Origin of the sequence: Sphingobacterium sp. JB170, assembly GCF_900163865.1 — a bacterium.
GTDB lineage: Bacteria > Bacteroidota > Bacteroidia > Sphingobacteriales > Sphingobacteriaceae > Sphingobacterium.
The window spans coordinates 1-57,671 of record NZ_FUKU01000055.1 but is presented as its reverse complement, the minus strand read 5'-3'; the positions used below and the strand labels follow the sequence as shown (position 1 = coordinate 57,671).

The 57,671-nt window shown below is 44.2% G+C and carries 45 protein-coding genes (1 of these 45 running past the window's edge); 11 read left to right on the top strand and 34 right to left on the bottom strand.

Translation table 11 applies throughout. The features are described from left to right. Positions 1 to 761: the 3' portion of a 3-oxoacyl-ACP synthase III family protein gene (locus FM107_RS14255; RefSeq protein ID WP_086949152.1), read on the top strand. Its footprint begins 295 nt before the window's first position; 761 of the gene's 1,056 nt are visible here — the last part of the coding sequence; the start codon falls outside the window, past its left edge; it ends in the stop codon at positions 759 to 761. Positions 762 to 984: 223 nt separating this feature from the next. Here FM107_RS14255 and FM107_RS14250 read toward each other — a convergent pair whose 3' ends face one another. The 13 genes from FM107_RS14250 to FM107_RS14190 form a co-directional block, all read right to left on the bottom strand. After that, positions 985 to 1,170 carry a CsbD family protein gene (locus tag FM107_RS14250; RefSeq protein WP_086949151.1) on the bottom strand — a complete coding sequence of 62 codons (186 nt, stop codon included), beginning with the start codon at positions 1,168 to 1,170 and terminating at the stop codon, positions 985 to 987. A gap of 490 nt (positions 1,171 to 1,660) precedes the next feature. Beyond that, positions 1,661 to 4,705, bottom strand: a complete 3,045-nt coding sequence (locus FM107_RS14245) for a TonB-dependent receptor (RefSeq protein ID WP_086949172.1) — start codon at positions 4,703 to 4,705, stop codon at positions 1,661 to 1,663. Between the two features lie 31 nt (positions 4,706 to 4,736). Continuing rightward, complete coding sequence (locus FM107_RS14240; RefSeq protein ID WP_086949150.1) at positions 4,737 to 6,422, bottom strand: RagB/SusD family nutrient uptake outer membrane protein; 1,686 nt, start codon at positions 6,420 to 6,422, stop codon at positions 4,737 to 4,739. Positions 6,423 to 6,442: 20 nt separating this feature from the next. Beyond that, on the bottom strand, positions 6,443 to 9,535 hold the full coding sequence (locus tag FM107_RS14235; RefSeq protein WP_086949149.1) for a SusC/RagA family TonB-linked outer membrane protein: 3,093 nt from the start codon (positions 9,533 to 9,535) through the stop codon (positions 6,443 to 6,445). A 43-nt stretch (positions 9,536 to 9,578) separates the two neighbouring features. After that, positions 9,579 to 10,568 (bottom strand): DUF4961 domain-containing protein, encoded by a 990-nt coding sequence (locus FM107_RS14230; protein ID WP_086949148.1) that lies wholly within the window; start codon positions 10,566 to 10,568, stop codon positions 9,579 to 9,581. Between the two features lie 8 nt (positions 10,569 to 10,576). Continuing rightward, complete coding sequence (locus tag FM107_RS14225; RefSeq protein WP_086949147.1) at positions 10,577 to 11,020, bottom strand: DUF5004 domain-containing protein; 444 nt, start codon at positions 11,018 to 11,020, stop codon at positions 10,577 to 10,579. Positions 11,021 to 11,029: 9 nt separating this feature from the next. Continuing rightward, positions 11,030 to 12,757, bottom strand: coding sequence for a RagB/SusD family nutrient uptake outer membrane protein (locus FM107_RS14220; RefSeq protein ID WP_086949146.1), 1,728 nt, complete (start codon positions 12,755 to 12,757; stop codon positions 11,030 to 11,032). A gap of 70 nt (positions 12,758 to 12,827) precedes the next feature. Further along, positions 12,828 to 15,107 carry a GH92 family glycosyl hydrolase gene (locus tag FM107_RS14215; RefSeq protein WP_256959552.1) on the bottom strand — a complete coding sequence of 760 codons (2,280 nt, stop codon included), beginning with the start codon at positions 15,105 to 15,107 and terminating at the stop codon, positions 12,828 to 12,830. Between the two features lie 108 nt (positions 15,108 to 15,215). Then, on the bottom strand, positions 15,216 to 17,561 hold the full coding sequence (locus FM107_RS14210) for a GH92 family glycosyl hydrolase (protein WP_086949145.1): 2,346 nt from the start codon (positions 17,559 to 17,561) through the stop codon (positions 15,216 to 15,218). A gap of 17 nt (positions 17,562 to 17,578) precedes the next feature. After that, positions 17,579 to 20,149: a glycoside hydrolase family 38 C-terminal domain-containing protein gene (locus FM107_RS14205; RefSeq protein ID WP_086949144.1), complete on the bottom strand. Its 2,571-nt coding sequence runs from the start codon at positions 20,147 to 20,149 to the stop codon at positions 17,579 to 17,581. A 12-nt stretch (positions 20,150 to 20,161) separates the two neighbouring features. Then, complete coding sequence (locus FM107_RS14200) at positions 20,162 to 21,559, bottom strand: SGNH/GDSL hydrolase family protein (RefSeq protein WP_086949143.1); 1,398 nt, start codon at positions 21,557 to 21,559, stop codon at positions 20,162 to 20,164. Between the two features lie 313 nt (positions 21,560 to 21,872). Further along, complete coding sequence (locus FM107_RS14195; RefSeq protein ID WP_256959551.1) at positions 21,873 to 23,756, bottom strand: RICIN domain-containing protein; 1,884 nt, start codon at positions 23,754 to 23,756, stop codon at positions 21,873 to 21,875. Positions 23,757 to 24,075: 319 nt separating this feature from the next. After that, a complete protein-coding gene (locus FM107_RS14190) occupies positions 24,076 to 25,686 on the bottom strand; it encodes a DUF6377 domain-containing protein (RefSeq protein ID WP_086949142.1) in 1,611 nt (536 codons plus the stop codon). Between the two features lie 282 nt (positions 25,687 to 25,968). Between FM107_RS14190 and FM107_RS14185 the strand changes: the two genes are divergently transcribed. Continuing rightward, positions 25,969 to 26,286 (top strand): hypothetical protein, encoded by a 318-nt coding sequence (locus FM107_RS14185; RefSeq protein WP_086949141.1) that lies wholly within the window; start codon positions 25,969 to 25,971, stop codon positions 26,284 to 26,286. 347 nt (positions 26,287 to 26,633) lie between these two features. Here the strand turns inward: FM107_RS14185 and FM107_RS14180 are convergent, their stop codons facing one another. Continuing rightward, on the bottom strand, positions 26,634 to 26,996 hold the full coding sequence (locus tag FM107_RS14180) for a helix-turn-helix domain-containing protein (RefSeq protein ID WP_086949140.1): 363 nt from the start codon (positions 26,994 to 26,996) through the stop codon (positions 26,634 to 26,636). A gap of 114 nt (positions 26,997 to 27,110) precedes the next feature. On the opposite strand from FM107_RS14180, the gene FM107_RS14175 reads away from it, so the two are divergent. The 4 genes from FM107_RS14175 to FM107_RS14160 all read left to right on the top strand — a co-directional run bounded on the left by FM107_RS14175 (position 27,111) and on the right by FM107_RS14160 (position 29,634). Further along, the gene (locus FM107_RS14175; protein WP_086949139.1) at positions 27,111 to 27,473 is read left to right on the top strand and encodes a DoxX family protein; all 363 of its coding nucleotides are present in this window, start codon (positions 27,111 to 27,113) and stop codon (positions 27,471 to 27,473) included. Between the two features lie 30 nt (positions 27,474 to 27,503). Continuing rightward, positions 27,504 to 28,412, top strand: a complete 909-nt coding sequence (locus FM107_RS14170; RefSeq protein ID WP_086949138.1) for an SDR family oxidoreductase — start codon at positions 27,504 to 27,506, stop codon at positions 28,410 to 28,412. Between the two features lie 366 nt (positions 28,413 to 28,778). Next, positions 28,779 to 29,147 (top strand): VOC family protein, encoded by a 369-nt coding sequence (locus FM107_RS14165; protein ID WP_086949137.1) that lies wholly within the window; start codon positions 28,779 to 28,781, stop codon positions 29,145 to 29,147. A 106-nt stretch (positions 29,148 to 29,253) separates the two neighbouring features. Next, complete coding sequence (locus FM107_RS14160; RefSeq protein ID WP_086949136.1) at positions 29,254 to 29,634, top strand: ABC transporter permease; 381 nt, start codon at positions 29,254 to 29,256, stop codon at positions 29,632 to 29,634. A 240-nt stretch (positions 29,635 to 29,874) separates the two neighbouring features. Here FM107_RS14160 and FM107_RS14155 read toward each other — a convergent pair whose 3' ends face one another. Beyond that, the gene (locus FM107_RS14155) at positions 29,875 to 30,594 is read right to left on the bottom strand and encodes a basic secretory protein-like protein (protein WP_086949135.1); all 720 of its coding nucleotides are present in this window, start codon (positions 30,592 to 30,594) and stop codon (positions 29,875 to 29,877) included. Between the two features lie 234 nt (positions 30,595 to 30,828). Further along, complete coding sequence (locus tag FM107_RS14150) at positions 30,829 to 31,260, bottom strand: DUF5689 domain-containing protein (protein ID WP_256959554.1); 432 nt, start codon at positions 31,258 to 31,260, stop codon at positions 30,829 to 30,831. A 672-nt stretch (positions 31,261 to 31,932) separates the two neighbouring features. Here FM107_RS14150 and FM107_RS14145 point away from each other — a divergent pair. Beyond that, entirely contained in the window at positions 31,933 to 32,808 is an 876-nt protein-coding gene (locus FM107_RS14145; protein WP_086949133.1) for a helix-turn-helix transcriptional regulator, read from the top strand. Between the two features lie 69 nt (positions 32,809 to 32,877). Next, complete coding sequence (locus tag FM107_RS14140) at positions 32,878 to 34,041, top strand: iron-containing alcohol dehydrogenase (RefSeq protein ID WP_086949132.1); 1,164 nt, start codon at positions 32,878 to 32,880, stop codon at positions 34,039 to 34,041. Between the two features lie 410 nt (positions 34,042 to 34,451). Here the strand turns inward: FM107_RS14140 and FM107_RS14135 are convergent, their stop codons facing one another. The 11 genes from FM107_RS14135 to FM107_RS14085 form a co-directional block, all read right to left on the bottom strand. After that, positions 34,452 to 36,443 (bottom strand): BACON domain-containing protein, encoded by a 1,992-nt coding sequence (locus FM107_RS14135; RefSeq protein ID WP_086949131.1) that lies wholly within the window; start codon positions 36,441 to 36,443, stop codon positions 34,452 to 34,454. A gap of 2 nt (positions 36,444 to 36,445) precedes the next feature. Beyond that, a complete protein-coding gene (locus FM107_RS14130; protein ID WP_086949130.1) occupies positions 36,446 to 37,621 on the bottom strand; it encodes an endonuclease/exonuclease/phosphatase family protein in 1,176 nt (391 codons plus the stop codon). A 4-nt stretch (positions 37,622 to 37,625) separates the two neighbouring features. After that, entirely contained in the window at positions 37,626 to 39,401 is a 1,776-nt protein-coding gene (locus tag FM107_RS14125; RefSeq protein WP_086949129.1) for a RagB/SusD family nutrient uptake outer membrane protein, read from the bottom strand. Positions 39,402 to 39,429: 28 nt separating this feature from the next. Next, on the bottom strand, positions 39,430 to 42,918 hold the full coding sequence (locus tag FM107_RS14120; protein ID WP_179204496.1) for a SusC/RagA family TonB-linked outer membrane protein: 3,489 nt from the start codon (positions 42,916 to 42,918) through the stop codon (positions 39,430 to 39,432). A 299-nt stretch (positions 42,919 to 43,217) separates the two neighbouring features. Next, on the bottom strand, positions 43,218 to 44,357 hold the full coding sequence (locus FM107_RS14115; RefSeq protein ID WP_086949127.1) for a FecR family protein: 1,140 nt from the start codon (positions 44,355 to 44,357) through the stop codon (positions 43,218 to 43,220). Between the two features lie 99 nt (positions 44,358 to 44,456). After that, positions 44,457 to 45,035 carry an RNA polymerase sigma factor gene (locus FM107_RS14110; RefSeq protein ID WP_086949126.1) on the bottom strand — a complete coding sequence of 193 codons (579 nt, stop codon included), beginning with the start codon at positions 45,033 to 45,035 and terminating at the stop codon, positions 44,457 to 44,459. A 655-nt stretch (positions 45,036 to 45,690) separates the two neighbouring features. Next, positions 45,691 to 46,077: a hypothetical protein gene (locus FM107_RS14105; RefSeq protein ID WP_086949125.1), complete on the bottom strand. Its 387-nt coding sequence runs from the start codon at positions 46,075 to 46,077 to the stop codon at positions 45,691 to 45,693. 12 nt (positions 46,078 to 46,089) lie between these two features. Further along, positions 46,090 to 46,737: a cyclic nucleotide-binding domain-containing protein gene (locus FM107_RS14100; protein ID WP_086949124.1), complete on the bottom strand. Its 648-nt coding sequence runs from the start codon at positions 46,735 to 46,737 to the stop codon at positions 46,090 to 46,092. A 457-nt stretch (positions 46,738 to 47,194) separates the two neighbouring features. Next, positions 47,195 to 47,407, bottom strand: coding sequence for a hypothetical protein (locus tag FM107_RS14095; RefSeq protein WP_086949123.1), 213 nt, complete (start codon positions 47,405 to 47,407; stop codon positions 47,195 to 47,197). Between the two features lie 17 nt (positions 47,408 to 47,424). Continuing rightward, positions 47,425 to 48,135, bottom strand: a complete 711-nt coding sequence (locus FM107_RS14090; RefSeq protein WP_256959549.1) for an FAD-binding oxidoreductase — start codon at positions 48,133 to 48,135, stop codon at positions 47,425 to 47,427. Positions 48,136 to 48,214: 79 nt separating this feature from the next. Continuing rightward, positions 48,215 to 49,090, bottom strand: a complete 876-nt coding sequence (locus tag FM107_RS14085; RefSeq protein WP_086949122.1) for an AraC family transcriptional regulator — start codon at positions 49,088 to 49,090, stop codon at positions 48,215 to 48,217. A 171-nt stretch (positions 49,091 to 49,261) separates the two neighbouring features. Here FM107_RS14085 and FM107_RS14080 point away from each other — a divergent pair, with 171 nt between their 5' ends. Next, positions 49,262 to 49,543, top strand: a complete 282-nt coding sequence (locus tag FM107_RS14080; protein WP_256959548.1) for an IS66 family insertion sequence element accessory protein TnpB — start codon at positions 49,262 to 49,264, stop codon at positions 49,541 to 49,543. Positions 49,544 to 49,752: 209 nt separating this feature from the next. On the opposite strand, the gene FM107_RS14075 is transcribed toward FM107_RS14080, so the two are convergent. Then, positions 49,753 to 50,259 carry a hypothetical protein gene (locus FM107_RS14075; protein ID WP_086949121.1) on the bottom strand — a complete coding sequence of 169 codons (507 nt, stop codon included), beginning with the start codon at positions 50,257 to 50,259 and terminating at the stop codon, positions 49,753 to 49,755. Positions 50,260 to 50,901: 642 nt separating this feature from the next. Between FM107_RS14075 and FM107_RS14070 the strand changes: the two genes are divergently transcribed. Next, a complete protein-coding gene (locus tag FM107_RS14070; RefSeq protein ID WP_086949120.1) occupies positions 50,902 to 51,339 on the top strand; it encodes a DUF417 family protein in 438 nt (145 codons plus the stop codon). Between the two features lie 310 nt (positions 51,340 to 51,649). Here the strand turns inward: FM107_RS14070 and FM107_RS14065 are convergent, their stop codons facing one another. The 5 genes from FM107_RS14065 to FM107_RS14045 all read right to left on the bottom strand — a co-directional run bounded on the left by FM107_RS14065 (position 51,650) and on the right by FM107_RS14045 (position 56,829). Then, positions 51,650 to 52,336, bottom strand: a complete 687-nt coding sequence (locus FM107_RS14065; protein WP_086949119.1) for a hypothetical protein — start codon at positions 52,334 to 52,336, stop codon at positions 51,650 to 51,652. A 753-nt stretch (positions 52,337 to 53,089) separates the two neighbouring features. After that, the gene (locus FM107_RS14060) at positions 53,090 to 54,736 is read right to left on the bottom strand and encodes a WG repeat-containing protein (RefSeq protein ID WP_218779005.1); all 1,647 of its coding nucleotides are present in this window, start codon (positions 54,734 to 54,736) and stop codon (positions 53,090 to 53,092) included. Positions 54,737 to 54,862: 126 nt separating this feature from the next. Continuing rightward, a complete protein-coding gene (locus FM107_RS14055; RefSeq protein ID WP_143559497.1) occupies positions 54,863 to 55,507 on the bottom strand; it encodes a hypothetical protein in 645 nt (214 codons plus the stop codon). Positions 55,508 to 55,846: 339 nt separating this feature from the next. Beyond that, the gene (locus tag FM107_RS14050; RefSeq protein ID WP_086949116.1) at positions 55,847 to 56,542 is read right to left on the bottom strand and encodes a hypothetical protein; all 696 of its coding nucleotides are present in this window, start codon (positions 56,540 to 56,542) and stop codon (positions 55,847 to 55,849) included. Positions 56,543 to 56,568: 26 nt separating this feature from the next. Next, entirely contained in the window at positions 56,569 to 56,829 is a 261-nt protein-coding gene (locus tag FM107_RS14045) for a hypothetical protein (protein ID WP_086949115.1), read from the bottom strand. 270 nt (positions 56,830 to 57,099) lie between these two features. On the opposite strand from FM107_RS14045, the gene FM107_RS14040 reads away from it, so the two are divergent. Beyond that, the gene (locus tag FM107_RS14040; protein WP_086949114.1) at positions 57,100 to 57,375 is read left to right on the top strand and encodes a hypothetical protein; all 276 of its coding nucleotides are present in this window, start codon (positions 57,100 to 57,102) and stop codon (positions 57,373 to 57,375) included. A 51-nt stretch (positions 57,376 to 57,426) separates the two neighbouring features. Here FM107_RS14040 and FM107_RS19765 read toward each other — a convergent pair. Further along, positions 57,427 to 57,671 (bottom strand): hypothetical protein (locus tag FM107_RS19765; protein ID WP_218779004.1); only part of this gene is annotated, 245 nt, incomplete at its 5' end.

Genomic DNA, 57,671 nt, shown 5'->3' with positions numbered 1-57,671 from the left:
AAGGCTCAATCCAATCTGATACCGTGCCAAGTATAGCTGCACGTGTGAAACATAAACTGGGGATAAAAAACCCCAAATGCGTTGCATACGATTTACTTTTCGGCTGTCCAGGATGGGTTGAAGGAATGATTCAAGCAAACGCTTTTATTAAAGCTGGGATGGCAAATCGGTGTCTAGTAATTGGTGCAGAAACACTTTCTCGCGTGACAGATCCACACGATCGCGACTCAATGATCTATGCCGATGGTGCCGGCGCGGTGATTGTAGAACAGTCCAGCAATGATGTTGGATTACTCGCTTTTGAAAGTGCGACCTATAGCCTAATCGAAACTTCGTATCTAAACTTCGGGCCCTCATTTAATACGGAACGAAACGACGATCATAGGTACATAAAAATGAAAGGACGAAAAATATATGAATTCGCCTTGACTAACGTTCCGCTTGCTCTAAAGCAATGCTTAGAGAAAGCGGAGGTTGATATTTCAGAGATTAGCAAAATCCTCATACATCAAGCAAATGAAAAAATGGATATTGCAATTATTGAACGGTTTTTCAAATTATATGATCTCACTCCGCCGGACAATATAATGCCGATGACTATCGGCACATTAGGAAACAGCAGCGTCGCAACAGTGCCAACGCTGTATGACCTAATTAATAGAGGTATGCTGGACAATCACACATTTAATTCCGGAAATATTTTACTTTTTGCTTCGGTCGGTGCAGGTATGAACATCAATGCTTTTATATATCGCGTATAGGAAATCAACCAAATTTCAAAATGGTGTTGTTTTAGTTGATTTATAGTTATTTATATTTAATTATCACGGTTTCTATACGGAAAAAAAAGGCGATCCAGCAAATGCATGGGATAGTGTCGTTTCTAATCATAATTTTCTTATTTCTTTTGCAGTATCCTTTTAGATATAAAAAGGAGTAAACTGTTTCAGCTTACTCCTTTTTATTATACGAAGTTAAAATATCTTACATATCATTCAACCAATTGTTGACCTCATCTTTAGTCTTACCAGTTTTCTTTTGCAACTTACCCAGAAGTTCTTCTTCTTGTCCTTCTGCATAAAGTAAATCGTCATCTGTTAGATCAGCATATTGCTGTTTAACTTTTCCTTTGATCTCGTTCCAACGGCCTTTCCATGTTAATTCACTCATAATATTTCCTTTCTTTTGTTTAATCTAATAACCAATAAGGGCACACTATGTTTCTAAAAAACCATTCTTTAATAGTTATTTAATGTTAAACTGCATTCTGGTTAAATTTTTTAGCCACTCAAGGTGCGCGAAAAATAAGCGAGATCGTTGCCAGTATAATACACGGTTTTACAACCCTGCCCGATTTCTATATTCGCGAAATATTGCCAATTGATTTTCCCCGACAATTAGCGATAACACATCGAGACATTCCCCCCTATATTGGCTTGGGTGATCACGGAGAGAAACTGGCACCCGTGTCGACTGGTTATCACGCCCATACCGGCAGGTTCGCCGATTATGTCGTGATATATTGCCATGATAGCATCCGTGCTGTAGGCATTTAACATTACGTTATTGTTCGTGTCATCTCCGCTTGATTTCCGCTCCTAATTGTTAACCGATGCAGCATTTCGAAATGAACTTTTCAAAGTGTTGTGCGCTGCTAGGGTTAAAAACCTATCTGAATTCCTAAGTTTACGACCCTTTGGTTTTGATAAGCATCACCAGCGGTATTGGAAGTAACCTCCGGGTCCTGCTGATACAAGGAGTAATTGGTCCATGTAAACAGGTTATAGCCGCTCAAATACGCCCGCGCGTTGTTAATCTTAAGAGGCAACCAGCGGTCTGGTAACTGGTAGCCCAACTCAACAGTTTTTAGCCTGAGGTAGGTCGCGTCGATTAACCAAAAATCTGACATATACGAGGAAGGGCTACTTATCGTTGTCGGGTTTGTCGTCAAGCGTGGAAATTTAGCGGTCGCTGCTGTTTGCGGCGTCCAGCGCTCTTGATGAATAGGTTGAAACTGACTCTGGAAAGGCTCGATACCGCTACCATGCACACTAAAACTATAACTGGTCGTCCCTTGCAGTAGCGCGCTAAAGCTAAAGCCTTTGTAGCTTCCGCCCAGAGTAATACCAAAACTGGTATTGGGAATGTTTGGCCTGCCAATAGTTGTCCTATCGTAATCATCAATAATACCATCCTCATTAAGGTCTTTGTAACGCAAATCGCCCGGCTGCACCACATAACCTCCTGTTGGTTTTGGACTATCGGCGATATTATCTTCGGAGTAAAACCCATCAAACAGGTAGCCAATAGGCTGATTAATCTGATGCCCGGTCAGCTGTAGCCATGGATAAGCAGGCATTGGCTCGTCTTGAAATAGGATCTTATTCTTAAAGTAGGTAAATACGCCTTTTACATTATAATTGAACGCGCCGATATGGTCATTATAGTTCAGTTCAAACTCTAACCCGCGGTTGCGCACACGGGCAATATTCGATGGGGACACTCCTACGCCAATGTTAATTGGCAGCGACTGCGAGGTGACCAGCTGATCATATCGTATGTTATTAAAATAATCAATGACCAATGAAAATTTACTTTTAAACATGTTCATTTCTAGCCCCACGTCAAAAGACCGCTGCTTTTCCCAAGTTACAATCGGGTTGCCTAAGTTACCCTCCACTATTCCTGGCGCGGATTGATGTGTTTCGCCAAATGAGTAGTCTCCGCCATCGTTGTACACTTGCTGAAATAAATAGCGGTCGCCCGCGACCTTGTCTGAACCGACAACCCCGTAGGATCCTCTGATTTTAAAAAGATCGACAAAATCAAACCGCTGTTTGAAAAATTCCTCTCGCGCTAGGTTGTACCCTACTGAGATTGCCGGAAAGATACCGTAACGTTTGTCGGATTGAAAGCGATCCGACCCGTTGTACGCTAAGGTAAGGTCCAACATATATTTTTCGTCGTAATTGTAGCCCGTACGCCAGGTAAATCCTTGAAAGTTTTGCGGAATCCAGTTGGTCTTCTTGTCGCCTTTAGTTTTATAGGATTCTCTGTTATAGAGCACTAGGGAGCTTATATTGTGGGCACCAAAAGTTCGGTCATAATTGAAGTTGGCCTGAAAATTCATGCGGTTATTGTAGTCACCTTGGTAAGCGCGCAAGGTGTAATTGCCGAGCACATAGGGCGCGCCGCCTTTGAGCTGGTAGTCGTCGGTATAGGGGTAATACCGGTATACGGGGATCTCATCGCGCGCCTGTTCGCGTTTATTGGATTCAACACTCGCGTAAGCGATACGCGTGGAGAACGAAAGTCCTTTGGTGATAGCGTCCAGCTCCTGGCTGCCACCAAAGAGAATGTTAATATCATTCCGACGATCCAAATTATAACCGGCTGTCGCTAACCGCGCATTAACCGTAGGCAGAAGTTCCTGTGTATCATTCGCGTAGGTGTATGAACCATCCGGATTTAAAAAGGGTGCAGACCAAGGACGAATCTTATTGAAGTCGAACACTTCGCCGACAACATTTCCCGCGCGCGGTGAGTTAATTTTATTGAAGTTTGTCCGGAAGTCCAACCTTAACTTTAAGCTTTTGGTCGCCTGGACGTCCAAGTTCGAGCGCAGGTTGTACCGACGGTAATAATAATTGTTATTTATCTGATCCCCCTCATTAGCAAAGCTGTACAGGTTTCCATCTTGCGAAAGGGCGCCGCCGGAGATAAAATATTTGATCGTCTCACTACCGCCCGAGATGTCTACATTAGTGTTGTACTGAAAACTTACCGGCTTAAAAATACGGTCGTACCAGTTGATATCGGGATGGCCGTATGGATCATCCCCCATACGGAAATGCTCCAAGGCGGTCTGATCAAACAGCTTGTTGGTGTTATCGCCTTCCGTATTGGTTATCGCCTCATTCCATAGTAGCGCCGACTCATAGGCGTCTAAAAACTTGAGGCGCGTTACGGGACTCTGCATCCCGGATTCCATGCGCACATTGATCCGTGGCTTGCCCGATTGCCCGCGGCGCGTTTTCACAACAAGTACGCCGTTGGCTCCTTTAATACCAAATACGGCCGTCGTGGAAGCGTCTTTCAATATCGAGATACTCTCAATCTCGTTGACATTGATCTGCGAGAGCTGCTCGTAGGTAAACTCGATATCGTCCACGATGATCAGTGGCTGATTCCCTTCGGAGTTGAGCGAGCTCACCCCGCGGATATAAAAATCCGAGGCATCGCGTCCCGGCTGACCGGACCGTTGCACCGATACGAAGCCCGGCAGTCGCCCGGTGAGCGCATTCTGCACGCTAGAGGTCGGCACATTACGGATATCAGCCCCCTTGATGGAGCTAACCGCGCCCGTATTGGTTAGCTTCTTGGTAGTCCCAAATCCGACCACAACAACTTCGTTGATATCTTGCGCGCTCGACTGCATAATAACCTCTATTTCGTTTTCATCCTGCACGCTACGCTCCTGAGTTGCATAGCCTATATTGGTAAAGACGAGCATACCACTTCCATCTATTGGCAGACTAAATCGACCATTACGATCGGACTGAACCGTGCCACCTCCTTTTTGCGTGATCGTGACACCTGCCAAGGGTCCAGCATTATTCTTCACAATCCCGGTAATGATGGACTGTGCAAATATTAGAAACGGAGCAAAGACCGTTAATAATATGATATATATACTTTTTTTCATCAGATTAAACTTCATTGGTTAATTGATTTGGTTACCATCCTGGATTCTGCTCCATTTGTGGGTTCTTGATGACCTCACTAAAAGGAATCGGCGCCAAGTACATCCGTGTTTCAAATTTCATTTGTAAGACGGGTACGGTTTGGCGTATGGTGCCGGTACTTGTTTGGTAGATCACCGCCGCGTGCAGTTCTTTGTCAAACTGGTCCTCGGCGATTTTCCAGCGGCGCACATCGTAGAATCGGTGCTCCTCAAAGGCCAGCTCCTTACGCCGTTCCTGACGAATTATCTCTCGCATCTGCGATTTTGACAACCCACCTGCAAGTGCAAAAGGAGCCAGGCCGGCACGCTCGCGAATACGCTCAACGGCCGCGTAGACCGAGCCATCAGGCGCCGACAAACGCTCATTGCGCGCCTCTGCGAAATTCAATAGTATCTCGCCATAACGAAATAAAATATGGTCGTGGTTCACGTTGCTGTAATTGACCGATGATTCAAAATCTCCCATGAACTTGCGCAGATAATACCCTGTTTTCGTCTGCTGCTGCGAGCCTCCCGGTTTGTCCGACCCCCCTTCGAAAGTCTCCACCGGACGACCTAACCACATCGCGCCATTATAAAATACCGTTGCATAGAAGCGTTTATCTCGACCCAGGTAGGGCTCCTCGGCGTTGTATCCCGAGTTGGGATCGGTGATATCCAATCCATTTTCCATCCCGAAAGCGTCCACTAGTTCCTGAGTCGGACTGGTCCTGCCATTGTTGATGCCGGCAGCGTACCCCACGGGACCATTGTTATTCTCCACGCTGGTATTGTTGTCGCCCTGCTTGGCGAATATTCGTTCTTTATTGCGGGTGATAAAAACATTTGTAAACTCCGATTCTAGCAAGAATAGATTTAAGTCCATGACGTCCATGGCCGCGTTCTCGGCCAGCTGCCACCGCTCGATCGAGAAGTCAGCGTAGCCTGTCAGGGGATTTTGCCCATCGATATTCTCGCCGTTAAATAACGGGCTTGCGGCGTACAGCAAAAGGCGCGACTTCAGCGCCAGCGCAGCGGCTTTAGTTGGTCGTCCATAGTTTGGCAGATCGAAAGGATCCGTCCGCAAACTATCTTTTATCGCATCGCACTCGGCGGCAATATAATCCACGCACTGCTGAAAGCTACTCCGGGAAAGCTCGATATTATCGTCCAGCTGGTAAACCTCATCGCCTAGCAGGGGGATACCCCCATGACGCTTGAGCAGCTCGAAGTAAAATAGTGCGCGCAGGAACTTGGCTTCAGCCTTCCATACTCTTTTCAGGGGTGTTCCATTTTGGAGCTGCCCTTTGAGCGGCACGCGGTCAATGTTGTGGATAAAAATATTTGTCTTGCGGATACCTCGGTAGAAAGATCCCCACCGGTTATCCGGATAGCTGTCGGCGGTGTAGGTCCCTAATGCGAGCTGCTGTACGGAGGTATTGGTCGGGTTTGATGAAAGCGCGTCATCGGTACCCGCATCCAGGAAATCTCCACCTACTCTATTACCAGTTTCGGGAAGAAAGCGGTAGCAATCCGTCAGGAAGCGGTTTGCATTCACGCCCGCCGAATCCTTTGTATCGAATACCTGCTCCAAGACCTGCTGCTCGATTGGTACGATCTCTAAGTCACTCTCGCAGCTGCTTAAGGCGCATGCAAATGTCGCAAACAATAAGGGCCATTTAAAATTTATATTCTTCATAATCAGTCTCACAATAAGGTTTATAACTTAATATTTACGCCCAGAACAATCGTCCGCTGCGCGGGATAGGACGTCTCATTATTGATCTCCGGATCAAGCCGGCTATAGGGGGTGAAAGTAAATAGGTTTTGCGCGTTGGCAAAAATACGAAGCCCAGCAATATTGATGCGTCGGCTCAACTGGAAAGGGACCGTGTATCCCAGCTCGAGATTCCTTACGCGCAAATATTCACCCGAGCGCGTCCAGTAACTCGAGGTGTTCAAAAACGGCGTATTAGTCGGGTCTGAACCAACTGTAAGGCGAGGGTAACTCGCGCTCTCTGCGGTCTCCGGCGTCCAGCGCCCAACCAAATAACTAAAGCCTTGACTCTCGCCATTACTACCAAAGGAATAGTCTGTTTTTTGGTACGTGCGGTTGGCAACGCCTTGCAGCAGGACGCTAAAGTCAAATCCCGATACGTTGAATCCTAGCGTAGCGCCATAGAAAATAGTCGGTTTTGTATTGCCTATTGCCGTCTGATCGTACATATTGATAATGCCGTCGTCGTTTAGATCCACGAGCTTCACATCACCAGGGTGCACCACATTTCCCCCGAGCAGCGGCGCCTGAGCGGCCTGCTGCTCGTTCTGAATAAGGCCATCGGCGAGGTAGCCAAATGTTTGCCCAATAGGCATACCCGTGCGGCGGTTCCAGTCATACTGCTGGAATACTTCATTCATATACAGCACCTGGGTGCGCATACGCGAGGCATTCGCGGTGACAAAGTAATTGAACGCACCTGCATGATTCTGATAGGTTAGGCTCAGCTCCTGCCCTTCATATAAATTCTCTCCGATATTCTCATTGGGATAATCGATACCGATGAGTTCAATTGTGGAACCGCGCTGTTGAAGTAAATCGTAATACCGATCCCTGTAATAGTCAGCCGTTAGGCGGAACTTCGAATTCCAAAACGAAGCGTCTAGACCGATGTTAAACTTACTTCCTTTCTCCCAAGTACCATTCACATTGGCCAGCCCCCGCTCCACCAAGCTATTGACGTACGAATATTCTGAGCCGAAGCTATACCCGTTCCCACCATCCTGACCGTAGGACGAGCGCCAGCTGTAGTAGCCCAAGGCGCCTTCGTTGGTATTACCCGTCTTTCCGTAGGTGGCTCTTAACTTAAGCTGATCGAGCCAGCCAGCGCTCTGGGAAAGGAAAGATTCTTTTGCCAGGTCCCAGCCAATGCCCGCAGCGAAAAAAGTGCCGTACTTACTTCCGGGTTGAAAGCGGTTAAAACCCGAATAATTCACGGCCAGCTCGGCAAAATATTTATCCTGAAATGCGTAGTTCCCTGTTGCGGCGAAGTTGGTATGGATCGCCGGCAGGTCGAACTGGTAATTTGCGGTTTGCTGATCGACGAATAGCTTTGCACCCAGTTTGTGACCACCAGCGATCTGCGTATCGTACCCCAGGGCGCCCTGAAAATAAAAGAAATTGGCCGTCGAAGTAGTCTCAAATGAATTGGGCTGATCGGCAATATCGCCATAGCGCACATATATCAGCTGACCGGCCTCATTATAGCGCACATCGAAAACAGGCTGCAGCCTACTTCTATTGGTAAAGCTCGAAGAGGTGGACGATACATTTACCTTTCCGCTAGCATATAGCCCCGGTAGCCATTGATTGAACTTATACTGGAAATCCAGATTCGCAAATACGTCTCTGGTATTATCAATCAGGTACCCCGAACCGGTGGTCTGTTGATAGAGGTTTGTTCGAAATACCGAGGATCCACCATACGATCCGTCGTCATTGCGTATCGGATACGCATTATTCGGGGTATTGTACAGGCCGCTTAGGATATTCGAGGTACCAGCACCTGGCTGCCTGCCTTCTTGAATACGGCCAAACAGCTGCAAACCAATCGTGAAATCTTTGGTCACGTCGACATCGATAGAGCTATTTATCAGGTAGCGGCGCTGCTCAAGGTTAGTCGAGTAATCAAAGTCGTCGACCGATTTAAACATCCCGTCTTGGGCAAGATAGCTTAGCGAAAGGGCGTAACGCGCATTTCGAATCCCCCCATTCACCCCCAGGTTGTACTTGGTAATGGGGCTGCTGTTTTTCAGTACTGCGTCGTACCAATTTACGTCTGGATAAAGCAGTGGCGAGCTGCCATCGCGGTACAGGTTAAAATCTTCCTGTGTATATACAGGCTGCCGACCGCTGTTGAGTAGGGCTTCATTATAGAGGTACGCATATTGATAAGCATCGAGCGGCTCGGGCTGCTTGAGGGATTGCTGCATGCCCGTTTGCGCAGTAAAAGAAATACGCGGCGGACCGACGGTGCCCTTTTTGGTGGTTATTTGCAACACACCACGCGAGCTACGCTGGCCAAGTAGAATCGAAGAAAGAGCATCTTTGGCGATCGTAACTGACTCGATACTTTCGGGGTCGATCGAGTAGATCTCGCGCTGCACGCCATCAATAATGGTGACCGGCTGCTGTCCGCGAAGCTGAAAATTTAACTCACTGTTATCGCTAAGGCTGGCGCTGTACCGTGTTCCCTCGGCGGGTAGCGAACCTGCCAGATCGTTCGCTGTGATCGCACTCGAACGGGCGTTCCGAAAACCACTAACCTGCTGCGTATAAAGGCCGGGAATCCTGCCCGTAAGGGCATTTAAATAAAGTGATGTCGGTGTCCCTTTAATCTGATTATTATACACTACCGAGCCCGATCCTAGGTTATTATGGATCGTCTTTTTATCGTACAACACGCTGATCGTGTCTTCGCGCTGCAGGTAGCGGCTTACGAGCGCCACCTGCATTCCCGCCTTAAGAAGGATGGACTGCGGGTAATAACCGGGATGCTGGATAACGACGCGAGATCCAATCTCGGCCGGTACGCTAGCGCTACCGTCCTCGCTAGTCTGGGCTAATAACGCATTGTCCTGCGAGTAAACCATTGCCCCCATTAAGGGTTTACCATATTCGTCGAAGACTGTTAACGAAACCTCCGGCGCGTGCGCGGCATTCGCCAAGGGGAAGGTAAGGCTGTTGCTGCTGTAGCTCCTTAACGGTAGAAGGAGCACCGCTAAGAAACCTATTTTTATATAATGACTCAACATGTTCAGTTAATTTTTGATTCGTATTTTAAAATTGGCTTGCAGGTTAATCGCACCGAAAAGTATATCTAAAAGGCTCATCGGTATTCCCATACCCGACGGTCTTGGTACCCGTTTGGTCGGTAAAAAAGTATTCAAGGCGCGCTATCTGCATGTCCGCTGTGAGGCCGAAGAACCCACGGGGCCAGATATCAATTAAAAAACGCTTGCCACCAACGCCTTGAAGCTTGGTCTTTTCATTCGGGGCACTGCTTTCAGCAATCAGCTGATCGTTCGCATCAAAAGCGCGCACACGCAAGTAAACATCGTCCAGGTTATCTAAGGCGGTATTGGCTACACCGGCATTAAAATTTAGGGTAATGATATCGTTATCCAAGGTTTTCACAGGCTGCACGGTCCCCAGCTGGGGGTTGACAAAGTCGATCAGATCACCCTGGCCACCAGTCACCTCGAATATATTGGAAAAGGCAAACTTCTTATAGTCCGTATCTTGAGGACGCAGATTCTCGATCGCAGAGCCGACATAGAACCCTAGGCGCAGCAGCATATTTTCCTCACCGAGGTCACATTCCACCTTGACGTTAAAGTCTATATCTTCGTTATTCGCAAACGTATATGACTGCGTACTTCGATAAATGATCCACTCGAAATCATCGACCAAATTGGGACCGATTCCGAACATCTTTTTTGCCGCCTGGTGCCAGTTTAACCCCGAGACGGGCTCGATTTCACTATCGGGTATCAGGCGCAGTGTTCCGTTACCTTTGGGGCTGGTGAAGGTCAGCACGGCGTTTTCACGGGCGTTCCATCCTTTGGGCACCATAATGCCTGCGAGCAGCTGCGTGGTATACGTTCCAGAGCCTTCAATGCGCGGTTCGGCTCCACTGTGCATGGTGAAGGTTACTCGCTGGCCCACTTCCCCCTGTGGAGGAACGGTCACTGTCAACGATTTCAGCCCACACTGAACCAAACAGATCGTAAGCAACAGTGCCGCCAAGAAATATAAATATGATATGGTTTTAATTGGTTTTTTCATGGCTTTGGTTATTCACGTTCAAAATTATATTGGTAGGTATTTCCTGAGCAGCCCAAGCTAAAAGAAAGGCTGAGCTGCCGCTCTCCCTTGACGACGGGGTACTGCATGCTCACTGCTAGCTCCTGCCCATCATCTTGAGCGCTCATCAGTAAGCTGAAAGGGTATTGCGGATCGTTCAAGCGGTAGTTTCCCGACCCTTGGAGCATGAATGGCAGCTGCTCGGCTACGCTATATGTGCCGTCTGGCTTAAATTCAATGCTAAAATTCGTCATGTCCATCCGCTCACTCAGCTCTTCACCATTGCGGCTAAGCTGCACCACGTGCCACTTGCCGGCGATCTCTTTGATGGGTTCATCGCCGCTCGAGATCTTGGATATCTCATCTTCACACGAACTCATCACCAGGAAGCTCGATACCGCGATTAATGCTAATAGTTGCTTTATTCTCATCATGTATAGCTTTTAATATCCAAAATTCTGTAACAGGTCTACCGATTTAGCGACTTCGGACTGGGGGATCGGCCAGAGGTACATGCGCTGATCAAACACCCTTTTACGCACCGCTATGGTGTTGTAGGACGTTACCGAGGATATGCGCACGGGCTCGGTTCCGTGTAGCTGCCTGTCCTCGAGCTGCTCGGCAAGCTTCCAGCGGCGGACATCAAAAAAGCGGTGCCCTTCAAAAGCAAGTTCCTTTTGGCGCTCGTTATGAATAATCGCGCGCATGGCGTCTTGCGATAGCCCTGCCGGTAGTACGAAAGGCTCGAGTCCACCGCGCTCACGTATCGATTCAATGGCCTGGTATACCTGCTGGTCGGGCGCCGATAGTATTTCGTTGCGCGCCTCCGCATAATTCAGTAAGATCTCCGCATAGCGTATAATAGGAAGGCAACGCGGGGTCACGGTATTAAACCAATCAGCGGCTACATCTCGATTGACCATCTTATAGCTGTAGTAACCCGTCGGGGTACCCTTGTATATCGCATCCTGACCCGAGCTAATATTATTGGGGTTTGTTTTATCAATATAAATGTTCACGGGGCGCCGCGCGAGGCCGTCGCGGTGGAAAACAAGCGACTGATCGCGCGTAATAGTATTGGCAAGCCGGGGGTCTCTATCGCGGTAAGGTTCTTCAGGCCTATAGCCCGAGGACGGATCGTCAATCGGCAGACCGTTTTTCATGCCAAAAGCGTTGACCGTCTCCAGGTATGGATAAGCGCCAGGGCTGCTCACACCGAAGGTCGGTGGATTCCAGATCCCTTCCAGTTCGCGGTTTGCGTCTTGCATCCTAGCGAGCAGGTATTCGCTATTCTTGCGCAGCTGAAACAGCTCGTAAAATCCGTACCCGGCCTCCGAAGCGTTATTGATGTGCAAGCTGTACTCGCCCGAGGAAATAATTTGCTCGGCAGCCGCTTGGGCCCGCTCCCAGCGGGCGTTATCTTTTTCTGGGTATCCGCTGATGCTGCGCAGGGGCTCTTGGGCCGCTATTCCTTCGCCATTAAATAATGGGCTTGCGGCATACAGAAGCAGGCGCGATTTCAAACCATAGCAGGCGGCTTTATTGATCCTGCCGTAATTCTCGCCGCTATGTACCCAGGGAAGGTCTTGCGCTGCGGCGTCACATTCAGCGGCTATATACTCCACACACTCGGAAAAGGTATTTCGCGCGGAGGGAATTTCATCCGTCGCACGGTAGACGCTGTCTCCCATCAGCGGGACACCACCATAATGCTCGAGGAGAATAAAATAATAGTAAGCGCGTAGAAAGCGCGTCTCTGCTTTCACGCGCACCTTGATGTCATCACCGAACTTCGCTTGCGGCAAATTTTTAAGCATGATGTTCGCTCGCCTCACATTCGTATAGCTTTTCGACCAGGCATCGTCGGTAATCATATTTGCATTTACCGTGCCTGTAGCAAACTGAATGAATGTATTGATTGTACCCAAGCCAGCGCCCTCGGCTTCATCGGTGCTCGCATCGAGTCCGCCACCACCAAAACGCTTGGGCGCAGTGGCAAAGCCGATATCGGCGTATATCCCCGAAAGGAAATTAATGGTGTACGCACTGTCGGAAAAGACGACCTGCTCGTTTAGGTCCGTGGACTGTGTAGAATCTAAAAACCCTTGTTTCTCGCACGAGGCTAACGCTAGTGCGGCTAATACTAAGTAAATTAAATACCCCTTTTTCATAACTTGATTTATAATGTATCGTACTTCTTCTCCCCCGTTATCCTGCTGCTCCCCTACAGCAGGCGAAGAGCTATTGCAGCGCGCTTAGTGAAAACGGCCTTGAGTCCGGGGAGATCCCACGCTCCTTGTTCGGCCTCGGCCCCATAACGAATTCCAGTTCACCACCCTTTACGATATCGGCATACCGGATATAGTTCTTATCGTATAGCTCGCCGTTTAATCTGGCGGACTGAATGTAGACGTTCTGGGGACTATTATTTTTGGCCAGTATGAGGAACTCCTTGCCATCTTCGAGCTTGAGTGCTACGCGCTGGAACACCGGACTACCAAAAACATATTCCTCGGTACCCGGGCATACACTGTATAACCCCATTGCACTTAACACATACCAGGAGGACATTTGACCTTGGTCTTCATCACCGGGGTAGCCTTTCTCGGTAGCATTATACAATTGGGCCATCACCTTACGTGCGCGCTGCTGCGCTTTCCAGGGCTGGCCACTGAAATTATATAGGTATGGAACGTGCTGGGTAGGCTGGTTTCCATGCGCATATTGCCCCATTTTCGCCAGTAGCATCTCGCGCATCTCATGTATCTCTTGTTTATAGCTGCCATAATTGATCGTCTGTTCCATGGTGAAAAAGGAATCCAGCTTCGCATTGAAACGGTCCTGCCCCCCCATCAGGTTGATTAACCCATTTATGTCATGCATCACCGACCAGGTATATTGCCAGGCATTGGCTTCTGTAAACGGGCCGCCCCATTCAAATGGATCGAAATCCGCTCGCCACTGCCCGCTGGGCAAACGGCCACGCACGAATCCGACCTGTTTGTCAAATACATTCTGGTAATTGTACATCTGCCGGGCGAATACCTTTTGGTAAAATTCATTTCCCGTGAGCTTCGCTAACTGATAAGCGCAGAAATCATCGTAAGCATACTCGAGCGTCTTGGCGGTACTTTCATGAACCTGGCCGTACGGAACAAAGCCTTTGGTGAAGTAGTCCTTCCAGCCCTCTCTGCCGTTCGAGCCACCCCAGTATCCTTTGTTGGTTGACTCGTGGTAATACGCTGTTAAAGCACTATCGGGATCAAAGCTGCGGATCCCTTTCACCCACGCATCGGTGAGCAGTGAAATGGCATGGTTGCCGATCATCACGCCGGACATGCCCGGATTCGACCAGGTGGGAAAGAAACCCGCCTGTTGCTGGGCGTCCAGCAGCGATTGCATATATCGGCCCTGCATCTGTGGGTGCAAGATATTACTTAGTGGAAACTGCGCGCGAAAGGTATCCCAGAACCCATTATCAGTGTACATGTAACCGTTATGGATTTCCCCATCGTAGGGACTGTAGTAGTACGGATTTCCCTGTTTGTCTATCTCATAGAACTTACGTGAGAAAAGATTAGCCCGGAAAAGGCAGGAGTAGAATGTCGCTTTCTCCGCTTCTGTCCCTCCCTGAACACGCACGCGATTCAATAGGGTGTTCCATATCTTAAATGCTTTATCTTTAGTTGCCTGGAAATTCTTGTTCCCGCCGAGCTCGCGACTGAGGTTCAGCGACGCCTGTTGGGGGCTGATATACGAAGAGGCAAGCTTCACTTCCACACGCGTACCAGGTTTGAACTCCAGGTACGCTCCTGCGCCCTGCCCGTGGCGCTCTTTGCTGCCGGCCTGCACGGTACTATCGCCATTTCTCCACGTACCGAAGGTCTTGAAATCGGCATCGAAGGTAATCTCAAAATAGTTTTTAAACCCCTGAGGCACAAAGCGTCCGTTGTTCACGTAACCGATTATTTTACGCTCGCTCGGGATAATCTGCACCTGGCTATCTTTCAACAGACCGTCTAATACCAAGAAGGCCTTTTCGTTTTTAGGAAACGAAAAACGCATATGTGCGCCGCGCTCCACGGGGCTGATCTCTGCGCGGATGCCGTTTTCAAATTTAACCGAATAGTAATGGGGCTTGGCTACTTCGTTGTCGTGACTAAACGCAAGCGCCCGTTGATCTTCCCCCACGCGGAGACTTCCGATACCCGGCATGAGCGAGAACACGGCGTAATCACCCATCCAGGGGCTACACTGGTGCACCTGCTGAAAGCCGCGAATGGTGCTCGCTTTATAAGTATACTTCCAACCGTCGCCATTCTTGCCTGTCTGTGGCGAGAAAAAGTGTACGGCAAAAGGAAGGCCAACCGTTGGGTAGGTGTTCCCATAGGATAGCGCCCACTCGGAATCTGTGCCCTGCAGAGTATTAACGTACTTCACCAGGTCACGGCTTTGCCCATAGCAGGCAACCACGCCCAAAAGCGGTAGCATAAGCCAGGTAAAAATCTTTATTTTCATCATATTTGTTCCATTGTTAGCTTTCTTAATTCCTCTATTTCCCTTTCTGTCCAGCATATATCCCGCCGCGACTAACGGGAAACCTACATCTTCTCACGCGTCAGTTTTATTTTAACTTGCCGCTATCCCCCACCCTTTGTTGGGTTTATCGCCCATGAAAAGCTCTAGTGTTCCGCCGGCGGCTATCTCCGCAAAGTCGATATGGGACTTTTGGTAAGGCTTCCCGTTCAGGAGCGCTTTTTGGATATAGCTGTTTTTGCCCTCTAGGTTATTATGCGCCTTCACGGTAAACTGCTTGCCTTCGTAGTAATCGTTATCCAGGCGGAAGTCAACCTGCGCAAAAACAGGACTGGTTATTTCCATGCGCGTGCTTCCCGGACATGCCGGATGCAGCCCCGCCGAAGCGAGCACGTACCAGGCCGACATCTGCCCGACATCCTCGTTGCCCACGATCCCTTCGACAGAATTCTTATACGCTGTTTCGCAGATGTATCGCGTCCATTTCTGTGTCTCCCAAGGGGAGCCCAGGTAATTAAATAGAAAGGGCACCAGGTGGACCGGCTCATTGGCGTGGTTGTAGTAATCATTCCAGAGCATGTTCTGCGGCGTTTTTTCAAAAAAAGCGCGCAGATCAGCCAATGCGGATTCCCTACCGCCCATAAGTGCTATCATGCCAGGAATGTCATGCGGCACAAACCATCCTTGCTGATAAGGGTTACTCTCGATTGTGCCGTACCACTCTTTTATGCGCCCCTGCGCGGGCCACGGCTCCCAGCTGCCATCGATTTTACGCGGTCGAAACCACCTTTTGCCGGCGTCAAATATTTCGCGGTAGGCCAGCGATTTTTGTAAAAATTCCTGCTCATCGTCCTTCTTTCCAAGTCCCTGCGCAAGCTGAGCGATACACCAATCCGTGTAGGCATACTCCAGCGTGTTGGAGATACTAAAAGGAGGCCCCGAATATCCGAGAGAATCGTTACCAAACTTTTTAGAGGTGTTCAGCGCGTAACGATAGGCCTCCTCGAGGTCGTATCCTCTTATCCCTTTCACGTAGGCGTCGGCGAGTACCGATAGTGCGGGATTACCGATCATGCAGCCCGAATAGGCATTCATAATTTCCCAACGCTCGTAATACCCGCGGCCCGACTCGCGGGCAAGGGTGATCAGCGAGTTGAGCTGATCGTTCACCAGTTCAGGGTTGATGATCGTCTGCAGGGGAAACTGGCTGCGAAAGACATCCCAGCCGCTAAACATGGTGCGTTTAGTGAACGAGCTGTCCTCCCGTATCTGCTTATCGCCTCCTATATAACGGCCGTCAACATCGGTATAGGTACGGGGGTCTATCATCGTGTGGTATAGCGCAGTATAAAATATAGTCTTTTGATCCCCCGTCCCGCCCTGGATTGCAATCCGGCCGAGTTCCTTGTTCCATAGATCGTTTGCCTGCTGACGCACCAGCTCGAAGGACTTGCCCTTTATTTCTTGATTAAAGTTATTTTTAGCACCCGCCAAATCGACAAATGAAATGCCGACTTGCAGGGTGACCTGCTCACTGCTCGCGGTTTCAAATTCCGTAAAAAAGCCCAGGTGATCGCCCTGCTGCTGTTCGGGGCGATCGATCAAGGATGCCTTTTGCACGTACGCGAGGTAATCGGCGCTGACTACTTCCTCTCGTTTTCGCACCCAGTCATCCGGAATATCAGCCTTCCACACCCCGTAATCCTCCAGCGGCTTGCTAAACCTGGCGTAAAAGTAAACCGTGTAATCGGCGCTACCCTCACCATTGCCCCAGCCGCCGCCCTCGGGCGTGCAGCGCATCCAGCCGCCGATGGTATGCGCGTCGATCTTTTGGATAAACTGTTCGGTGGATGTCCCCCCCACGCGGCGCGCTAGATCGATCTGTATGCGCGAGCGCTTATGCTCCGGAAAGGTGAAGCGCATCATGCCACTGTGCGGGGCGGCGGTAGTTTCCACTTTAATGTTATAATCAGTGAGATCCACGCTGTAGTAGCCTGCTTTTGCTACTTCGGAGCTTTTATCGTAGCCCGAGCGGTACCCGCTTATGCTACCGTCTTCCTTGCCCGCGATAAGCTGCAGGTCTCCAGTTGTAGGCATTACCAGTAGATTTCCTAGATCACCATACCAACCCACGCCACTCATCTGTGTAAAGGCGAACCCTTCGATCGTACGATGCTCATCACTATACCCCGAACTGTTATCGCCGCCGGTAATGGTATTGGGGCTCACCTGCACCATACCGTAGGGTGTTGTCGCTCCAGGAAATGTTTTGCCCAAACCATGGTAAGCATCCGCGGCGCCTACATTGGTACTCGCTCCAATGAACGGATTGACATAGTCCACTACATTTAACGGCTTTTCACGGCGCGTTTCGCTGCAGGAATGAAGGGACCATAGAACGCAAAACAGCATGGCAAATATTCGTACTCTTATAAACATGTATTATATTTTTATCTTTATTTTTTCTTAATTCGATACGTTTGAATTCCAAATTGTGGTATCTCAACGTTAAAGGTGGTCTTACCGCCGCTACTTTGAAAGGCCATCGGAGCGACAAGCTTACCATTAAGGAGCACCTGGTGGATCTGAGAAACAGTAAAGCCCAGGTCAACCTGCTGCGGTTTGTCTTCGCCCGCTGCGTTGTAAAGGCGCAGCAACAGCTCATCGCCCTGCTCCTTCATGGCCGACACCTCCAACCCGCTATCTCCCAAGCGCACAAAATTCTTGTTCTGGCCAGCATCCGCCGCGATTACGCCCAGCAAGGGCTCATTCCAGAAGTTGCTTTCCGCTGCGATCTTAGCGCGTTGCCAGCTGCCGACGTGCGGCAGAAGTGCATAGCGCATCTTTAGTGGGCCGGTGATCTTGTAGTCGACACCCCACAGGCCTACCCCGGAATACTGCGCGGTCAGGCCTAGCGGGTAGTCCCGTCCGTGCAGGTACGAGGTAGTATGATCCGAAAATAAGGCGAGGCCGTACGCTTCATCTTGCTGCATTAAGTCCACCCAGTGTAGTATCACGTTGTGTTTTATAGCGTCCCAAGAGCCAAAAAATGTGTTCTCTTGTTCACTTTTGGTCACATCAAATGGCGCGTCTTTATACAGACTGGGCTTGACGAGCGAATTGGGAAACAGCACTTTTAACTTATAGCGGTCATCGGTATAAGCACGCCTATTGTCCGTCCAGTCGTGCTGTTGCTTATACTCGCCAATGCCGACGTTGTGCAGCCAGTCCACCTGTAGATCGAAATCTATGCGCCGTTGCCCGGCTTCTAGGGTGATCGTCTGGCTGAAAGGATGCTCCCCGATATGTCCTTGCACTTTTACCTGTACTAGAAACGGGTTATCTTCGAGCACCGTAATTTTCGCGGGCTTGTTCTTGCTCGAAAGGAAACTGTCCTGCTGAACAAAATGCCCTGCCAGCTCACCAAAGGCATACTCACCATTTTGCTCCACGAATTCTTTGTTTGCGGCATATTTCGCTTTAAGGCTGCTGATCACGCCTCCTTTAGTCCCGTCGAGTGTGATTTTATACATGGCATTCTCGATGATGCAGTTCCCTTTTGCATCGACATGCACCTGCTGGATCGCCTTGTTCTGGCTACGATGGGGCTCCTTATTTACTAATACATAGCTTTGATACCCAAGACCGGTGAACTCCGGGCGAAAAAGTAGCCACGAGCGACCATCTTGTACTGACACTTCACTAACTGAATGTTTACCACCTTGATCATAGATGGTTATATCATAAATAGATAGCGCCGGCGGCAAGGCTACGCGCATCACTTGCGAGCGGCTGGCGGCGACGGTATTAAAAACCTTCACGTAACCGATCGTATCGTTTGTGCCTTGCCTTGACACTTCCGTTGAAATAGGGTAACTATCCAGCGCGCTGGCGATCATCCGCGTGGAAAGGCTATCGCTGGTATTGGTCCACGCGCGTACGGCCTGCTCCCACGTACGTCCTTTAGCAAGCTGGTTGTAAGGCACAATCCACGAGTCGTGGTGCTGGGCCATCATTAAGGTTCGCCAGGCTTCGTTTTCATCTTCGGGTGCGGGCCGGAAATCATTATCGATGTAAGCCATCGCACCAATTTTCTCCGCTACCATGATATTGTTTTCTGATTTACGCACATCCTGAGCGATACGCTGTAGCGCCTGGCTCCCCCACATGAGGTTCACGCGGATATCTTCTTGGCTTAGCCGCCAGTCATCGGTAGACTTGCCCGTGGATATATCTTTAAAATATTCTGTCCAGGTGAGGTAGGTGGATTCGTTTTTCACCTGCTCGCCATGCCCTAGCCACGGACCATTGTCCCAGCCGGCATCCTGGTAACACATCCCGACCGGATTAGCGATACCTTGCGCGTAAGCGGCCTGTAAAAAGGTATTGGAATTGTTCCATGCCGTGGTCTGCCAGGTGGAGTTCTCCTGGAGTGCTTCGGAGGCGTAGCGCGGCACGGTGAGGATTGAGGTTCCCTCAGGACCAACCCAGTTCACCAGCTCACCACCGTAGGCTGCGGTATAGCCACCCCAACAGGTGTTCGGGCATTTCAATACCGCGTACTTAAAACCGAACTGCTTGAGCAGTTGCGGTAAGCTGCTGGTAAAGCAGGGTTCTTCCACGGCGTAGCTCGTGAAAGTAACGGCAGGGAAATGCGTGTTAATCTTCTGCATACCGTATGCAAACTGCCGGATAATGCTTTCCCCGGATATATTATAGCAGTACGGCTGCGCGTAGGTTGGATTGGTAAAATCGATTCTGCGATCGGCTGCGAGCTCGGCAAACGCGGCGTAAGCCTGGGGTTGGTCTATTTTAACGGAGTCCCAGGTTTCTGGCTCGATCTCCATGCCGATCTTCCACTCGGGGTGCGCAGCAAGCTTTTCGATCATAAAGCCCGTTACCCAAGAAGGGTAATGCCCGTACACGCCGCCGTGATAACCATCAACAAAATAAGGCTTTTGTGCGTATAGGCCCGTGCAGGCTGATAAAGCCAGCAACAGGGATAATATGTTTGTTTTTCTTCTCATTAATGGAGGTTGCTATATACGCACTAGGCTGATCGTCCTTTTTTGCGGCACGCTCGTACGTTTAATGGCTTGCAGCAAGAGCTCCATCTCGTCGTTCCATGCCTTTCTGATCTCGGGGAACATGGCTTTCGCGTATAGATCGCCCTTGGCACGCAGCCAGCCGTCACTTTGCTCATGCTCCTGAAACACTTCAATCGCCTTGCGGTTATTGGCGTTCAAAAGTCCTTTGGGCTGAAAAAAATTGTACTGCACCCAGGCGTAATCGCGAAAGCGGCGCTCAATCTCCCAGCGTTCTTCGTTAAGGTACATGATGCGCCGCGCCTGTTGGTATTGCGGGGTGTGATCCAGCGCAGCAAGATTTATCCCCTTTTCAAACGCGGTTGCGGACCAGCTACCAATCTCCACCTGGTCGATCAGCAGCTTATAGTTTCCTTTCAGCCCGCGCACACGCAGCAGCTCTTGGTTCATCTCTTCCATAAAGGGTACAACCGCCATCGCATCGTACTGGCTCTTTTTACTACCCCAGCCGCGCGCTACGGTATCCAGCGGGTAAGGAAGGGCGTTAGCCTGGTAATCGAAGTTCCACCCTGCAGCAGTCTTGTGAAGATCCGAGAGACTGCAGTTCTCGCTCACCAGCACTTTACCGTGCGCTGCATCAATATCCATCTCGGCGACCTTGGTGCCGCTAAAGCCTTGCGCTTTTAAAATCAGATACGCCATAACCATGTGCCCATCGAGATCCGGGTGCACGCGGTCGTTTCCCGACAAAGTAAAGTAAGGATCATCTTTCTGCATACGCGCACTGAATGCGCTCATGGGCTGGTTGAAATCATAAAACTCCCAGCCATTGGCCTGGGCCGACTCGCGCTGAAAGTCTACTACGCGCAGCATGGCTTTATTTTTACTTTTTAGCGGCGTATTATCTGCTATCTTTACGTGTTCATCATAAGGAGAGCTTCCCAGCAACACGATCCGGGTATCCACGAGCTGCTTATAGCGCTCTTCCATCTGCATATATCCCTGGCGAGATTCTTCTACTTTCTGATCAGCGAACTTATCCGCTTCCTGTTCATTATACTCCAAGTACCCCGTGTCATTCATACCGAAAGTGGTAAACAGCACCGTCGGCTGCTTGCTGAATACATCGCCATCAATGCGCCGTAGCATTTCCCATACCGTATCGCCGCCAATGCCCGCATTCAGCACCGTGAGGTTCATTGCCGGAAAGCGTGTCATATAGTAAAGCCAGATGTACGAATGGTAATGCCCACCATCGGTGATGCTGTTGCCTAAGAATACCACGCGGTCATTCTCTTTGAATGGCGCTATTTGCTGCGCATGGGATGTCGTATCAAGCAGAGCGAACAATAAAAAGGACAGGTACCATTTTTTTAATAATAGATTTTTCATGTTGAGTTTATAATTTTCTACCGGTTGAGCATTCAAGATGCAGACTTCGCCTCTGGCCAGTAAACCTAGCCGGCTGGTGCCGCACCTCAATGGCAAACAAATTTATAAACCACTAGCGCTATATTTACTAAGCGGTAGAGGCTGTGGTAAATGATTGTAAAGTATCGAATCACCTAAACCATTTAATAACAATATTTTAAAACATGAACTACCATCTAATTTGGTAAATGCTGTAGAACGATTTCAAGCCTAAATGCGGGCCTTTTCCGAGCATGTCGCGAGGTTTCGCGTCCGCACGCCACAAAAATGGCAACTAGAGACCAAACATCTCGTAAGGTATTCGGATGCCTTTAACGCGGTAGTAATAGGGATCAAAGTTACCGTCCTCCTCTTTGATCTGTTCGCCGTTTTCTTCACACGCACCGTAGTTTATACTGTAGGTCACCAGCAGCTCATTGCGCCCATTGACCGACTCGGTATGCAACGAAGGGGTGTACACCCGCGCGTTGTATCCTTTATAAAATTCGGTAAAGTGGTGTACCAGCGTCGGGGTGCTAAACGGGCCCGTCGGGCTGCTCGCGGTCGATATATACATGTTTAGCGAAGGAATCCCGCAGTAAAAACCTTGGTCCATCGTTAGGTGGATGTATTTCCCATTTAAATACCCCACGGAGCTTGTTCCCAGCGCATTATTGACGCGGGCTTGCTCGGCAGACGAGGCTACCGTCTCCCAGGAACTGCCGTCCCAAAATGTCCATTCTTGCGGGTTATCTTGCTTGAACCGCGCGAGATGCAAGTACGAAGCGAAGCCAAAACTCTCTGGGTCACCGCGCGTGCCAAAGGCGTACACATACCCATCGGACGCTTTAACCATCCCCGCGGCATAGTTGATCAGCTTTTCTGCCGCCGTTAGTCCGGGCGGAGTGGTACGCTCAACGTTCCAGTGCGTTGCCGATACGGGCGTAAGCTTAAACAGGGCTTGATTGTCGTCCGCCGAGCCAAGGTTATTGCCTTCCCCAGCATGTAGGTATACAGCATCACCGAGCTGCACGCCCGGCCCAGGCCAGCTCCAATCTTTACCTTCGCGCTTTGGTACGATATTACCGATATTGTGCATCCGCCCGTCGGCACTCATCATTGGCGCTTGTGGACTCCAATTATCGATCGACGGTTGGATAATAATCGAGTTGGAGTAGGAAATAAAATGGTTGCCGTATAGATTCCCGCTGGGAGCGAGCGAACCCTCGTACCAGGCATCCTGGGTAATCCATAAAACGCGACCATCGTTAAGCGGTATACTCGTTCCTTGGTCAAAAGCAACGGACCCGGTCGTCCTGTTGAAAAAATTCGTCACCCGGCCATCGCGGTAGCTATCCCGAGGCAGCTTGGTGATGGCCCATAGTTGGCTGTCCTGCTCCTTTTGGGGCTGGGCTATTACGCCACCGTCGGCACTTAATGTCAAAAACAAGCCATTCGCTTTATTGGATATTTTAAATTTACCCGCATTCGGGGATTCTTCGATCTGCCAGAGCTGCTCATCAATATTTCCATCGGTGCGTTCCCAATCTTGTGCGAGCTGCGTGCCAGACTCCGCGGCATTCAAAAACAAACCGCTATGCAGGCTGCGCAGCTGATAGTACTTCGCTCCGCCGGCCGAGGAATGATAGATAATATCCCACTCTTGCCAGCGCTTGAGGTTTTCGCCCGTTTCTGCTTCGGCAGCCGCTACATGAATCAGCGCGCCCGCTACATACTTTTCGTTAAATGAGAGATCCCCAATCACCTGCATAACAGCCGATCCGTCATTCACCGATATGCTGTAGGTGCCGTAATCCGATATACTCGAGTCGTAGACCCTGAACTCCACCTCCCAGTCTCTCACCTCCCCGGAGGCGGCCGTGACACTGAATATTATCTTGCCACTGTCCGATGCATCGATGGGCTCACCCGTGGCAATATTGCAACTGGCTCCCTGTGATAAAGTAATAATGGGTACAACACGTTTAAGATCCGTACCGCTCAGCACGCGTACGAGAATCTTAAATGTGCCTTCCTCCTGATAGATCGTAGCATTGCCATACTGGCCGGTTTCCAATTTAAAGTCTTTAATCATCCGTCCGGGAGAAGGGGGAAGTTCATGTTTCTTTTCGCACCCGAAAAATAGCAGGAGCAGCATAAAGGAAAGTATATTCTTCATAATAAGCTATATAGATTAGTTCATTTCACCCGTGAAAGTTTACCGTCTGAATGCACATATAAATCGTGCTGCCGTCGCGTGTGGGTAGTTTATAATTTAAATGGTTAAACGTTGCTTTCAATAATAAAGAAAGGTCACCCTAGCAAGCGAGGTTGCCCTACTCTATTTTTGTGGCAAAACAAAGTTATAAACCAAGCGGCCTACCTGCATGTGCAAGTAGGCCGCGTGGTAGGTGTTTATAATGCATTATTTACGTAACGAGCAAACAATGAGGTTTTTAAAAATTATTATAAAAATAAATTAGTAAACCTAATAGAAATTATTTGCGTGAAAAGGAACCTATTTTTTTTACTTTCTGCTCAAAATGATCACCCTCGGACAGGGCCTTACTCTTTACTTTGCTCTTATAATTGTAAATCGTCTGGATCGAATAGCGTAGAAATGTGGCGATCTGATTCACGTCAGTTATGCCTAGACGTATCAGCGCAAAAATACGAAGCTCGGTATTAAGCTGGTTTTTCTTCAGCACATACCGTTCATCCGCGCGCAGCAGCTCATTGAACTGCTCGACAAAGTTAGGGTATACTTCGAAGAATGTCGCGTCGAAATCACTGTACAAAGACTCTACGTCCTGCTCGAAGACGAGGTTGGAAGCGCTTAACTTCTGCAGGTCATCGATCTGTCCGGCCTTGATTTTGCGATGCACATATTTACGGTACTCTTCAAGTTTATCCAAGTACACCGCGCACTGATTGATGTAATAACCGATATAACGCTCGCGAATGAGGTTTGCCTCGTCGAGCTTCTTATTTACCAATAACAGTTCATCGTTGATATCCTTGAGCTTCTTTCTTGCGCGCGAGACATTACGCACCTGTTGGTACAGCAAATAAAGCGTGACAATCAGAATGAGCACGAATACACTAAGGGCCAGAGCATAGAGCCGCAAATTACGTTTCTGCTGCTCGATTTTCGCCAGGTAGGTCGCTTCGATAATCGGATGTATCCGCCCAATGACGGTGTTTCTAAAACGCGAGTTATAAAAGTTAGCATCTTCCAGGGACGCCTGAATGTAATTAAAGGCGCGATCGGTATCTCCTTTTTCGTATTGGTAGGCCGCTAGGGCCAGCAACGACTCATTCTCTTTTACCGCTAGCTGCACGTCGGTTATCGCCGCCAGCAGTAAGTATTTCTCTTCCAACTCCGATGCGCCGAGTTCTTTGTAGATCGTGGCCAGCCCCATGGCGGACATCGCGTAACCGTGGGTATTGGGCTGCTCGTCGCGAAATAGTGCCAGCTGTAGTTCGGCAGAGGCTTGATAGGCTTTCTCGCTGCTCAATTTAAAAGCCTGCTCTTTGAGGTACAATTCGCTATCCGGGTTCAATAAGCGCATTAACGAATCTCGATGCCGCTTTATCTCTAAAAAACAGGTTTTTTCATACCTGCGATTCTCCATGTACTTAATCAGATTTTCGTTATAACGTATATAGCTCCAGCAGTACAGAACTTTTAAATGACTGGGCAAACGCTGATAGTCTAACGATTTCAGTACTTCTAAAGCGGGTGTAAATAATCCCGATAGCGATAATACGAATGCTTGCTTGAGTCTACTGTTATGCAGGTATTCCTGGTTATTGAGAGCTTCTGCCACTTCAATGTTGCGCTCCACATAGGCAAGTGCGGAATCGCACTTAAAAGATTGGTACTCGCCTATCAGCTCTTCATGAAGATGAAATTTATCTTCCAGCGACCGCGCGCTAACGAGCCGGCTTTTTATAGCCTTTATCCGGCCTTCCTTCTGGCTGGTGTACACTTTGCGGTTGACGATCGTTTTGTCCAATACCGCGAGTAAGGAGTCGACCTCGCTCTTGGCATAGAGGCCGGAAAATAAAAAAAAGAGAAAAAATATGGTTAGGGAGGTCCTTTTCACACTAAGAGTTTATAAATAATGGTCATTAATTGCACTGCGCACAATATAACGCAAATGGCAACACGATGCAAATTTTATGCTACAGCACGCGCGATTTGCCTTTTAAAGCTTAGCGGGGCGGCACGCAAGAATATGATAGCGTATGTGGCGGCTACCCCTGTGCTCCTTTTTTGAACCCTTGGGGAAATTTATTGCTTATCACGGAATGCTAAAAACACGTAAAATTTCGAATTTCCAACTCGGAGGCTAAAAACCGTCTAAATACTGTATATTTGCAACAATATGGGTTACGCAAAAGAAAGAGTAAAATTTGAGAAACTGGCTGAAAAAGTTGGTGGTTTAACGTATTACGACGAGAAAAGTCTTGTTATCATTACCGATGTTTTTGATCAATATTCGCATACGATTCGCATATTAAAGAACAAAAAGCCAGAACTATTTACCGAGCAATATAAAAACGAGTTAGAACAAGCAAAACTTCTTAAGCGCACGCTAAAGGTGAGTGAAGAAGCCGACCGTCAAGATAATTTTGTTAAATATCGCGACAGCCTTCTTGCAGCGCTGAACACTGCCATTGCTACATTAAAGGAGATGGTCTAAATCGGACATTTCCCGACTTTCCACTGGAATATATTTATAGGGCAACCTCAAAAGCGGCTATTTCCATACATTATTTAGCATAGCTTTAGCGTAAGTGGCCCCGGGGGGGAGAACACAAATCTTAAAATAAAAACATACAAAAGCTCATGAATTGACCATTTATGAGTTTTTTATTAATGTGATCGGAAAAGAGCGAATATTGCCGCCGGCCCAGTTTTAATCCGAGATGCTTCCGCTCGCGAAAGGGCAAAATAAGGTGAGCTTGTTTGTCAGCATTGGTCAATGCGTGTTGCGCTCCTCCGTTTATCCATATAACCCCTTTTTTAACAGACTAAAATTCTCATACGCTAATTTGCCGTCGTAATTTTCGTTCGGTGATTTGCACCCCACTGGGACAAAGCAGTAATGATATCTTTCAAAGACTCACTGTACGGTGTAGGGATATATTCTACGACAACAGGGGTCTGCTCGCTAAAGACTATTCTTTCAATCAATTGATTTACTTCTAACTTTTTCAATTCGCTGGACAGCATCTTGGCAGAAATGCCTGTTACTGTACGCTGCAATTCATTAAATCTTCTATTCCCGCCCAGGATCCCAATCATCACGCGTATCGTCCACCGACCTCCAAGAACATAAATTGCATCTTCAGTTGCCGATATACGGTTTTTGCACTGTACCGGCGAATACTCTAATTTACTTGTTGCCATACTTTAATTTGTTATGTACTTAACTAAACGTTAGTACTAACGTTTAGTTAAGTACTATATTTTGGTAAGCTAATATACGTAAATTTGCGCTATCATATTGTTAAAACAAAGAAAATGAAAACAACAAAAATCACGTATTACCTCACAACGAGCATTATTTCCATGATGATGCTATTTATTGCGTTTGAGACCATAACAAAACCTGAAGTCAAAGTTTCGATGGCACATTTAGGATTCCCAGATTATTTCAGAATTGAATTGGGGATCGCAAAACTAATCGGTGCCGTTTTTATTTGGCTGCCTGTACGCCTGTTGAAAGAGACTGCATACATCGGTTTCGCTATTATGTTTTCTTCGGCTTCCCTAGCCCACTTCGTCGTTGGCGATCCTTTTAGTAAAGTTATCACTGGAATCGCTTTTCTCGGAATTTTAATTGTGTCGTATGTATACAACACAAAACTTCAAAAAAATAAATAAAAATTATTAATAAGCAAAAAAATAAAAACTATGATATTAGTAACTGGTGCTACGGGTCAATTTGGTTCAAAAGCGATCGAACATTTATTAAAAAAAAGAGTGAAGCCCTCCGAAATTTCAGTCTTAGTTAGAGATGTCGCTAAAAGCAAAGGTTTAAAGAAACAGGGATTACAGATCAAAGAGGGTGATTATACAGACCTTAGTTCGATGGTAAAAGCATTTCAAGGCGTCGATAAATTGCTATTGGTCTCAAGTAATAACCGAGAAGCTATTGAAAACCGCACACAGCACCATAAAAATGCAATAACAGCGGCAAAAGAATCGGGTGTAAAACACGTCGTTTACACTTCGTTTGTGAGAAAACCAGGATTTCAAGATTCAGCCATAGCAGATTTTCAAAATTCGCATCTGGAGACCGAAATTTTTTTGAAAGAGAGCGGAATGTCGTATACGATTCTTCAGAATGGTATTTATGCAGAAATGATACCTGCCTTTCTAGGGAATAAATTTGCTGATACCAAAACCATTCTGTTCCCTGCAGGCACAGGAAAGGCAAGCTGGACACTTCGTGAAGAATTGGCTGAAGCAGCCGCTTACATTTTAATCTCCGAGGGCCATATAAACCAAACCTATACGTTGACCAACACCGAATCGGTTAGCTTTAAATCGATAGCTCAAACTATTTCTAGTGTATTAGGTGAAACAATTGAATACAAATCACCTGATGTGAACGATTTTGAAAATATCTTAGAACAGGCAGGTATTCCGGGCATGTACGTAGCGATGTTTAAGATGTGGGCCACTGCGCTTGAGCAGCAGACAATGGATAAAGTAGATGTTACCCTATCCACTTTCTTAGATCGAAAGCCGACTCCGGTCAGTGACTTTTTAACAAAAAACATGGTAGCCTCATACCGTTCAGATAAGGTCAAACAGTAACCTTACTTTTCGGAAAAAATTGTCAACGAAAACAAAACGACATGCATTTAATAACGGATTTGATAGCCTGATAGATGATACAATCATATTCATCGTAGTCGGAAAATTCGCTAGACGATGATCACATCACCTAAAGTAGCCCAAAGGCCTCTTTACAAGATATTGGAAATATGAACCATCAGTTTTCTGATTTCTCGTCTTTCCCTTTTTGAAGAGTAATATTGCTTTCGTCTTCGCATAATTAATCATTTTGTGCTAACTTCAACAAACGAACGGATTCAGGGATGCATCAACGTATCTTCACGCTAAAAGGTGCGCAGAAAAGTAAAAAGGTCGTTGTAAAATGCCCTGAAAAATCAAGTGATTATGATAAAAACCGAGACAATTATAGCGGTAAAAAACGTTTCAGAAAGCTCCCTCTGGTATCAAAAATTATTAGGTTGTATAAGCGGGCACGGTGGCGATAGCTTTGAAATCCTGACGAGTGACGACACGGTTGTGCTATGCTTGCACAAGTGGGGCGAGCACCAGCATCCAACAATGCAACATTCGGAAATGGAAGCAGGCAACGGACTAATCCTGTTCTTTCGGGTTGACAATCTTGCTACCATATTCGACAATGCAACGAATTTAAATGCGCGCATCGAAAAAGAAATTCACTACAATGAAAATTCACTTAAAAACCAGTTTATCGTAAGAGATTTAGACAATTATTACCTGATCATCTCCGACTAGTGGCACACCCTTAATACGTTTTTCGCGAGATCAGGTACCTATTCATAACGAAACCTTGGGTTTCATATTACACAAAGCGTTTCGTCATATTTTAAGGGTTCAAACGATGCTAACGATGATGTTTATGATGCCGCTTGTGCCGCTAATCTTGATGCTGGCGTGCGGCTTCTTCACACATCGCCCTAGTATGCCCGACTGGGCTATTACGATTTCGCACTTCACTCACGTGACCCATTTTATTAAAGCGGTGCGACTGATTGCGTTAATTGGCACGGGACTATCGGAAACAAAAAATGTTCTCGGCTACCTGTTGATGTTTGCTGACGCATTAAACGGCATGCGATATAGAATTACAGAAAAACAAGTTAAAGGTTTAAGAAGCCTTGGAGTTAAAATTACAGAGCGTGTATGCGGTACGCAGGCAGGTCTATTAATAAACCGATGCGTCAAGAAGTTAGGAGCAAGAAGACTGACTAATAAAAAGTAGCTTTTACTAAGCGGCAGGTTTCAAAACAGCGTTTAGGTACGGCATTGTATGTGCCGTACCTAAACGCATTTAATATCGCTCGCGCACTTGGAAAATGCGCGAGCGATATTATTGCACAATTTGGTGTTGCCACGGTTGACCATCTTCATACAACCAGCCTACCAAATTTAAATTACCATTACATACGTGTATAAAGTATCTATACAACTAAATATTGACAGTATACTAATTTTAAAGACGTTATATTGTCGGATTTCCCGCATATTCTTCCCATAATTCGTCCACTGTACTACCAGTACGCGCTACCCAAAATTCTGGGCTGTATGTCCCTGATCGAAGTACTTTATCTAGCTTTTTGACAAACTTCTTATCGTGATTTTTTACAATCCAGTGAAAGAACCTTGCGGTAATTCGATACGAGTTGTCATAGTTTTGTTTCTCATTAAAGTCCGGTAGCTTCCAGTTTCCTTCTTCATTGGCCACTCCGTATTTGAAACGGACATAGTCTGCTATGCCTTCAGTGATCCATCCCGGGCCCGCGCGATGCGGATAACCCTGAACGATATGCATTACTTCGTGGGTTACAACATCGATATCCGTCGGGTTTTTAACAAACCACGCTGGATTATACCGGACTACTCCGCCTGAAGTAGCAGCCACCCCCTCGTAATCAGGATCAATCACAAAAGTTACGGTTTTGGTCGTCTTGCGATTGAAATATTTAGCCAGCTTCGGATAATTAATAAAATAGGTGTCGATTAGACGTTTCTTCAGTTCCATATCAAAGTTGGGATCTTTATTGATCCAAATCAACGTATAACCCTTTTTTGTAATACTGTCCTTATCGGCAGCGACTTCTCGATCTTTATCAGTGTTATGCCAGTCTCTCTGTGCCCAAGCGGCATTATGGCAGAGCAGCATGGTGATACAAACCGAAGCGTAAAAAAATATCGTTTTCATGATAGATGTGTTTATAACATTAAAATTAATAAAAACAATTTAGCATATGCTTAAACGTACGTATTTTTTTAGATACGCACATATCTGGTTGGCACAGTTTGGGCCAAAATGCATATAGTATGTGCTATTGCCTCACCTTGGCTCTCGGTTCGAACAATAAAAATACATAATGGATGAACCTATAGCAGGCGGCAAGTTCCCTGCCCCGTGATTAAAATCGCCGGTACTCCATTGTTATTCCCATTCGACTAATGTTTTTGTGAATCCGTTTGCGACGTTTGGATTCACCTTAATATCTGATTCATTTAGCGGGCGGATTGAGTACTCGCCAAGTTCGCCGTAGGCGCTGTCCCTAATTTTAGCGACCAGTCCTGTGATCTTACCAGAACCTTTAGGAACACTTTCCCTACGATATCCAACCGCTCGGTTAGTAATAAGATAAAGGTTATCCCCTAGTATATCCCGGATAGGAGCTGGATAATGCCTTGTCGCATATTCCGCGTAACTCTGCGTAGGATAATATTCGTGGAAGTTTGAATAGCCACCGTGGGGAAGAGCAAACTCTACGTCTTTCAATGTAACTAGCGATAAGAGATGGTCATCTCTAAGTTCTTGTATAGAAAGGCTCGCTGGAGAGAACCCAGGATCCCCTTGTTTGTCGAGTATATTTTCTAAAAAAACCTTTCTTCATTTTTAGAAAATGGTCCTTACATTAATATCATACCCTTTCCTCATAAAATTTTTGATTTTAAATATTTAAATAAAAATGAATTATATCGACTTGTTTGCTGGTGCAAGAAATTAGAATGTTTGATCGCTACTAGTAAGCTCGTAACTAACAATCTATTCATTGAGTAAAATTACAATACGAAATAAATGAAAGAGAAAATCAAATTATGCGTTAGGCATTACACAAGAAACCGCCTTCAAAGAGTCCGAATCAACGGTATCCCTAATATATGCAAATTCCAACTGGGAAAGCACGATATATTATGAACCGTTGGAACAATGATATTTCAAATTCTCATCACGTTTCCGGATCGTCCATTATTGTAGTGATGTGATGAAATAAAAACAACCCAAAATATTTTTTTCTCAAGCCTTTTTAAAAAATCAAGTCCAATTACCCACAGGATAAATATTTCTTTCAAATTCCGCGGTGAGAACAAGAACCTTAATAATAGTTCTTTCTTTTACGATGTTTACTTGTACAGCCACTATTGTGTTGCAAAATAAATTCAGACTATCAATTTTCTAAAAAATTCTGTATTTAGAAAGTTTAGAATCTTTTATCCTAAATTTGTTACCCTGCTTTAAAACTCAGTAAGAATAGGAAAAATGAAGAAACTGGAGATCAAAAAATACATTCAGAAACCGGAAGATAATAACTTGTCATTTAGAGTTTTCGATTTGAATGAGGAGAATTTATATCACTATTTAACACCACATAAAAAGGATCATTTCTGTATAGTTGTCATAGAAAATGGTGAACTTCAGCTTCATATCGAAGATAAAATTCATTTTCTGAAACCAAAAAAAATTTCCGTCATATTTCCAGGGCAGGCACATTTTATTTCAGATCTGACAGATGATTTAAAGGGTAAAATCATTCTGTTTGAAGAAATATTATTCTGTTCCGATATTTTAAAAAATGAACTGAGCACGTACAATGTAAATCTTTCAACACAATTAAACTGTACTGTTCTCTCAACAGAAGACTTTAAAGAAGGCGTATATGCCATCAAAATAATCCAGGAAATTTATCAAAAGCCAAGTCTTATTAAAAAAGAGCAGGCTCGATTTCAAATTAAAATTTTTCTGTTGGGGTTAATAGAGTCCGTTCACGGTTTGCAGCCGATTTTAAATACAGATACCGCAGATAAACCAATTTACCTCCGGTATAAAAAGCTGTTAAATGAATATTACAAACAATACAGAACGGTTCAACATTATGCTGAAGAACTATCAATATCAACAAAAAAGTTAAATTCTCTTACTAAAAAACACTGTGGGGAAACAGCAATTCAGACGATCCATAACCGGATTTTAATGGAGATCAAAAGACAGCTCATGTTCTCCGATTTATCGCATAAAGAAATTGCTTTTGATCTCGGTTTTAACTCCCCTTCGGCACTTAATAAATTTGTAAAAGCAAAACTCAAAGAGACTCCTACGGAGCTTCAACAAGAACTTGCACAAATGTATAACACATAGTCTTGTTTGTATATCATCACTCGTTTGATCTTATTTAACTTTGTTTTATCAAAAATTAAATAAAAAAAAATGAGTAAATTATTTATCGCAGGGCAAGTTTTTCACGGTGCGGGAAGTCTTGAAGAGTTAAAAAATATTAAGGGTCAAAAAGCAGTAATCGTAACCGGAGGAAGCTCCATGAGAAAAAGCGGGACACTGGATAAAGCTATTGCTTATCTTACTGAAGCTGGAATTCAAACTCAGGTTTTCGAAGGCGTGGAAGAAGATCCGTCGTCTGCGACCTGTCTGAAAGGCGCTGAGATCATCCAGAATTTTCAACCGGACTGGATTATCGGATTAGGGGGCTGTTCTGCAATTGATGCAGCAAAGATCATGTGGGTGTTTTACGAATACCCTGATGTGGAATTTAATGACATGATCAAACCTTTTACAGTTCCGGTTCTAAGAAACAAAGCAAAATTTATCGCCATTCCGTCTACAAGCGGAACAGGAACCGAAACGACGGGGCTTGCTGTCATTACAGACCGAGAAAAAGGAGTGAAATACCCCGTTGTTTCTTATGAACTGACTCCGGACATTGCAATTATTGACGGCGAAATCTGTGCTTCAATGCCGGCTCACGTAACTTCAAATACAGGTCTAGATGCCATGACGCATTGTGTGGAAGCTTATGTGTCAAATATCGATGACAATATTGCTGATGCGCTTTCGAAAGGTGGTTTAGAAATAGTTTTTGCTAATCTGAAAGAAGCAGTAAAAAATCCGAACAATATTACTGCTCGTCAGAATATGCATGACGCATCATTTATGGCAGGTCTGGCATTTAATAATGCCTGGTTGGGAATTGTGCATTCCTTGTCTCACCAAGTTGGTGCTTTGTACGGAATTCCCCATGGGGCTGCGAATGCGATTTTCCTTCCAAATGTGATTCGTTATAACGCTTATGCTACGGAACGTTATCCAGATTTGGCAAAGGTGATCGGAAAGGAAACGACTGAAGAATTGGCACAAGCCATCGAAACGCTTCGTTCGGAAGTAAATAATCAGTCGGCCATCAAAGAATTCGGGATTTCGAGAGAAGATTGGAATAAAAATCTGGATTTCATGGCGAACAATGCTCTAATAGATCCGTGTACAGGGTTCAATCCAAGAGTTCCTTCTTTAGATGAATTGAAAACGATTTACAATGCGTGTTATGAAGGTGTTGCTTATACTGAAACAGTAATTGCTTAATAATTATTTTGTAATAAATTACAAAATATAAAAGAGCATCTATACATCTGTTAAAAAAACAGGAGGTCGATTGGCTTCCTGTTTTCGGTATTGGGTCTCATACGACTATCCCTTTACAGTTGATCTTGTAGGCTTTTCACCTATCCAGTTCAATTCTCTCCTTGGGTAACTTATGAATCGGGAATATTCCAATAATGTAAAAAGCTGCAACGCCTTTCGTTTGACTTTACATCAACAACACAGACGAACTTAAACGCAGGTAGGAAACAATGTGACCAATTACACCATTACGGTCTCGTGGATTCGCTAAACTCCTTTACAAACGAACTTTAGCTATTTAATAGAAAATCTTCCAGAGCGTTGCCCTGAAAGATTTTCTTGTTTCTCCTGCCAGTAGGCAAGAAGGTAATCTACTTATTGTATTTTATCGAAAAATGGCTTAACCTACTTGTAGCAGACGCAGTTGTTTGTGTCCCGTTTACCGATGTCGCGCTAATATTTATAAGCCTTATTTTTATATTCGCTTGATTAAGTAAGACATCCGGCAGTTTAAAAGTAAACATTTTACCGCTGGCGATCACGTACTCGCTCTCCCCTGCGCTGATCTGACCCGATAACTGATAAGTGCCTACACGGCTCCAGTTGTCTCCATCCAGCGAATATTCCACTGCAAAATCTCTGGGTCCCGAATTTAAACTGCTGTTACCTTCGATCTGTAAAGATAGAGAGGTGTTAATGCCAAGTGTAGAGACGTTATCAAACAACCAGTATCTACCCACACCCCAGCTGTTTACATTATAGGTGGACTTAGAAACACTGGTACCAGAGCCCGCTTTATCTCCTCGATACTTGTCAATAAGGTATATACCGCCTACTTTCGTATTAAAATAAAAACCATCGCTTTTATCTTTTTTCAAAATAGCATCTGCTGGACCTATAGTAGGCGGCAAGTTCCCTGCGCCATCATTAAAATCACCAGCACTCCATTGTTGTTCCCATTCGACTAATGTTTTTGAGAATCCGTTTCCGGCGTTTGGATTCACCGCAATATCTGATTCATTTAGCGGGCGGATTGAGTATTCGCCAAGTTCGCCGTAGGCGCTGTCCTTAATTTTAACGACCAGCCCTGTGATCTTACCAGAACCTTTAGGAACACTTTTCCTACGATATCCAACCGCGCGGTTAGTAATTAGATAAAGGTTATCCCCTAGTATATCCCGGATAGGAGCTGGATAATGCCTTGTCGCATATTCCGCGTAACTCTGCGTAGGATAATATTCGTGGAAGTTTGAATAGCCACCGTGGGGAATAGCAAACTCCACGTCTTTCAATGTAACTAGCGATAAGAGATGGTCATCTCTAAGCTCTTGTATAGAAAGGCTCGCTGGAGAGAACCCAGGATCCCCTTGTTTCTCGAGTATATTGGCAGCACTGATGCCTGTGATAAGCCTATAGCTCTCCCCAGCTTCCTGGAAGGTCTCGATTTTTGCTCCGTCTAAGAGTAGCTGTACTTTATCATATGTGTTAACCGGGAGGGTTTCTAACGTTTCAAAAGCCACGGCAGTATTGTTTCCATCCTGAATGATATAGGTGTTTTTTTTGAAGTTATCGGAGGTTCCTGTGGAAACGATATTTCCTCGGATCGCTATATTCTCCTCAATGTCACCTAGGGGCAGCTCTCTTACGTATGCAAAATCCTTGTCCTGTGGCGGGGAATCATTTCTCGCATCCATTTGCGTGATTATTATTTTGTCCCATATATCCGTCTCTTCTTCCAGAGCTCCCTCATAGGATAAAATAATATGGGCTGTTCGTTTTTCAGCAAGCGTATTAACGGTCGTTTGGAATCGCAGGCTATCTCCATCCATACTCACCCCAACAATCCAGGCATCGTCCACTTCTTTCTCATACAGGATTTCAACACCAATGGCCGATGAGGGAATATTGCTGCTCAGATCAACCTTATGGCTACGAGGTCTGGATACCACCTCCATCTTCTCAAGCTCGAGAGAGATAAAGGGATTCGCCGACAACTGCGTCAGTTCTATTTTCTGATAGCTTCTACCATCTTCGGCCACGATAAAAAATTCTGCAGTCCTTGATTCTATACCCGTGTTTTCAGCGTAGGTAAGGGACAATTTGTCGTCCCCACTCCCTTCCATCTGGTCCACAGTAAGCCATCCTGCTTCAAGCTTACCAACCTTCCATGAAGTATTCGATAATATATCTATGCTCACCGTTCCCTCAGAAGCATCAATTACAGGTTTCAATTCACTCACTTCTAGGGTAGAGGCAGTATTCAAATCACTTTTGCTGCAGCTTGTCAGGAATAGAATCCCCAGGAATATACCCAAATACCAATGCATTCTAGGCAGGGTCTGAAAGTTCATTTTGTCCTTCATAATTAATTAGATTTTTTAATTTCTATATACATTGGATAATGGTCGGAAAATTGATCTGTGTACGCAGATTGAACAATATCAGCATAAACGACATTGCTTTTTAGGAGCTGGTTCACAAAAATATAGTCAATGCGATAACCTTCATTGGTGGTGTTGTTTTTCTCAACAGACGTACTTTTAAATTCAGTATTTAGTAAAGGATAGCTATCAAAGTATCCATATGCTTTACAGGTATTGGTTACGGTGTGATCCCGTTCGCCGTAACGATACCCTGGGCCGAAGGTGTCTCTATCGAACTCATTATGGTCGTTCAAGTCCCCCCCGATGATTACCGGCTGACCTGCGTACGACTGTGCATCATCTAGAATAATCTTGATTTCATCTTTACGGGCAATTTTATGAATATTGCGGTCGTTGTCCAGTTCATATGGATTAAGGTGCACCGAGAACAATCGTATGCCGAAGGTTTCACCACTCACATAGCCGTGGTGTAGCACACCCGTTTTTATTACCTTGCGGATATCCTTGATTTCCTCTTTGGAGGTTATTCCCGTAGGAAATCCCACGGTTTTAGATAATACGGCATACTCATGCCCGTAGGACTTCGCAAACTCGCCAAAAGATTGATCCGTAAAATGCTGCATCTCCTGTAAAAGAATTACGTCAGGGTCGTACTGCGCTACCCATTCAGCAAACTTTTTCCTGAGTGCCGCATCATCTTTGAAACCTTCCTCTACGTTGTAGCTCAATATTTTAAGTACATTTTGTTTCGTTAGGGTAACAGAGATCCTATTTTCTTTTTTCTGGTCAACTTTCAGGGCTACCTTGTGGGAATTGTAACCTGGGGCCACAATATTGGCGTATCCTTCCTTTGTATCGGTATTATCCTCAATTTGGATCAATCCTTGCGCATCTGTAAATCCTTCACCGACACGGATATGTAAGGGAGCCAGTTTCCGAAATGACACTACGTAAGCCCCCTCAATGGGGTTTCCCGAGGCATCTGATACGTTAAAAGTCAGCGATGTTTTGGCTTCCTTTTCACCTGGCGCGAAAGGGCCGGGATCAAACTCGCCGCTGCTCTTGCAACCCATTAGCGTGGGCAACAATAGTAGAATCTGAATCCAGCATATATTAACTTTGGTTATCGTTTTCATTTTTTCGATTGTCAATTTCATAAAATTATTTTCCAGAATTGTCCCAATGGGGGTTTTGCGTTAGGTTTGTATTTAACTGCAATTCCTCGAGCGGCAAGGGATATAGGTAGTCTTTCTGTTCATCCCATTTCTTGGTAATATCAGGCAGGTTAATAATCCGGCCGCTGTTACCATCTTCCAGTACCAATTCCCCAAGCTTCTGATATTGTCTGCCGGGTACCGCTGTAGGGGCATTCCCCTGGTAAATAACCAGATCAATTCTGCCATCTCTATCTAGGTCATAGTCGCCAATTCCTGGAAAATACATACCGTAAAATGGTCTTTCTAACCGCTTGCCTTCCTTCCAGCGCATCAGATCGTCATAACGGAATCCTTCTTTGATTAGTTCAATGCGGCGTTCCCGTCGAATCTCTAGGATCACACCCCGATTTGCTCCCGCATCCGCATTTGGATACTCATCAATTAGAAAAGGATCTGGATTGGAATTGGCGGCTGCTATATCTAAGTTAGGCATGCCGACCCGGTCGCGCAGCAACTTGATACTGCGGTCAATATCACTTTGGTTGAGGCTACCTAATTCTGCCTTGGCTTCTGCAAAGTTTAAAAGAACTTCAGCATACCTGAAAATCGGTATATCGTTAATGCTTCGCCCGGTATCATAGGCTGGGGAAAGCACGTATTTCACATATTGATAACCAGTCATACTCGTAGCAAAGTCCGGAACCGTCGTCTCGCTGCTCCCGATGCGTTTATAGCCGGGGGTGCGGACAGTTTGCGCCAAACGGGGGTCCCTGTCTCTGGTTTCTTCATAGAATTCCATGGTTTGGTAACCTGAGATATCCGTAAAGCGGCTGCCGTCTGTCATAAGATAGCTGTCGATAAGTGATTTTTGCACGCCGGGTCTACCGAATGAGGCTGAAAGCAGGTAGGAATGGGCGGAATGCACCAAGGGAATCGATTCGGTATACTGCCGTGCCAAGATCATTTCTTCCAAGATGGCGTCTTCAGCGGTAAATAGTTCTTGGTATGCCTTGCCGGCATCGCTCGTATAGATATCATATACACCGGAATTCATTAAATCCGCTGAAGCGCTAACGGATTGCTCCAGGATCTCCTGCCAATCCCCTATACCATGATATTTTCTAAAAGTCCCTTCAAATAAACACATGCGCGATTTCAAGGCCAACGCCGTCCACTTGGTGATCAATTGACCACTTTTTTCCGTACTTCCATTTGCGATTGCGAAATCGATATCTTCCAGCATCTTTTCAAACACCATTTTCCTAGAGTCCCTTGGTTTTTGTAAGTCTTGGTCATCTACCTCCAATACCGTCTCATACCAGGGAACATCTCCAAAGCGGACTATCTTCTGGAAATAAAAATAGGCCCTAAAAAACCGGGCGATGCCATCGTAATGCAATCTAGCCTGTTCATCCTCGCATTGATGAGAATGCGCTAGGAAAAAGTTGATACGCCGTAACGCAGTCCAAGACCACCCCCCTCCGCTGCCTGGTGTTATCCGGGTACCCCGAAATTCATCCGGCAGGGTGTTACGGGCCTCATCATCGCCTTGGTTTGGGTTAGAATAATAGACATCCAGTGCATCGGGTAACTGATCGTAAAAACCATTGGAATAATTCCGGAGTTCAGCCTCATTACGAAAATTGGTTTCCGGTGACAGTTCTGCCAATGGATAACGTTCCAGGTAATCGTCGTTGCAGGCGGATAATATCAAACTGGAAGTACCCGCAATAGCACAATAAAGGAATATCTTATTTATGTTTAGTCCTATAAGGTTCATAATATACTAATCTTAAATGCCGTATTGATTAAAAAGTGATTTGTGCACCGATGGAATAAGTCCTGCCCATCGGGTAGCTTCTACCTGTTGGGTCAGTCATGACCGCTTCGGGATCTAAATAATCGGTATCTAGCTTACTCCAGGTATGTAGATTCTCTCCACCTATGTAAAAGCGTACTTTGCTCATCTTGACCCGATCAGTCAAGCGTGTCGGCAGAGTGTAGCCGATGGTCAGGTTTCTCAGTTTTAGGTACGCCAGATCTTGCAGATACATATCATTGGCCACCGATAGTTCAGCGTTCTGAGCCGTATAACCGCGCAGGAAAGGAAAGTATGCGTCCGGGTTTTCCGCAGACCACACCTTGCTTGGAAAATCCGTCGGTATAAACGAAGCATACGGACGAGAGTAAACCGACCAGAATGCCTGGCTATTTGGATCTGGATACCAGTTTCTGCGACCAATACCCTGCAAAAATACGGTGAGATCAATGCCACTCCATTGCCCGCCTAGCGTAAGTCCGTAGGAGTACCGCGGCAAGCTGTTGCCAATAATTCGCCGATCACCTGGATCGTCCAAAGTGTTGGAACCGGTATTAATTATCCCGTCCCCATTAATATCCAGAATCCGGATGTCACCAGCCTGTAGCATGCGGAGCTCCTCTGTAGGCGCCTGCACGCGTCGCTTATTGATTTGATCTTGGTTCACAATGGATGCCCAGGCTTGCGCCTCTTCGTTAGTTTTAAAAAGTCCGCCATAAGAATAACCCCAAATTTCGCCCCAACGTTTACCCTCGTAGTGCGAACCTAGACTCCCTGAAGGGTTGTCAAACTTGGTGACGCGAGCAGTATAGTCAGAGAGAATACCAAGAATATTAAAAGAAAAGGGCTTCCCTGCGAGATCAAACCTATCGCTCCAACCGACGGAGAGGTCGAAACCTTTGGTACGCAGGTCGGCAGCGTTTACCTTTGGTTCTCCAGCTCCAAATACCCCTGGCAGCTGCATACCCGGCCCGAGCATCTTACGCGTATCACGGATGTATACATCAGCCTCTACAGTTAAGCGGTTTCTAAACATCGCTAGATCAAATCCCAAGTTCTTGGTCATTACACTCTCCCATGTTAATGTGTTAGCCACTGGCGCAGGAGGTCGGGTTACTGTGAGCCGCTGCCCGTCTACTGCATAACCAATCTGCCCGGTCCCCATAGCGGATATATAAGCATAGGTGTCTACTTCCTGGTTTCCTAGAGAACCATAAGAAGCTCTGATTTTAAATTCGTTGATAGTCGGTTTAAGAGTACTAAAAAAGGCTTCTTCACTAATACGCCAACCGGCAGAGAAGGATGGAAAAAATCCAAACCTGCTATGTTTTGGAAAACGCGAAGTACCATCGTACCTACCGCTGGCCTCGAAAAGGTATTTGCCTTGGTAGTTGTAATTTAAGCGGTAGAAGCCACCGCGAACGGCCCATTCATCAGCACCCCCTTTAAACTGGCGGTTCCCCACAACTAGCCCCAGATCGTTCAGCGATTCGGACAGTAGGTTATCGCCTATACCGCCAATACGTTTGTATGCTCGGTCTTCCTGGTTGAAACCCAACATCGCGCTAACATTATGCTCGCCAAAGGATTTGTTGTAATTTCCAAACACATTGATAAAGTTCCAGTGCGTCTTGGTCATATGTTCATCGAGCCGGTCCGCGCTAAGGGCCGCAAGGTTACTTCTTTCGAGCGTTCCGGGATAAACCGAATAATATTGCGGCGTTTGGCGGTAAGAATAATCGGAGCGGTATTCCCGGTAGGAATAATTAGCTGTTACTGTCAACCCTTCGGTCAGTTTGAATATGGCCTCCGTGGTATTGGTTAGTTCGGTTCCATTGGAATACCCTTTCATCGTACCGCTTTCCAGCGCATTGTGCATGCCATAACCGATAGGGTAGCTATTGATCTGGGTGTATCCGGTGAGGGTGCCGTCGGGGTTCCGGGGCACATAAGCCGGATGATATTGGTACGTCGGATCGTTACTGACACCATTTTCCACTTCGTTGAAATTAGTGGATAGGCCATGCCAGTTATAAGCCGATTTAAAGAAGTGCGTATTGTTGCTTATACTTAACCAATCGGTTACCGAATTCTTTATCTTGGCTCTTAGGTTATGTCGTTTGTAATGATCGGGATTAATATTGAAAATACCTTGTTCTTTCGACGTGGCAGCTGTCAGTGAATACTGCGTTTTCTGATCGCCTCCAGAGATGGTCAGGTTATGATCCTGTTTGGGACGGCTATCATCGTAGAGGTAATTAAACCAGTCGAAATTTGCATAATAACGGTACATGTCCTGTCCACTGGCATTTTGTTTAATCACCACCCAAGGTCGATCCGGATGTTCCGTCTTATCGTCGACCCGGTCCCAAAGTTCTTTGTAATCTTCCTCGCTATAGCGGGTCGTACCATATCCCAATGCGTTGTACATCGCATCGTCACTGATCTTCGCATTCCAATAACCAGAAGTAATATAATCGGTATTTGTCGCATGGGTGGTAACGCCCATATTGGTTGTATACGCTACATTGGTCTTGCCATCTTTGGCACTTTTGGTAGTTACCAATATGACACCAAACGCTCCGCGGGCTCCGTACACAGCTGTCGCCGAAGCGTCTTTCAGCACCGTTACCGATTCTACATCGTTCACATTGACGCGGTCCAACGTACCTAGGATACCATCGATAAGCACCAGCGGTCCTCCCCCATTTATGGACGTTGTCCCCCGAACGTTTAGGCTACCGCTAGTACCTGGTCTTCCCGATCCAAAGGTCACGTTGAGGTTAGGGACAGCTCCCTGAAGCGCCTGGCTAAGCTGCGTTACCGGGCGCTGCTCAAAGTCTTCACCAGAAATCTGGCTAACAGCGCCGGTAAGGTTTACCTTTTTCTGTGTTCCATATCCGACAACGACAACCTCATCCAGATCACTAACGTGCTCGGTTAAGGTAACGTTTAGCATCTGGCTATCAGCGCTAACGACCGATTCAACGTTTTCATATCCTATACTGGAAAACAGCAAGACGACTGGTCCCGCTTGGGTGATCCTCAGCCGGTAGAAACCTTCGGGGTCGGTAACGGCCACCAAATTGGTGTTTTTTAATTTGACCGTTGCACCTGCTATTGGCTCACCCTGCCTATTGTGGAGAGTCCCGGTTAATTCTCGTTCCTGTATCGTTAGGGGTTCTTTGAGATCCTCCTCCACCTCGCGGATGAGAATATTATTGGCAACGATCTTATAGGAAAAGGGCAGGCCAACAAAACATTTCGTTAGGGTTTCTTCAACCGAAGCATTTTCAACTTTTAAGTTTATTCTGCGATCTTTCAAAGTCTCGCTATCGTATACAAACACATAGTTCGTTTGCTTTTTAATCGCTTGAAAGATTGCTTCCATGGTTTCATCTTTCACATCGATAGTCACTTTTTGTGCAAAGCTGCTTGCACTAAGCAGTACAAAAGCGAGCACTAAAACACCGATCATAAGATTGGACCGCACAAAAAAAATATCGCTGGCAATCAAATTATTATCTTTTTTTATTTGAGAAAAAAAGGATAATATTCGTGGAGACGGCCGTTTTAAAATCCGGCCAGTTGCACACAAGTTAATTTTCATTAAATTTGTATTCTTTGGGTTAATAATTAATGTATCTGTAATAACGAGTTTTAAGGTTTAACTCAATTTTTACGCCTTCTGATAGCCGTCAGAAGGTGTTTTTTTTGTTATTCCCTTTTTATATTGTTTCTTCCATTGTTTAAGATTTAGGGTTGTAAAATGCATATTTATGAATGGATGATGATTTTCTTCACACCATCCTTAGTTTCTATTCGATACTTCAAGTTAAAATAGGTTAATATTTCCAATGCTTGCGAAGCATTGACGTTCCGGTATACCTCCCCCCATAACTTAATAGCGGGCTCCTCCCCTTCAAATTCAACCTCAACATCATACCATCTGGACATTTGGCGCATGACGATCTCAATATCGGAATGATTGAAACGGAACAAACCATCTTTCCATGCCACAGCGTCACCCGCTGCAACGTTTTTCACCATGAGTTTGTTATTCTTACCCAAGGAAGCTTGTTGCCCGGGTTTAAGAACAGCCGTCCTTTTCGTCTTTTTCTCTAGGATTTTTACCGACCCTTCAAGGAGGGTGGTTTTTGTCGAGGGTTCATCGTTGTAGCTGTTGATATTAAAATGCGTACCCAGCACTTCCACAACCTGATTGTCGGTGATGACCTTAAACGGACGATCGGCATCTGGAGCTACTTCAAAATACCCCTCTCCCTTCAATTCAACCAAGCGTTCGCCTGCCACGTTACTTGTATTATACCGTAAGGAAGAAGCCGCGTTGATCCAGACCTTGGTCCCGTCCGGTAAAGTAACATGATATTGTCCTCCCCTAGGCGTTGTGATGGTATTGAATGAAGGTTTTGACAAATCGGTTTGCTGTTCACCGCTCTGGTATACAATCTGCCCATCCTCTGTTTTGTAAACCATTTGCTCAGCCTGTTGAGCAATGGTTCCTACAGCCTGGTCGTCGAGAAGAACTTCAGAACCATCGGCCAACGTCAATGTCGCCTTGTTACTTCCCGGCATCACGTCACTGGCTGTTACTACCACCGATTTTGAGGATAAATTTTTAGCATCCGGCACGTTACGAATATAAATAAACAGTCCGCAGATAATAGCTACTGCCGCCGCTGCTGCATAGCCTCTCCAAGCAATGGCGGGCCGCCGGACTGGAACCGGCAATTGCTCCCGGATAGCCTGTATATCGTGCTCAATCTCCTGTTCGGATATTGTAATTTCATCTTTAATATCCTTGTTGTACCAGCTTTCTATATAAGCACGCTCCTCCTCCGTGCATTTATTTTCTCGGTAGCGTTTTAATAAGTCTTTTAATGCTCTTTTCTCCATATTATCTGGGACATCTCGCCCCGGTCTACATTACTATAGTCAAGGCAAGTCGGCTTAGGGCGTAGAAAAAAAATAAAAAAATGTTAGGGATGTCTCTTTCTATACAAAAAGAGTCACTAGAAAAGAAAATAAGGGCCGTAATTTTACACGCAGCACCTTCAAGGCATTGTTTACCTGCTTTTTTACTGTCGCTTCCGATATATCCAACTCTTGGGCAATCTCCTTATGGGTAAGATTCAGCTGGCGACTCATACGAAATATTTCGCGCATTTTTTTCGGCAAACAATCCACTTCACTTGAAATCAATCGCTTAAGTTCTTTTTCTCGCACTAAATGATCCGTCTGTACAGACTCGAAATGGAAAATATCTTTTTGTGATTCCAGGTAGGTAGATTCTAGCTTTTTATGCGTGATGCAGTTGATGATACGGTAACGTATAGCCGTATATAAGTAGATTGATAATTGGGTTTGAAGTTGCAATTTAGCACGGTTCTTCCAAAATGAGGTAAACAGCTCCTGAATCAGGTCTTTTGCTTCTTCCCTATCATTCAATTTTTTCCGGGCATGGACATAAAGTACACCTGCATATCGATCATAAATCTCCATATAGGCTGCATGATCGTCATCTGCAACCAGATGAACCAATGCTTCATCTGAATATGACCGATACTGCGACATCTGTTTTATTTCTTAAAGTTAGTATTCTCTTTCGCTCAAACTTGGTCTTAACAACACCGTCAAAATTAATACAAGTATTGTAAATTAATGGTTAATATAATATTAACAATATATTACATATAAAACAAGCGAAGTAAATCTAATTTTCAGGTGTTCACTGTATTGTTGCATCCAATCGTTAAGGTGCAATAAGCAAATAATAAATGCACCGTGTAACCAGCATAGAAAAAAAGAAAGAAACCAATCCAAATACAAGGGCTATTGAAGGTAAATTATTACACCCAAAAGAAGTAATTTTTCTTTGTCACACGGCATCATGAAGTAACCAGCGAAAGGTGTAATTTAAAAAATAATTGTGCTCAACACACTTACTCCCAATATATTTTAATAGACTTACTTGCAACAACGGTTTATCCAAAGATATCTGCCCTACTAACTACACATTTGATTGCGGACTAATTTTCTTATCGTTCGGCAGATACAGGTCCTTTATGTCATTGGGACTTATGGTCTTAATATTCTGCAGACAAAGAAAAGAGGAGCGAGATTCAATCTATTAAATAAATATTTAATCTTTAACTTTATACAAATTATACTGTTATCCATGTAACCAAAATTACTGGTGGCGCCTATTACAAGCTAACACTATGACGATTTAAAAACTTTGCCAACCGGTGCCTTCACTAACTCCCTTTTGCCCTCTATTCTCTTCGATTATGCTCCACTCCATATAATCAAAATGTATCCCATGACGTAAATAATTATTCCATCGCCAAAAACAAAGCGGATTAATGGTGTATAGCCGATATAACTTCTGATTTTCAGCGCTTGGAGTGGTCTCTTTGATAAAGTGTTTAAAACCAAACGTCGAAAAGCCGGGACTTTTAAAAGAGAAACTCTGCGTCATTGTGAATGATCCATCTAAGTTCGCATACTTGAAATGGCCTTCATCAAGTTTATGGGCAATATACTTGTTGATAATTGGTAAATTAGGAATCGTAAGTATAATTAATCCCGTTATGATAACTGTTTTCATTTTCATATCGTTATTTTTTTAGTTACATGGGGAGCTGTTAACTGGGGCATTCGCTTGATTCATTGATACTCCAGAAACACCCGCACTGTTTATTTGGTTCAATCTTCCATATAAACCGGCAGGTGTAGTAAAACCAATCGGGCTATCTGCGACACTGAAAGGTTTAGTCGATGGCAATGCAGCATTAAACACATCAATTGCACAAGCTATACAATTATAATTATTTAGATCATATTGACTGGCACCTTTGCATGCGGACGTGTTACATACATTACGAAAAGTACGCTCATCCACGGTGACAGTGTAACTTGCATGGCTTCGTCTTGTTGCAGGAACCTCCTCACCTACTGCAGAGCCTACAGCATTTTTAGTTCCGGTTATCCAAGTATATGTAGATATCGATATTGCGAGATCACCTTCGGTTAAGAGCCACGAGGTATGCTCTTCTCCTTTATCATTGATACAATAAACTCTTACACAACCACTTAGGATGAAATGTATAGATTTATTGATCTGATGGAATTGTAATAGGTCGCATTTTTTTTCGGACCGAGTAAGCTTACCATGCAACCGGATTTCGTCAGTCAGTTCTTGGCCAAGCGGTTGAATATTATTAAATATAGCAAGTATTTTATCCTGCACGACATCAAGGCTAATGCTTTTCATTCTAAAACAAAATTAAGTATGCTGAGAAATCCTCGTAAAGTTGGTTGTGTTATTATTGTCTGCATTTATAGCACTGTAAAGTTACTAAATAATTCATAAAAGATGAAATAACAGCAGCTTGAGAACCATTGCAGTTAACGCACGCTAAATGATCTGCGAGACACTATATGAGGTAGGTGTATAAGTGGATAATTTCAAACGCGTATTTTTAAATTACGCCGTTGAATATAAACATTGTCTAGCTAGAGATATTTAAATTGACCTTCAAGCAGTCGAAAAAGTAAAATAAAGTGTTAACCATTGAAAGTCTTATTAAGCCAATTAACTTTCGAAATGAGAATCGACTTTAGTGTCTTTGCAGTCGATGCCTTGCGTTCAGACTAGTGTTTCAATGCAAAATTTATCCATTCAGATGTTTTGAAGTATTGAGAAAAAGTCTCTAGAGAAAAGAACCTGTTTAAAATAACAGGTTCTCGCAGTCAAAACCTTTATCCTGTAAAAGTTTAATTATTAATTCTGCTGACACTCCTTGCGGACTATCTATGCGTAAAATTTTGTCGCAATCTCCAAGGTCAAAGTTCCATTGCGTTTGTGGAAGTTTATCCAAATGTGGTTTTAATGACTGAACGTCATTATCCGTGAATACGGATGTTTTAAATACATAAATCATGATACTGAAATTTAATCTTATAATCCTTTTTTTCCCTCAAGCCAATAACCTTGAGAGAATATTTTACCTGCGGTTTTGTTTTTCAAAATCTGTCTGAACGTTTGAACAGATTTTACATTTCCTGATAAAACAAAACTTGCGGTAGCCAAATCCAATGTCTGAAAAATCGGTAAATTGCTTATCCATTCTTTATTTCTGAAAGAGCCGTTTTTAAAAAATATGGTACAGTTTTCCAAGCCTAATAATTCTGGAACATTTCTGTTTTCTTCGTCCAATTCAAAATAGAATTGAAATTGATGTTGGCCTTGTCTCAAAAAAGATAGAAACGAACAAGCAAGTCCTAACGAAGTTTCATCACCAACAATAAACTGCTGTTTTATGCTTGGTTCGTAAAACTTTTTTCCTCTCGGTGGACTAATAAACAGCTCGTCATTTGTTTTTAATGAATTGATAAGCTGGCTGCCAATTCCACTGCCGTGAATATGAAAAACAATGTCAAAAATTCCATTTTCCTTATCGTGATAAGCAATTGTATAATTTCTAAACTCTGTTTCACTTACACGAACTACGCTTGCGAAACCGATTTGAAAACTCCATTTTGATATATCACCTTGAAAACGTATCTTTTTTATTTGTGGACTCAAATAAGATATTTCTACAATTTTCACATTTGGTCGTAAAGTATTTCCAAATAAATTACTGACCCATTTGGGTATGCTTGAAATCATTGTTTGTTATTTTATAACTCACTGCAAAGGAACAATGAACAATAATATCAAACAAGGCAGGAAAGTGGTAAGTATTGGATTATTCACGGTTTTTGTTCCGAAAGGTCAAAGCCGGCATTTCCGCAACTTTAGTAAACAATCGGGAAAAATAAGGGTAATCATCATAACCCAATTCGGTTGCAATTTCTTTTACCGATTTGTTAGAATGAGAAAGCAAACGTTTTGCCTCTAAAATAATACGCCGTTGTATGTGATACGTAACAGAATACCCTGTTGTATTTTTGACACATTCGTTCAAATAAGCAACGGAAATGTTTAATTGCTGTGCGTATTCTATTGGACGTTTCGCAGTGGTAAAATTCCCTTCCAACAAGGCTCTGAAACCTTTTGATACAATTTCAAAGCGTGAAAGGTTGCCGATCGGTTTTGGTTGGACTAAATATTGTGAAGCAACTAAAGCAACCAAAGTGTTGCAACTGCCTTTTAATAACGCATGATATAGTTTGTCGTTTTTTCTTTCAAAAATTTTTATGCTCAAAGAAACCGCTTCGGATATAATAGAACACACTTCTGCTTTTAATGATAAAGGTTTTGCTGGTGTGATGTCTTCCAAAAAATCCAGGTATTCTGAATTTAGATTTTCATTGCTGATTGCCCAAATGCTTACAACTGCGTTTTTAAACGACAAGGTTCGATGCACCTGATTTTGATGAATAAAAATAACTGATGACGGTTTTAGGGTGTGTTTATGAAAATCAATTTCAATTGTAGTTGTTCCTTTTTCTTGCAAGAAGAACAAATGATATTCGTCCCTGTGTGATTGTTTTATATTTTCAAATTCCTCAAAATGTTCGTAAGAATGAAAATTCTTACTCGTCATTCTTCCAATAAAAATTTCTGTGCCGATCGTATTGGCAATAGAATTTACAGGTATAGAATTTGATTTTTGTCGCATTGCTTTTTATTCAAGTTCGATATGCTAATATAGTAATAAGAAGTTGTTTACCCCTGCCGCCCCAAATGCTGTAAATCAGGGTTATTCTTGATACGTTCCATTCCAATTTCGACGTATCCGCCCTATGATCCACGTCTATGGATCATCTTATGGCGTCGGTAGCTTTGCTGGATGAGCAAAGAAGAAAAAAGAGCACAGCTGTTTGCGATGATACCAGACTGGCCGCAGAGCGGTATGAGCAAGAAACACTACGGCGAGGAAAATGGAATCAATGAGGCTACGTTTTATTACTGGTTTTCGCGCAGTAAAGAAAACGACACATTCAGCGACGCCTTTGTTACGATCGATAAGGCTTGCAGAAAAGGGGATGTTGAGGTTATCTATCCCAATGGGGTGCGGATCAATGTAGATACCGATCTTGGTTTACTTTCGCTGCTGATCCGTCTTTACTGATATGTTTTCATTGACAAAGATTGAAGAACAGAAACGCCATTAGAGATCTTACTAGAAAATTAAAGGACATTTTAATCTGTTGTCCTAATTCTCAAAAATCGGTGCACCATGTACCAAAAAACGCCCCGATACTATTCGATCGGGACGTTTTTATTATACATAGGTAGCCTACTGGTACCTACTACATTTTATCAGACAAAGATTATTTATTATTTAAATAAATTACCAAGTGTATCTCCTAATTTTCCGTCTTTAAGTGCGCTCATAGCATCATCTAAGCCCAGTTTTCCATCACCGTTTTGGTCTAATGCAGCGGAAGCATCACCACCAGTCAGCGAAGCAAAAATTTCACTGATGTTGAAATCACCACTTTTCACTTTCTCAGAGATTAGGGTGATAACCTTTGGAACAATTGTACTCGCAAAACCACCCGCGGCTGAAGCATCTAGGCCGACGTTTGAATTTAATTTAGTGCCTAGCGACTCCGTAATGTTTTTCACTACGGGATTCGATGTCAACGAATTGGCATCAGTGTTGCTGAACAAGTTCGTCAGATCTCCTAAATTCCCACCAGAGACTGCTGATTTAATTCCATCTATGAACGAAGAGCCTGTTTCGCTCGCTACCTTTCCCGCCAAATCGTTGGGTATTTGTTCATTACTCCCGACTTCCTGTGTCGTAAATTGCTGGATTACTTCTTTAATTTGATCAATCATATTTTCGCTTTTTAAGTTTAACGGTAATATAGCAAAGAAAGTATTGAATTGCCGTTTCTTTTCTATCAAAAATGATGCCTATAGATCTGAACTTACGCGGGATAATATGCTTCTCGGCATCGCACCCCGATGTGGAACTAACCCAAAAACTGCGATCTCAACAATCTAACTGAATTTTCGACTGAACATTAATGCTAGGTTTTGGTGTTATATCTCGAAGAGATCAACTAAATGAGTTTTCGATATTTGTAAACCGTATTCTCCATATTCTAATTGATACGAACAATTGAATTACGATAAACAGACCAATAACGGCTAGTGAAATATACTTACTCGTATCGAAGGTTAATCTATAGGAGAGAAACAAAAGAAATTCTGCAAAATATATCTGTCTTAAGAAAGTAAATAAATTTTACAGGAAGTTTTAATGAGCCTGAATCAAAACGTCCTGCGCCTTGAAATTTGCCCCTTACTCCTACTATGTTCCCGATTCCTTTATAAGATCTTCTATAAGAATAAAAATTAGAACGCGAGCAATTCCATTTTACTCGATTAAAGGTAATTTCGTCATATGTTAGGGAAATATAGACTACTAACCAAGCTATTCTTATAAATACCTTTGTTTTAACAAATAAAAGACCGATGGAAAATTCAAATAGCATAAAAATGCCAAGTACCGGACTATTAATCATGATACTAGGTGCAGCAATTGTTCTACTATGGATTGGTATTTTTAAGTTTACATTAACAGAAGCCAAAGGAATTAAATCGCTTATTCAAGCTCATCCTTTGATGAGATGGAGTTATAACGTATGGTCCATTAGAACCGTTTCAATTATAATCGGGATAATAGAAATTATCACGGGATTAATGCTATTGATAGGAATAAAAATAAAAAGTAGCTTAAGATGGGCTGGATTGTTAATGATCTTGATTTTTGGATTTACAATTAGTTTTTTATTTACAACTCCTGGAGTATGGAAGACGGTAGATGGAGTGTTTGTGACGGACTTTTTTATTTTGAAAGATTTAGTCTTTTTAGGACTTGGTGTAGCCTTATGGAAAGATACTATTAAGTGACCCTTCTATCCTACAGAACCTGATGATAGATTCCACTTCACGTTTATGTGTAGGTATGTATTGACATTGTAAACAAATTGTCTTGTAGATCTACTGATAACAACTCTGCCCAGCGAATTACCTTTCTTTGGTAATCCGCTATCTTTTTGCCGACCACCAATGGTTTTTGAACAAATTCTAAAAATAAGCACCATTTTTCCATAGAACCAATATTCAATTTAAGTTAACGTCTTTTATAAAAAGATAACTATTAAGATAAATGTAAGGATATTGCTAGCAAGCATTTTTCACGCCCGTTATCTGATTGTAGTTAGTAGCGGTCTTCCCGGAGAAACACATGCTTATTCTTGGGAAATAAGAATATTAATAAGAAAAGTGTAGTAATTCCTACTTCTAATATCTCGGCATTCTTTCCTGATGGAATTAAAAGGATAGATGCGAAAAGAACCAAACATCCAACCACTTGGTACAATCTTGCAATTGGTAATCCAAACCGATCGACAATCTCACGGATTTTACCGTTCTTCTCATACAGAATCGGGAGCAGAATTAAATAAAAACTCGTAACCAAAATCAATAACTGCGAAAACACGATCTTGTTCACTTTAACTCCCCCAACAATTAGGTTGTGCAAGTTCGTTTCGCCCTGCCCGTTATTAGCTTTAAAAAACTCTGAGCTTTCAACCCCAAAGATCCTTTGCCCCCAGCTGATCTCTTCCCCAGCAATAAATAATGAAAATAAGGCAATCATAATCATTGTAAGCTTAAAGTGAAATGTTTTTGCTTTTCTCAAAGTGGCATAGTTATATAGCGCATACATAGCTGCCACCAACATGACCAATACCGTCCAGTTTTCAACGAAACCGTCTTCCGCCACATATACCTCTTCGAACAAACTAATATCGATGCGTGCGATGATTATACCTGTACAGACTAACGTAGATATAAAAATAAGTACTATAATTTCTAGTACTGTTAAATGAGAAGTTTTAAACATTTTGTAAAGATAAATAATACTATTCGAAAATCTGACTTTTAGATTTTATTATTCAATAATTCAATCGTGTTGAAATGCCAAATTATCTGAATTTTGGACCCAAACGACTGGGAATTAGAGCCCGGAAAACATTTTAGCTTTTGGTAGTTCGCACCATCTGATTCCGATAAGCAACCGGTGATTTGTCAGGGTAACTTTTAAAGAATTTACTGAACGTCCCAAAATCAGGGAAACTTAGTTCTCATCGAGCAATTCAATAACCGAAAAGAATATCTTAAAAAAATTGATCAACTGACACTGCCGATTTTATTTGCAAGTCCAAATCTACTAATTGAACTCATGGATGCTTCAAGAATTTTCCGAATAATTATTTCTGTTGCTCTCTTTTCTGTAGGTAAACTTGCCCATCCAAAAAGACCTAAACACCCCACAACAATCGCCAAGAATGCAAATAGAACGGTCGTTATTGCCGTTCTTTGTTCAGCGTCATACTGAGTTTTTAAGAAAGAATCTAGGAAATCATAACTAAATGGAGCGTCTGAAATATGACTATTATATGTTCTTTGATACCGAGCTATTGTCTCCTTAAATGGCCAGTATTAAATCGAACCATTAAATTACAAATCGATCCGTAATCATTATGATGTGGTTGAATGCCTTAATGCATCTAAGAAAACGGAGGTACCAATGAAGTTGCTTCTTTGTGAAGTTTCTGGTACAAAACTCGAACCACTACAAGAAACCTAATTCAATCTATTTATCTTCAAAATTTCTCTTATAACGCAACATGCCGGTTTCGGGGTCAAGGTGCCATGGATAAACCATACTTGCAGAAAAAGTGTTGATAACCTTGGTCGAATTACCATCAACTTTTATAATCACATAGGTTTTATTCGCATATTGGGTCTCCTTTTTTTCTGCGATTGTTGGGTAATGCTCGCTCCAAATAGCCAGATACAGGTTGTCACTGGTTTTATCAAAGGGTTTGATATCCGAATACATCCCTGCTGGGATAATTTCTTTTCCTTTGCGGTTAAATAATCCAAAATGCTCTTCCATACCGTTTCCCACTTCCTTCTCTTGGGTGACCAGCACATGCCCTGTTTTTAAAACTTCAATATTTTGATAGACTCCAGGCAGCAACTCCTGCCCTCTCCAATTGACGAGACTATATGTCCTGCTTTCTTTTTCGGCCACGTTTGCTTTTGTGTGGAGGTACAGAAACCCAAGGGGCGTAATACGGCTGATAACCTTTTTGCTCTGTTTGTTGACTATCCGGACAGGTAGTTTTATAGCACCACTCAAGCTGTATTGGTGACTGGCCTGGGTAGGCTCGCCATCGTGGGGGATCACCATAAACACATCAAAAATGCCCTTGATTTTGTTACGAAACCTCCCTCCGTAGTGTTCTTCCAAAATAGCAATATCTTCTGACTGTGGGAATCGGATGACGCCATTTACTCGCTCTAATTCCGTATGTTGTGCTGGAATAAGGATCTCGTTTCCTTTTCTCAACCCAGTTTTTCCGTTTTCGGTAAATACCCGGTACCCCAAGCTGTCCAAGTAACTGTTTATCTCATTACTGGTCATCCTTCCCGAACCCACGTAGGACGGGTCGATAACCTGAGACATTGAATCCAGCTCGGGCAGTGCAAGTAAGCTGTCAATGGCCATTGTCTTTTCTTCCATCTTTTTATGCGCGTTTTTTTCCAGAAAAGTATCAATCCGTTGGAGTTGATGGTGTTGGAAGCCGTCCGAATAATTGGTTGCTAATTTGGATGCAAGCTTGTTAAACTGCAGGTCGTAGATATCGTGTCGGCCCTTTTCCGGAGAAAATTGAAAAGCATTCCCTTTAAATTGCTCGTAAAAACTGCCTTGGCTACTATCGATCTTCTGAAACGCTGTGTAAAACGGTATGTTTTTATATAATTTCCGTTCTGTTGTGACAATAGGTTCCAATGTAATGATATACGTGTATCGGTGTGGAAGGATTTCTTTGCCTTCCCGATCGATGATGCCCTGAAAAAAGGTGCTGTCGCGAGAAATAAAGTACTGTTTACCTTCCAACTCGTAAGACATTAGATCATAATACCGCGGTGGTATCACAAACTCGCCCCGCTTATTGATTACGCCATAAAAATCGCCCTGCCGCACAATGGATTGCCCATCACTGAAGCTACGGGCACCATCGTATTGAAAGCCAATGACCACGTTGTTGTTCGCTTCGATAAAGCCCCATTTATCACCTTTTTTTACCGCGGCAAGGCCTTCTGAAAAACTCATGGCGTCGCAATAAAGGGGTGCGATGTCCTTGCTTTCGCCCTCGATACTTATAAAACCGTGGGTATATTCTGTACAGTTGCCATAAGTCGAAAACAGCTCTTGGCTATGTGCTGACATAACGGCGATCAATGTTAAAAATGTGATAAAATATTTCAATTGAACCATATTCGCTTCGTTGATGTAAAAGGGGATGTTTTTTAGTGAACGATTATCACTCAATGCTTTTAAACAGTTTCGTCAACGTTATTTGTTTTTCTTTTCGCTAAAAGAAAATTCTACAAGACCATCTTCCGAAACAAACGATTTATGGTGGGCTCCTAGTTCTTTTGCTTTTACCGCATTTGTTTCCTGTTCAAAATCGGTGCTGTTCACCTCTTCTTTTGGTTTGGCAACATCACTCGTTTCCACACTTTTGGAAATGTGATAGGTGCTATCTTCAATCTTTACCACTTTAAACCAGCCAAATCCACCTTCGCTTCCAATAACATTGCCTTTTTCTTTATACACCCTATAATTCCCAAAGTAAACATCCCCTTCAGAAATGCGGGCTTTTTCTGTAAGTTCCTGTTGGTATTTTTCCGCTTGTTTCGGAGCTTGTATTCCTTCATAAACAAGAGATCCAATGATGCCAAAAGCAAGCAGCAGAAATAGCCAGCCAACGATGGTTACTTTAAAGAAAAACGGGGGGCTGGGAGCTTCCTTTACTTTTGTTGTGCAATTGGCTTTCATTTCGGTCGTCCAAAGCCTTTTGGGTATTTCCTTGCCCTGCACAACATCCCAATATTCGCCAAAGGCTTGCTTGGTATGGGATGTGTGGAAAAACGATCTTCCCTCAGTGCGGAATAGAACCAGTTCCATCGCGTTTCCAGTTTTATTAGGATTTTCCAATCCTTCGGTTTTATGGGTGGCTATTTGATTTTGTCTAATGCTAAAAAACATATCACTTGATTTATAGTATAGGGTTATTAAATATTGTTGATCCTTTTTTTGTTATCGGCACGAAAGTATTTCAGTTACAAGTTCAGTTCGCTATCGGAATGCATTTCGATCGATATTTTTGATTTCGGTAGTTTCATGGTAATCGGATTTTTTACGTTCTATATCGTGAAAAATTAATATAGATCTTGCAAAAGGCAAGCTGGATCAAGATACCAAACCCGAGTAATATCTTCTTGAATTTCATTGATTTTAAAAACCCGTTAATTAATTGTCCTTTTCTCGCCATCATCAAAGTCTTCCTCCCATCAAACGTTGTTTTAATCCTCTTGGTTCGAATACCCACACCAAGTCCGTAGCACATGCCCCTTCGCCCACTTGCTGCACTGCAAAGTAGGAGTCGCCATTCTTGTAATAAGTGAAATGATTATCGGCGTGTAAAATACTCCAAAGAAAATCCATCGAGATATAGAAATAGGTGTCTTTCGAGCCTTGTAAGAAGGCCACTGCTTTTACAATTTCTGTATTGGGTGTTCCGCAGTCCGCTCCGAAAAAAGCACGGCCATTGATGCTTTCGATAGCATCCCTCCCCTCGTCATAGATCATATTCTTATCAGAGGGATCAAATGTTTCTAACGTGTAAACAATATTAAAAATAGTGTCCGCTACCGGTTCCAACGCCTCTAGTACTTTAAGTTGAGATTTGTGGATATATCCCGATGCATGCTGCGTCATATCCGGTGTGCAGTCAAAACAATAGGGTTCTTGGCCGAAATATACACGCACCCATTCGGTTCCCGGGTTATCGTCTGCATAATTTTCGTCAATCAATACCGCTATGTTATTTTGCAATGGGGAAGAAATTTTTGCAATAGAGTTCGGTGCTATCCTCACATCTGCACAACCATCGTCACTACTTACCACGGCAAACTGTGCGTTCGTCGAGTACACAAAAAGTAGCAAGCTGAAAGTGAGTATTAATTTCATCTGTTTAGATTATTTATTTTTTCGGCTTAAAAATTAAACTTCCCCTCAAAAAATGCCCCGATCAGTGGAGCCGGCGTCAAAGCATCGTTATTGGCTGCGATATTGCCGAAAATTAACAATATCAAGGGTAGAAAACCAATCAACGCAAAAATGAACACGCCCAAGCCCTGTACCAAATGATAAGAAGCGAGGGCACTCTTTCTTTTGCTGCTTTTGTATTGCAGATAGGCAATAACCCACCCAATGATAGTGACGTAAGACACGATTGAAATGGTTTTTGCAGTCATAATTAATTGATTTTTTGATTAAAAGTTTCAAAAGCAAATTTAGGAAACCTTTCTTTCTGAAACGATTTTTCACGGCATGTACGGCGACTACATGTCTACGGAAAACGTCTACAAAGCATCTACAAAATTGATCTCATTGGTAAAGCACCCCCATTTTCATACTTTTCATGGATGAACAGATCGTTGTTTATAGGTATCCTCGCACTGGTCACTATCCTGTTCTGCCCACATGGAATACAGGCGTAGTCCGTGCTTATGTACTCCTAGAACATGGTTATTGACGATCCAGGTACCACCAACGGAGATCGGATAAAAACCATGTCGCGATTATCCCAAAATAATGGCCACCCAAAACGACTTGAACTAAGCCTTGACATCTATCCGGGAAGCGAAAAAGATGGACGCTATGATGCTTTGGTACAATCGAGGTTGAGTTATCTGCATGTACAAAAGGATAGTTTGAAGTTTGCCTTTCAAGCCATAGGCAGTGCTGAGTGGTACGCATCCCGTACCACAGATAAAATAGCAAGGACATATGCATCTTAGCGAGGCTGGCGGGAGCATGTTGTAGGAAATACCGACAAGGCCTACACAAATTTATTGGAAGCGCTCCGTCTGCTGGTAGGCGACGGTACAGATCTTTATTGGAGCAATATCTACCATTACCTTACCGCCATACACGGCTATTGGGGAAACACCGAAAAGCAATTGCTTTATACCAGGCTTTGCCTCAAAGCTGCAGGCTCTCAATTTTTGACCGAAATTGTCAAATGACAAGTCATGCGACAAATGTGATGCCTTCCTTTGTTTAAATAATTTAAAAAGATATGAGTCAAACAATT

Excerpts from the sequence above, each read along its gene's own strand:
- FM107_RS14185 (WP_086949141.1), top strand. The coding sequence starts at position 25,969 with ATGGGTTACGCAAAAGAAAGAGTAAAATTTGAGAAACTGGCTGAAAAA.
- FM107_RS14100 (WP_086949124.1), bottom strand. The coding sequence starts at position 46,737 with ATGAAAAGCATTAGCCTTGATGTCGTGCAGGATAAAATACTTGCTATA.
- FM107_RS14125 (WP_086949129.1), bottom strand. The coding sequence starts at position 39,401 with ATGAACCTTATAGGACTAAACATAAATAAGATATTCCTTTATTGTGCT.
- FM107_RS14160 (WP_086949136.1), top strand. The coding sequence starts at position 29,254 with ATGCTAACGATGATGTTTATGATGCCGCTTGTGCCGCTAATCTTGATG.
- FM107_RS14155 (WP_086949135.1), bottom strand. The coding sequence starts at position 30,594 with ATGAAAACGATATTTTTTTACGCTTCGGTTTGTATCACCATGCTGCTC.
- FM107_RS14220 (WP_086949146.1), bottom strand. The coding sequence starts at position 12,757 with ATGAAAAAGGGGTATTTAATTTACTTAGTATTAGCCGCACTAGCGTTA.
- FM107_RS14195 (WP_256959551.1), bottom strand. The coding sequence starts at position 23,756 with ATGAAGAATATACTTTCCTTTATGCTGCTCCTGCTATTTTTCGGGTGC.
- FM107_RS14210 (WP_086949145.1), bottom strand. The coding sequence starts at position 17,561 with ATGTTTATAAGAGTACGAATATTTGCCATGCTGTTTTGCGTTCTATGG.
- FM107_RS14170 (WP_086949138.1), top strand. The coding sequence starts at position 27,504 with ATGATATTAGTAACTGGTGCTACGGGTCAATTTGGTTCAAAAGCGATC.
- FM107_RS14120 (WP_179204496.1), bottom strand. The coding sequence starts at position 42,918 with ATGATCGGTGTTTTAGTGCTCGCTTTTGTACTGCTTAGTGCAAGCAGC.
- FM107_RS14205 (WP_086949144.1), bottom strand. The coding sequence starts at position 20,149 with ATGAGAAGAAAAACAAACATATTATCCCTGTTGCTGGCTTTATCAGCC.
- FM107_RS14045 (WP_086949115.1), bottom strand. The coding sequence starts at position 56,829 with ATGACTGCAAAAACCATTTCAATCGTGTCTTACGTCACTATCATTGGG.
- FM107_RS14115 (WP_086949127.1), bottom strand. The coding sequence starts at position 44,357 with ATGGAGAAAAGAGCATTAAAAGACTTATTAAAACGCTACCGAGAAAAT.
- FM107_RS14090 (WP_256959549.1), bottom strand. The coding sequence starts at position 48,135 with ATGATTTCAAGCATACCCAAATGGGTCAGTAATTTATTTGGAAATACT.
- FM107_RS14225 (WP_086949147.1), bottom strand. The coding sequence starts at position 11,020 with ATGATGAGAATAAAGCAACTATTAGCATTAATCGCGGTATCGAGCTTC.
- FM107_RS14215 (WP_256959552.1), bottom strand. The coding sequence starts at position 15,107 with ATGATGAAAATAAAGATTTTTACCTGGCTTATGCTACCGCTTTTGGGC.
- FM107_RS14060 (WP_218779005.1), bottom strand. The coding sequence starts at position 54,736 with ATGTCAGCACATAGCCAAGAGCTGTTTTCGACTTATGGCAACTGTACA.
- FM107_RS14080 (WP_256959548.1), top strand. The coding sequence starts at position 49,262 with ATGAGCAAAGAAGAAAAAAGAGCACAGCTGTTTGCGATGATACCAGAC.
- FM107_RS14095 (WP_086949123.1), bottom strand. The coding sequence starts at position 47,407 with ATGATTTATGTATTTAAAACATCCGTATTCACGGATAATGACGTTCAG.
- FM107_RS14200 (WP_086949143.1), bottom strand. The coding sequence starts at position 21,559 with ATGAAAAATCTATTATTAAAAAAATGGTACCTGTCCTTTTTATTGTTC.
- FM107_RS14235 (WP_086949149.1), bottom strand. The coding sequence starts at position 9,535 with ATGTTGAGTCATTATATAAAAATAGGTTTCTTAGCGGTGCTCCTTCTA.
- FM107_RS14135 (WP_086949131.1), bottom strand. The coding sequence starts at position 36,443 with ATGAAGGACAAAATGAACTTTCAGACCCTGCCTAGAATGCATTGGTAT.
- FM107_RS14105 (WP_086949125.1), bottom strand. The coding sequence starts at position 46,077 with ATGAAAATGAAAACAGTTATCATAACGGGATTAATTATACTTACGATT.
- FM107_RS14175 (WP_086949139.1), top strand. The coding sequence starts at position 27,111 with ATGAAAACAACAAAAATCACGTATTACCTCACAACGAGCATTATTTCC.
- FM107_RS14070 (WP_086949120.1), top strand. The coding sequence starts at position 50,902 with ATGGAAAATTCAAATAGCATAAAAATGCCAAGTACCGGACTATTAATC.
- FM107_RS14165 (WP_086949137.1), top strand. The coding sequence starts at position 28,779 with ATGATAAAAACCGAGACAATTATAGCGGTAAAAAACGTTTCAGAAAGC.
- FM107_RS14075 (WP_086949121.1), bottom strand. The coding sequence starts at position 50,259 with ATGATTGATCAAATTAAAGAAGTAATCCAGCAATTTACGACACAGGAA.
- FM107_RS14230 (WP_086949148.1), bottom strand. The coding sequence starts at position 10,568 with ATGAAAAAACCAATTAAAACCATATCATATTTATATTTCTTGGCGGCA.
- FM107_RS14085 (WP_086949122.1), bottom strand. The coding sequence starts at position 49,090 with ATGCGACAAAAATCAAATTCTATACCTGTAAATTCTATTGCCAATACG.
- FM107_RS14245 (WP_086949172.1), bottom strand. The coding sequence starts at position 4,705 with ATGAAAAAAAGTATATATATCATATTATTAACGGTCTTTGCTCCGTTT.
- FM107_RS14145 (WP_086949133.1), top strand. The coding sequence starts at position 31,933 with ATGAAGAAACTGGAGATCAAAAAATACATTCAGAAACCGGAAGATAAT.
- FM107_RS14140 (WP_086949132.1), top strand. The coding sequence starts at position 32,878 with ATGAGTAAATTATTTATCGCAGGGCAAGTTTTTCACGGTGCGGGAAGT.
- FM107_RS14240 (WP_086949150.1), bottom strand. The coding sequence starts at position 6,422 with ATGAAGAATATAAATTTTAAATGGCCCTTATTGTTTGCGACATTTGCA.
- FM107_RS14180 (WP_086949140.1), bottom strand. The coding sequence starts at position 26,996 with ATGGCAACAAGTAAATTAGAGTATTCGCCGGTACAGTGCAAAAACCGT.
- FM107_RS14065 (WP_086949119.1), bottom strand. The coding sequence starts at position 52,336 with ATGTTTAAAACTTCTCATTTAACAGTACTAGAAATTATAGTACTTATT.
- FM107_RS14130 (WP_086949130.1), bottom strand. The coding sequence starts at position 37,621 with ATGAAATTGACAATCGAAAAAATGAAAACGATAACCAAAGTTAATATA.
- FM107_RS14250 (WP_086949151.1), bottom strand. The coding sequence starts at position 1,170 with ATGAGTGAATTAACATGGAAAGGCCGTTGGAACGAGATCAAAGGAAAA.
- FM107_RS14050 (WP_086949116.1), bottom strand. The coding sequence starts at position 56,542 with ATGAAATTAATACTCACTTTCAGCTTGCTACTTTTTGTGTACTCGACG.
- FM107_RS14110 (WP_086949126.1), bottom strand. The coding sequence starts at position 45,035 with ATGTCGCAGTATCGGTCATATTCAGATGAAGCATTGGTTCATCTGGTT.
- FM107_RS14040 (WP_086949114.1), top strand. The coding sequence starts at position 57,100 with ATGGTTATTGACGATCCAGGTACCACCAACGGAGATCGGATAAAAACC.